This is a genomic window from Veillonella sp. ACP1, assembly GCF_000286635.1.
Taxonomy (GTDB): domain Bacteria; phylum Bacillota; class Negativicutes; order Veillonellales; family Veillonellaceae; genus Veillonella; species Veillonella atypica.
Genome location: NZ_ALKL01000010.1, coordinates 57672 through 115342, shown reverse-complemented (window position 1 = coordinate 115342; position 57671 = coordinate 57672). Strand labels below are relative to the sequence as shown.

The window sequence follows — 57671 nt, the reverse complement described above, 5'->3', positions numbered from 1 at the left end:
GATCATTTTCCTTGACCAATACCTTTTCAAGTTTACCCGCTACATTAGTAGATACGTCCACATAATTAACAGGATTAATGGTACCCGTAGCACTAATACTAGTCTTTACATCGCCCTTTTCAACCCTACCTGTGGTATATTTCTGCTGGGTCTGTGCACTATCATTTGTATGAACATAATAATAGCCACCACCACCTAATAAACAGATAGCAATAACACCACCAATAATACGTTTACGGTGCTTCTGAAATAATTCTTTCATATATACTCCTTAATAAATGAGTCATTCCATTTTCTTGCATTACATTGTACTAAAAAATTATCGTTTATACAATATAATTTTACATTAATGACTCAATATAGAGATTAATTCATACTGACTTTTATCAATGCCAAACTTCATTGTTTTAGCGTTTTCATAGGGTATAGCTCGAATCTGACCATCAACATACCCAGTAATACAATTATGCTCTCCACGTACTAAGCAATCCACTGCCAATTCACTCATACGAGCAGCTAAAATGGCATCTAATGCGGATGGTGCACCGCCGCGTTGTAAATAGCCTAGAACTGTTAAACTCGGATCAAAGTATGTATGTTGTTTAATATACTCTTTAACCTCACCACTAGAGTAGGCCCCTTCAGCAACGAGTATAATACTATATTCTTTACCTAACTGATGAGTCTTATTAATATGTTCACATACCTCATCTAATGGCATTGGGTATTCAGGTACTAATACAAGCTCTGCACCACTCGCCAACCCAGCTTGTAATGCAATGTGTCCCGCATGACGCCCCATAACTTCGATTATAGCCACTCGTTCATGAGAGTTTGATGTATCGCGAATACGTCCTACCGCATCAACTACAGTATTAAGTGCGGTGTCAAAACCAATCGTATATTGAGTGCCATTCATATCGTTATCTATGGTACAAGGAATGGTTATAGTAGATTGACCGAGCCGCATCAGAGCCTCTGCACCAGCTTGTGATCCATCACCGCCAATAACGATTAAATGATCGATACCAAAATCTTGTAATATTCGATAGGCTCGTTGCTGCACATCTAAATTTTTAAACTCTGGATAGCGAGCCGTTCTAAGAATTGTACCGCCAGTGGTAATAATACCGCCCACATCACGAGCGTGTAAAGGCCTTATTTCACTATTAATAATGCCCTCAAATCCTCGTTCTATACCATATACGCTAAGGCCCTCATGGATTGCTTTTCTTGTGATGGCGCGAATGGCTGCGTTCATTCCTGGTGCGTCTCCGCCGCTTGTTAGTAATGCTATTTTTTTCATGTCTATTTCCCTTCTGCTGCTTTGGTTCAGCTTGTATGTCTTTAGACACAATTTCAGTTGTTTTGGGTTGTCTTCGCGCCTTAAATTGAACACCTATAGCATCCAATTGACGCTCAATTGCTTTCATAAAATCATAGGTACGTCCATTAGTCGTATCCAATACATAATCACACTGTTTATATACTGGCTTCCATGCCTGAATCATATTATGAACAAAGGCAGAAACATTGGTATAATCCATCGTTGGCCGTTTGCCCACACGACGATTGACGCGGCTTACAATTCGGTATTGTGCCGCTCGTATACCTATAATAAAAGAAAATTTCTTAAGCGATCTAAGCGTTCTATGCTCTATAGGAAAATTTCCACCTACACTAATAACCGCCTCGTGATATAGGGAAACTTTTTTTAGAACCTCTAATTCAGCACGACGAAATGCTTTTTCGCCAATCTTTTTATAAATTTCTGCAATGGGCAACCCAAAACGACCTTCCAATACTCGATCGGTATCCACGAATTGCCATCCTTTTAAATCTGCTAGATTACGTCCAAAATGGCTTTTTCCACTTCCCATGGACCCAATGAGAATAATATTTCGTTTTACTATCATGTTACTATTGCCCCTTATTCTTACGTTAAAATTTATTTTACTATAAAATTGGCATAAAAACAAAAATGAACATACAATAATGAGAATTATTACTCATTATTGTATGTTCATTTTCTTTACATCACTAATGGTGTAACCTTGCATGTAAAGAATATACTATCTCCTTTTGTATCAATAGAAATAATATGTATATGACAATACTTTATCTTCTGTTGCACCATATTATACCAAGATAAAAAGGACTGACTGGTTCCAACCAGAGTAAGATCTAATACATCATCATGATGAGAACTACGCGTTATAATTAAAGGTTCTCTATTTATACTTTGATATATATCATCTACCCAATATTCATGCAGCAATAAGGATGAAATCAACTCATATGTATGAGAAGATAAAAACTGCTGTTTTACTGTAGTTTCCAATTGGTAATATTCAATGTTCTCTACCACTGCTTCGCATTGCTCTGTATAGTATCTATATATCCATAATGAAGAAAAAGCAATCATAATGCTTATACTACACGCTAGGAATATCCTCCTTAGGTTTGGTGTCATGCTGTTTTGTATGTCCATCCAAATGGAATGAACAAGGTCCATCTGCTTTTTCCACTTGTTGTTTCCCATCACAAATCACCTGTTTCATATGAGCTTGAATATATTGAACATACGAATGATACGCTTCATCATTTGTTGCATCACCATCAACAGTAAATCCTCCATCAGAAAATTCTATATGTCGTAACGTAATAGTTCCTCTTGTTGACATAGCTCCATCCAATAATGTAACAAGACAATATTGATTGTCTAATTGTGCGCCATGTTGTAATAACCGCGACATGGTATCCTCCATAGCATGATATTGATCCCGTATTTGCTTGGATTGTTCATCCATCTGTATTTGTTCGTACTTCGCTACCTGTTCAGTATAAGTTTTATAAGAATAGACCCCCATACCAAGACAAAAAGCACTGAGTAATATAATCACTCCTGCAGTAGCGTATATATACAACTTATATTTACATAGCCAAATATACCATCGTAATGAACGGGGCATAAAATTTATTAATCTTTCATTACCATCCTTGTCCAATCCACCGTAACCCCCGCGTAGCCATTCCAATCGCCATATCCCAATCTAATTCACCTAATGTACAACGCGTGCGACCTCGTCCAAGAAACATCATAGGTATATATTCGGTATTTCCGTATACCTCTTGTAATGCGCTTATATCGATACGCTGCTCTTCATTTAAATCATCAATATTATAAAAATGTATACCTTGAATTTCTTCTACGCCAAATCGCTGCAACATTTCTTCCATTTCAATCAATGCGGAACTAATATCTGCACCATTTATCTTTACAATACATTCCTTCACACAAGTATCCTTCCACCAAGCCCATAAATGCATACCGGCTGGTTCTACAATACCCGTAACCGTTCCTGTTCTATGCATCAATCCATACGTAACTGGTAATGGCCAACAATCAATAGTATCGACAGGTGCACATGTATCACGTATACCTTGGCGTAGTAATTCAAGTTCATGCCGGTCTACGGCGGCTAAAAACAAATAATAATTATGTCGTGGATACTCTCTACGACAAGCATCAAGTTCAAATTCATGTTCTCCAAAATTAAATGTGTCTTCTATATTCCACTTTATAAACTCCTTTACATCAAAATCATGAGGATCAAAACTAGCCATCGTCATTTCCGTAGGTATACAAGCAACAATACTATATTCACCCTCTTCTAGATCATATGTATTAATAAATTCAGCTATATCTTCATCAATTGTGCTAGACCGTTTCATCTCCATTGCATCAGTAATAATCATTGTTTTATTTTCAATATGTGCTGTAATGGCAACAATTCTATCATCCGTAATACAAAGCCCTGTATGTATCTGTTTTTTCTCTTTCATAGTGATGTCCTCCTTAATATGGTTTTACACTAATAACCTCTAATGTATGATTTTCTTTTTCTTTTACATATATGTGAACACGACTTGATACACCATCTAATACAGCACAACTCATCACATGTTTTGGATTAGTAACCTTTGGATCTGCCTTAATATATATATAGATAGTATCGTTTTTTTCCACATCAATAGCCTCGCTATAATCCCAACGGCCACCGTTATTGCAATACGTAACGAACCATCGTGCACCACGCTCTGCTGCATAATGAGATGCAATAAGTCTCATTTCATCCGTTGTATTACTTAGTGACAGGGTCGCAAGCCTATTCATTCCTAAAATAAGTACTAATAAAATGAGCATAATATATATGGCTACATAGCTAACCATGCCAGAAGAATAGTCAGAGATACTTCGTTTTTTTAAACCAATCTGAATGTGTTGATACCGCCGTTGCCACCTCATAATTTGCTATGCCTCCATACCCTTTTGCATACTCTGTTTGACTATTAAACCGGTTATTTATAGACCATTTAAAAGTAACCAATCTATTAGGATTCATAGAAAATGGTTTGGTAGCATCTAGTTTACGCTTATCATCAGTACCTATGATGCGGCTTCCACTCAAGGGTTGTAAGCTACCATCACTTAATTTTCTATATAAGGCCCTTCTAGTAACGGTAAACGCGGTACGGCTTGTATCATTGATAGATAACAGGTCTCCCTGATCATTGATGGATACCATAGAATGATTCCAAATAATATGAGATACGATAGCCCGTCTTGTATAACGGCCATCCTCTAACATAGCCAGGCTATCATCAATTCGCTCGGTCCATATATAACACGTCATACATATTGTCATGATTACGAGAATCACGAAAGAACTAATCAAAACGCTAATAAGTAGAGATGGTAATATAAATCCATTGAATGATTTTATCCTATGATTTTCAATGATGACTCGAGCCAAGAAACGTAGATATCTCATAAACAGTAACTCCATTATCAACAGCTTGTACGATAAATCGTAGTATAGATACACCATTTACCACTTCTTCTGTAACACTTTGTGTAAATGTTATATTGGATAAATTATGTCCATTCGATGATGAGATAGTACCTGTTGTTGGTATACCACCAGAATCATATACCGCTTTCCCTGCTTCTATATAAGATAATGAATCCTGCAATATATAGTCATGAGTATATGTAGTCTTTACTATTGATAAGGTACTACTCAAGACATAAAGTATGATTGGCAATATGAGTAATACTAAAGTTACTGCCATAAGTGCATCACCATATAAAAATCCAGATTGTTCTGTTCGTAATCTATGTTTGTAGTTTGAATACATTCTTATTTGTACACATGTCATAATCACAATGATTCCCACCGAATACGCCCTGTTTGTACAGAGATCCATATGCGATTTATCGCACCGGTTTGTAAGTCTTGTAAAATAAATTCTGTCCCATCATAAGGCAATCCATAAGCAGAAAAATAAACGCGCTTCATAGTATGAGCACTTTCTATATGTTCTGGTAATTCTATCTCTACATGATGCTGCATAAGCCCTTCTTGAATTGAATAAGAATGTTTCTTTAAAATAAACTCACCCTGTGCCATCCGATCATCCCGGTGTCCTAGCATAGCCCATAGTTGAACCTTCTTAATAGCTAATACGACTTCTTCAGTACTTCTATTCAACTCATGACGTGATGGTATGGTAACGATACTACTTAGGCCTATACCAATCAAGGATAGTAGAATGGTAATCGCCACAAGCCACTCTACTAATATAGAGCCATTACAATAATGTGTTTTATCACCGACCAATATATCGCCTCCCATACATTAGCAAAATGCAAAGCACTCCATGCACCAATGCATAAGAAAGGGCCAAAAGGAATATACCGTCTACCTGTATTACGAATACTATATAAGCTGGCGAGATAGAGGATACTAGCAAAACAAGAAACGTAAATCATAACAATAATTTGTATATTTGTTAGCCATATGGATATAGCACTCATCCATTTAATATCGCCCCAACCAAGACCACCTCGACTCAATATGCGTAATGCAATACTGATACTAGCAATGATCAAAACATGTACACAGGTGTCGAAAACTGCATGCTGTTCAACGATGCTATAAAGGATACCTATAATCGTAAGAGCGATAGCACCCTCATCGGGTAATATGAAATATAGCTTATCAATGGTAGCACCTATTACGAGAAATAGTGAAAAGAAGCTATAACATATAATTTCAAATAGTGTGTAATGCCTATACATTAATGGAATTACAATTGACAATATCCATATAACTAAACAGATATATTCCTTTCTCCCTTTCATTGCAAAATCCTTTATGTTTCAGGGGCCGTAACGACTACAGACTTACCGGCATTACCAGCAACTTGTTCATAGGTAATAACATATTCCTTACCTTTTGTAGTTTTAACATGCTCCGTTAAGTAACCTTCTTGATATAATTTTTCTACTGTTGGTGGCGTATCTAAACTTTTATCAATCATGTAGAGTTGTGTCGCATTACGTATGATTTGCATATCTGCCACTTGTTTAGCATTCTTTGCCTTATCGGCAGCGGACATAAATTGAGGCATTGCAATAGCTGCCAAAATAGCAATAACCGCTACCACCACCATAAGTTCTACCAATGTGAATCCACCTTGTTTAGTTCGTTGCATGCGACGCAAACTAATATATCTAAAAAACGATCGTTCTAATTGAGTTAGTAGTTCTCTACAATACATAAGCATTTTAAAAAGTCTCCTTTCATTGACCACCTAGAGATGATATTGATGTAAATAATGGATACATGACGGATATAACGAGGATTGCAATGCCAACGCCCATAATGGTGAGGAGTATAGGTTCCATAAGGCGCTCCATTCTTGCTATATATTGTGTTAACAACGATTCATAATAGTGACTACAATGATTCAACATGGCTACCAATTCACCACTTTCTTCTCCAACAGCGACCATTTGCCATATAAATGGGTTCCCTACAGACGATGATTTTAAACTTTCACAAAAAGAATGGCCTTTACAAAGCATGTCATAAACTTGATTACTACAGGATTCACCATACGAATTTCGCCATATATGCTTTGTAATATCTATAGTATTGATAATTGAAATTCCCGAATCTAGCAATAATGACCAAATATGTAAAATATTCGTGTAATATAGAGATGTTAAAAATGTATTATGTTGAGCCAACTGCCATAACCATCTATCAAATCTATATCTAATTGCAGATTGTTTAAAAGCATATATGAGTATTCCAATAAAAACCACATGCCCACTAACATACAGTAATGGATGTTCTCGAAGGGAAGTTCCTAATACAAATAAACCTTTTGTCATCCATGGTAATTCTATATGCATAGTAGCAAATACGCGAGTGAACGATGGAATAATAAATAATATAGTAACCAAGAAAAATACATTCATAAGCACCAGTAAGAATAGAGGATATGAAATAGCACTTACTATCTTTTGTTGGTATTTTCGTTCTCGTTCATAATAAGAAGCTATATACTGCAAAGCTTCCCCAACATTCCCTGACATTTCACCACTTTCAAGCAATGCCAAGGCTATAGGAGGAAAGCCCTTTTCTCGAAGAGCCTCTGATAAAGGTTGGCCTCGTTGTATACCCTCGTATAAAGAGCGATATAACATCGTTTTCGAGCCATCCATTAAAAGTTCTAGCGAACGCCTAAGGGAAATACCTGATTGTAGCAGTAATCCCAGTTGATATGCTGTGGTGCTCACTTGTTTATGATTCCAACGTACCGATTTGCTAGAGGATCTAGCTATACTACAAATGACATATCCTTCTAACTTGAGTTTAGTGCTAACCTCATCCTCAGAATCGGCCCATAATAAGCCTTGTATTCTTTTCTTGTCTGTTGTTATCGCTGTATATTCATAAGCATTCATGTAATTCCTCTATGATAATTGTTGTTCCAATAAAGCATGTAATTGGTGAACTGATCCATATTGCGTTTTTACATCACGCACTGCCATTTCTAATGTCTTCATGGGGGCCTGCGTTTCTTGGATTGAAACAATTTGAGGTTCCTTTCGATTTCTAATTAGATTTGCCACTGCATTCGTATTTAACAGAATATCCCGTATTGTTATAAATGAGGTTTCCCATCGTAACAAACGTTGACATATGACCGCACGCAATACTTGTGATACTTGACTGCGCACTTCATCTTGTTGTTCACCAGGAAATAAAGATATCATGCGTTGCACGGCCATAACTGCTCGTTGTGTATGCATGGTTGCAAGCACAAGATGACCTGTTTCCGCAGCATGTAATGCGGCCTCTAACGTATCTCGGTCTCTCAATTCTCCTACCATAATGACATCTGGATCCTCTCGTAAGGCATCACGTATCCCATGCGCCATCGAATCCACATCAATTCCGAGTTGGCGCTGATGAATAATTGACTGCAATGGTATGAACTCATATTCCACAGGATCTTCTAGCGTTATTATGTGTTTATTCATAGTTTTATTTATATATTCTATGCAACAAGCTAAGGTATATGATTTGCCACTACCTGTAGGGCCTGTAACAAGGACTAACCCATCATGATATTCACAAATTTGTTTTAATACATCACTATCTTTAGATGTATCAAGCGATAAATTAGCATGACAGAGTAGTCTCAATGTGCCACAAATTCTATGATTAGCCCTATAAATATGAGCCCGAATTCGAATGCCATTGCTGGTGAAAGCATTATCTACAGAGTGCCATTCATCATGTGTGACGCCACATCGTTGTAATACATCTTTAATCATATCCACACTGCAAATACTTGAAATAGATTCCAACCCATTAGCAGCTCGAATATAAATCGGTGTTCCCACCTCTAAATGTATATCAGTAGCACTATGCTCTAAGGATAGGGAAATTACATCTTCTATTGTTATCATCGAGTCGGTTGTCACTACACAATCACAATAAGATGCCTGCACGATGTACCTCCTCTACTGTTGTAATGCCCGAATTAATAGCAGTCTGCGCCGAATCTTGCAATGAAACATATAGATATGTATCAACATGATTCCAATCAATATCACTAGATGGTATCTCTACATATTCAAACAAACCTAATCGTCCTTGATAAGAATTTGTAGTGCTATTAATACGTCTTACAAGACGCTGCGATAGTGAGCCAATTAACGTAGCATGTAATAAATATGGTTCAACTCCCATATCAATAAGGCGTCCAATAACACCTAGTGCGGTATTCGTATGAACCGTGGTAATTACACGATGTCCGGTTAAAGCGGCTTTTACAGCTAGCTGTGCCGTCTCATGGTCTCGTATTTCACCAATCATAATAGAGTCAGGATCTTGCCGTAATACAGTGCGTAACCCTTTCGAAAAGGTAAATCCAATCTTTTCATTAATCCCTATTTGAATAGCTCCATCAATGGCCGCTTCTACAGGATCCTCTAAACATATAAGTTTTGTTTCTTTTAAATTCAACATGCGTAACATGGCATATAAGGTAGCCGTTTTACCACTTCCCGTAGGTCCACAAATGGTAATGAGACCATAGGGTCGTTTTAGTAATGCGGTAATCTTCTCCTGTAAATCGACTGACATACCCAGTTCTAATAAATTTTTATGCACCCCTTCATTTCCCATTAGACGACACACAATGGCCTCACCATATAGACTAGGCAAACTAGATACACGCATGGTGACAGCATACGATTTAGCTGTCCATTCCCATCGCCCATCTTGAGGCAATCTCTTTTCGCTAATATCCATGCCACTAAATACCTTGATGCGGTTCACAATCATATCCGCATCAGTAGCATCGATAAACATATAATCCGTTAATAATCCATCAATTCTCAATCGCACTTGTACACCATCCGGAATAGGATCAAAATGTATATCACTAGCACTAATCGTAATGGCATACGTGATGATTGAATCCAATGCAACATCTACATACAATGCCACCCCCTCCTTCATACCTTGCGGTGTGTTTATACATCACCTTTGCTCATTGCACTATGTAATTCTGTATAATAAGAAAAACTCCTCTTTATTTCTAAAAAATCCACAATGCGTGTACAGGTACGCAAAAAACAACAAAAAAAGAGACTCTCTTGAGTTTTCACTACTCAAAAGAGTCTCTTATCTAGTATGTTATTCTAAAACAGAATGTATTGTTCTATTTTTTCAAATTATAGAATACTGCATCACCTTTATATTGTGCAGTTTCATATAACATTTCTTCAATGCGAAGCAATTGATTATATTTAGCAACACGTTCAGAACGAGCAGGAGCACCTGTTTTAATTTGGCCCGCATTAACAGCTACTGCAATATCTGCAATAAATGTATCTTCTGTTTCGCCGGAGCGATGAGATACTACGCATGTATAGCCAGCGCGTTTTGCTGTTTCCATAGCGTCAAAGGCTTCTGTTAATGTACCAATTTGATTTACTTTTACAAGAATGGAATTAGCTACGCCAAGGTCGATACCCTTTTCAAGGCGTTTTGTATTAGTAACGAATAAATCATCACCTACAAGTTGAACACGCTTACCAAGGCGTTTGGTTAATACTTTCCATCCATCCCAATCTTCTTCTGCAAGGCCATCTTCGATAGATGCGATAGGATATTTATCGACTAAGTATTCATAGAAGTCAACCATTTCGCTAGCGCTCAATACTTTGCCTTCGCCTTCTAGATGATATTTACCATCTTTATAGATTTCACTAGAAGCTACATCAAGAGCTAATTTAAAATCTGTACCAAGTTCATAACCTGCACGTTTAATAGCTTCGCAGATTACTTCCAAAGCTTCTTCATTAGATGCCAAGTTTGGTGCAAAACCGCCTTCATCGCCTACAGCAGTGCTGAGACCTTTATCGTGAAGCACGGATTTCAATGTATGATATACTTCTGCACAGCTACGCAATGCATCGCTAAATGTTTTGGCCCCTACTGGCATAATCATAAACTCTTGAAGGTCTACGTTATTATCAGCATGAGCACCACCATTTAGAATGTTCATCATAGGAACAGGAAGTTCTTTAGCATTAAAACCACCTAGATATAAGAACAAAGGCAAATCTAAAGATTCAGCAGCAGCACGTGCTACAGCCATAGATACACCTAAAATTGCATTAGCACCCAAGTTAGCTTTGTTATCTGTGCCATCAAGTTTAAGCATTAAATTATCAATCGCCACTTGTTCAGTCGCATCATAGCCGATAATAGCTGGGCCAATTTTAGCATTTACATTGTCTACAGCTTGTAAAACACCTTTGCCACCATAGCGTTTTTTATCGCCATCGCGAAGTTCTACTGCTTCAAACATCCCCGTAGATGCACCAGAAGGAACTGCAGCTGTTGCAATTGTACCATCTTCCAAACATACTTCTACTTCTACTGTAGGATTACCACGAGAATCCAAAATTTCACGAGCTACGACTTGTTCAATTACTGCCATAATACTACCTCTTATTTATATACTAAATTAATCTAATAACAAACTTTCACCGGTCATATTACTTGGCTTATCAATATGAGCCAACGCTAACATTGTCGGTGCAATATCACATAATTTACCTGATTTAAGTTGTTTATGTATATCTTGAGCTCCCACTAAAATCAATGGCACAACATTCGTTGTATGGGCTGTATGAGGTTTTCCAGTCTCATGATTGACCATTTGCTCTGCATTACCATGATCGGCGGTAACTAAAAGCTGTCCTCCAACCTCTAATATAGCCTTTGCAATACGTTCTAATCCTGCATCCACAGTTTGAATTGCTTTCACTGCAGCTTTAAAATCTCCTGTATGACCTACCATATCTGGATTTGCATAATTTAAAATAATCATATCGTATTGACCACTATGAATAGCGTCAACTACCTTATCAGTTACCTCAGGAGCACTCATTTCAGGTTGCAAATCGTAGGTTGCCACTGCTGGAGAAGGCACAAGAATGCGGTCTTCACCTTCAAAGGGAACCTCATTACCGCCATTAAAGAAATATGTTACATGTGCGTATTTCTCGGTTTCAGCAATACGTAATTGACGATAGCCTCCATCAGCAAGGACTTCACCTAATGTATGATGTAACGTATCCTTTTCATAGACGATATGAACAGGTAATCCATCTTCATATTTGGTCATTGTCGCCATAAAGATAGATATAGGTTCTCGTTTAAAACCTTCAAAATCAGGCAATATTAAAGCCTTCGTCAATTCACGAGCTCTATCAGGCCTAAAGTTACAGAATATAACGGCATCTCCATCAGAAATCATCCCGTTTGGATCGATAACTGTAGGCACTACAAATTCATCATTAACGCCATCATTATAGGATTGTGTAACGGCGTCACACGCAGAATTAGCCTTATTACCAACACCATTGACAATAGCATTATAGGCTAATTCCTCACGGTCCCACCGGTTATCGCGATCCATCCCATAGTAACGGCCACTTACAGTAGCAATTTTCCCACAGTTTATATCGGACATAAAGGATTCTAAATCCTTAAGATAGGTTAATGCTGATTGTGGTGGCACATCGCGTCCATCGAGAAGCGCATGCACATATACCTCTTTAATGCCTTCATGTTTAGCACCAGCAATTACGGCCTTAATATGCTCTAAAGAACAATGTACATTGCCATCAGATACAAGGCCAATAATTTGTAATTTACCATGCTTAGCATGCTTGTATAACTCTTGTATTACAGGCTTTTGAAAAAACTCGCCACTCTCTACATCCTTCGTAATACGCGTTAAGTCTTGATATACAATACGGCCGGAACCAAGGTTGAGATGTCCAACTTCTGAATTACCCATTTGCCCTTCTGGCAAACCGACTGCAAGACCTGAAGCTTGTAATGTTGTATGAGGATACGTATCCCACAAATAATTAAAATAACTTGGTTTTGCTTGTACTACGGCATTCGTCGTATCTGTTTGGTCCCCCATACCAAAGCCATCTAGGATGACTAGCATTACGGGTGCCTGTAATTTTGCCATATTTATACCTCTAGTATGTTATTTACTTACGTCTTGAGCCGCCATTATGATTTCATTAAATTCATCCACGATTAACGAAGCGCCTCCAACGAGGGCTCCATCAATATTAGGCTCACTTAAAATTTCACGCGCATTATTAGCCTTTACACTACCACCATATTGAATTCGAACTGATTCAGCTACAGCAGAGGTATATAGTTCCGCTATATAATCACGTATGGATTTACATACTTCCTCTGCTTGATCAGCAGTCGCAGTCTTGCCCGTACCAATAGCCCAAATTGGTTCATAAGCGATAATCAATTGTTCCACTTGATCCGCTGGAATATCTTGTAATGCACATTGTAATTGTCCGTGAATGAAAGAAATCGTTTCATTTGCCTCTCTCTGAGCAAGGCTTTCACCAACACAGACAATAGGTTGCAAATTATGATGAAATGCACTCTTAATCTTTTCATTAACCATAGCATCTGTTTCACCATAGTACTCACGGCGTTCGGAATGGCCAATAATGACATAGGACACACCGAGTTCCGTTAACATCAACGGAGAAACTTCGCCAGTAAATGCACCGGCATCATGATAATCCATATTTTGAGCCCCTACGCCAACCTGTGTATCTCGTGTTAAGGACACAGCTCTCTCAAGCGCAGTAAAGGGCGGACAAACTACTACTTCACAGTCCAAGTTTTTATCACCTAGAAAACTAGTAAATGCTTCAATCAAGATAGAACCAGATGCAATGGTTCCGTTCATCTTCCAGTTTCCTGCAATAATTTGTTTTCTCATATTAGGCCTCTGTTAAAGCAGCAATACCTGGCAAAACCTTACCTTCCAATAATTCAAGGGATGCACCGCCACCAGTCGAAATATGGCTGATTTTATCTGCTAAGCCGCTTTTTTCAATAGCAGCTACAGAATCACCACCACCAACGATAGTCATAGCATCAGATTCTGCAACGGCTTTAGCTACTGCATTCGTACCAGCTGCAAAATTATCCATTTCAAATACGCCCATTGGGCCATTCCAAATAATAGTTTTCATATTAGCTAATGCTTCTGTATATAGGTCACGTGTTTTAGGACCGATATCCAAAATCATCCAACCATCTTCGATGTTATCGACATCCACGATTTTTGTGTTCGCATCATTGCTGAAAGCATCTGCTACTACAGCATCGATAGGTGTCAATAATCTAGCACCTGCAACGCGTGCCTCCATAACTAAATCTGTAGCGATAGCATCTTGACCATCTTCATATAAGGAACTACCGATGTTACAGCCTTGAGCCTTAATGAAAGCATTCGCCATACCGCCGCCGATAATCATAACATCTACCTTAGGTAATAGATTGGAAATAACAGAAATCTTATCTGTTACCTTAGCACCACCGATAATGGCAGCCATAGGTGTTTTTGGATGTACTACAGCTGCACTTAGTGCATCAATTTCTTTTTTTAGCAAGAAACCTGCACCCATAGGGATGTAATCAGCAATGCCAACCACAGATGCTGCATTACGATGAGATACACCAAATGCATCATTGATAGCTACATCAGCAAGAGAGGCTAATTGTTTAGCAAACTCAGGATCGTTTTTAGTTTCTTCGTTATGGTAACGCAAGTTTTCAAGCATCAACACATCGCCAGGTTGTAATGCTTCAACAGCTGCCTCAACCTTAGGACCAACACAATCATCGACAAACGCAACTGGTTTGTTGATAAGCTCAGATAAACGTTTAGCACAAGGAGCCAATGTCATATCCGGTTTACGTTCACCCTTTGGACGACCAAAGTGAGATGCAAGAATTACCTTAGCATTGTGGTCGATTAAATATTTGATTGTATCTAGTGCACCACGAATACGAGTGTCATCAGTGATAACACCATCCTTCATAGGCACATTGAAATCCACGCGTACAAAAACGCGTTTATTATCTACATTCATATCTAAAATGGTTAATTTCATCCTAGAATTTCCTCCCATTATAGACCTTTACTAGCTACGAAAGCTGCCATATCGATAAGGCGTTCAGAATAGCCCCATTCATTATCGTACCAAGAAACAACTTTCACCATGTTACCATCCATAACCATTGTCAAATCAGCATCAACAATGGAACTACGAGGATCAGAACTAAAGTCACAGGATACCAATGGCACATCGGATACACCAAGAATACCTTTTAATTCACCAGCTGCTGCTTTGCGGAATGCTTCGTTGATTTCTTCTTTTGTAGCAGGTTTTTCAAGTTCGCAAACAAGATCTGTAGCGGATACATCTGGTGTAGGAACGCGCAATGCAAAACCATCTAATTTACCTTTTAATTGAGGCAATACTTTAGCAACAGCCTTTGCTGCACCAGTTGTTGTAGGAATGATAGACATAGCTGCTGCACGAGCACGGCGTGGGTCTTTATGACGTGCATCAAGAATTTTTTGGTCATTTGTATAAGAATGAATTGTAGTCATCATACCACGTTTGATACCAAATTCATCGCATAATACTTTAGCAAATGGAGCCAAGCAGTTAGTTGTACAAGATGCATTAGAGATAATGTGATGTTTTGCAGGATCGTACATATCTTGGTTAACGCCCATAACCATTGTTAAGTCTTCATTTTTACCAGGTGCAGAAATCAATACTTTCTTAACAGTAGGTTGATTCAAATGAACCTTTGCTTCTTCTGCATCGCGGTATTTACCAGTACATTCCATAACGATTTCTACGCCTTCTTCAGACCAAGGCAATTTAGAAGCATCACGGTCATGGAATACGCGGATTTTTTTGCCATCTACATAAATATTTTCATCGTCAAATGTTACTTCATTAGGGATTGTGCCATGTACGGAATCGTATTTTAACAATAATGCAGTACCCTCATTATCACCAGTCGCATTAATAGCTACTACTTCAACATCTGGATTATTAATTGCCGCACGTACTACACATTTACCAATACGACCGAAACCATTAATACCAACTTTAACTGCCATTGTTTTGTCCTCCTCAAAAGAACTATATAATACTAAAAATAATAAACTAAATTATAACGCAGGAATATTTAGTAATTGGCGCATACCTTCTGCGGCTTGCTCATCAATGATTAATATTCCTTTGTGACAAGCTCTCATAACACCAATAATAGCACTTGATTTTTCTTGTCCGCCAGCCACAGCAATTACATTTGGAATTTTTGCAACATCGGGAAGTGATAACCCAATATTATTAGTGGAATAAATCAACTTACCGTCTATATCGCAATATTGACCAAGAGCTTCTCCAACAGCATGATTATCTACTAACTGCTTACGCACATCATCAGATATATGACGTTGATCCGCCATTCTCATAGCTGTACCTATACCAAACAATAATACGTCAGTCCTACTAATAAGATCTCCAATCTCCTTTATTTGAGGTTCACAAGTCATAAGCATATGCAATGAGTCTTGTGAAAGTCCATCAGGTAAATGAAGCATTTTATAGGAACCACTAAGTCGTTCAGCAAGGACTGAAGCAATTACATTAGCTTGATATTCTACAACCTCACCCACGCCACCACGAGCAGGTACAACAATAGGATTAAAAGGTAATGCAGGCATCTCCTCAGCTACTGCAGCCATTGTACTGCCACCGCTAATAGCGACAACTGAGTTAGGTTCTAATAATTCCTGTAACAATTTGGCCGCTGCAAAGCCAAGCTTTTTAACCATCAATGTACCTTCTGTAGGAGTGATGATAACCCTATCAATATGAAGTGCTTCTGTCAATCGATGTTCTAGTTCGTTTATACGATCTAGTTCATTTAAAAAATTTCGTAACTTCGGAACAATTGTATGTCCCTCGTCAGTGAGAAAAATCCCTGGTTTATAAATGTCTACAAGACCATTAGCACGCATTAACTCAATATGACTTCGTACGGTTCGCTCTGGAAGCTCCGTCGCAGTAGCCAATGTTCTACGGCCTATAGGCTCTTCATAAACAAGGTGGTTTAATATTTTGTATCGCTCCTTCAATACGCTAACTATTTCAGGAACAATACGTTCACATATCATTAGAAACTCGTTCATCGGGTCCCTCCTTTACCCGTTGGGATTATATGAATCGTTTTTCGTCCCATGTGAACAAAATTCGTCCCACCTAAAATAAAAAAATACTTCCTCATATTTATTTTATACCCTATATGCATTTTATTCAAGTAAAAAACGCCCTAATTGGGCGTTTTTTACAAATGGCTATTTTTTTACTTATTAGAATATTCTTCAAATGGTTTCAAGTCCATCGGAGTCAAAACTTTTGTACCTTCAGTTGCTACATTATTATTTATTGGCTCACACACGGGTATATCAGATTGACAATATCTACACTTTATAGCTTCTTGCCGAATAAACTCGCCACAAAATGGGCATTTTTTTAAATCATTATTTTTCTTCATAGCATTATCATTATCAGTAAGCGCAATTGAATGAATTAATGCTATAATCCATAAAAAATTACCATAAATAAGCCATCCCCCAAAAGAACGCCCTTTATTATTTGCAATAATAGCTGGAATCATAGCAATTATCCCCAATATGATAGACAAAGCTAAAGGTCTATCTCCTGGTGGAAATACACAAACGATATAAGCCATAGAAATAAAAACCGAAAATATATACCCAAAAAAATATTTCATAATTACATAACTCCCCAAAATTATCTATTTAGTACCGAAAATACGGTCCCCTGCATCACCTAAACCAGGCAAGATATAGCCATGTTCATTCAATGTTTCATCAAGAGCGGCTACATAAATAGGTACATCAGGATGTTCCTTATTAACAACTTCTACACCTTCAGGTGCTGCTACAAGGCACATCAATTTAATACTCTTTGCACCTTTCTCTTTCAATAACGTAATCGCTGCAGATGCACTACCACCAGTAGCTAACATTGGATCGGTAACGATGAAATCGCGTTCGCCTACATCACTAGGTAATTTGCAATAATATTCTACTGGTTTTAATGTTTCTGGATCACGATATAAACCGACATGACCAACCTTAGCTGTTGGAATCAAGCTAAGCATGCCATTTACCATGCCAAGACCAGCACGAAGAATCGGAATAATGCCTAATTTTTTGCCGGCAATGCGTTTACCTGTCATCTTAGTCAATGGTGTTTGCACTTCTACATCTTCTAATGGCAAATTACGTGTAATTTCATAGCCCATCAACAATGTAATTTCATCTAATAATTCGCGGAAATCTTTTGAACCTGTTTGTACATCACGCATCAATGTAACCTTATGATGAATCAATGGATGTGTCATAACATTAACGTTCATGATTATGCCCCCTATAAAAACAATCCGAATCCGAAATCATTATTTCGGCCTTTTACTATTCATACATACTCTATCACATATTTACAAATCCTGCCATATAAATATGACCACTACAACATAAAAAGGGTGAGCAAAAAAACTCTTACTCACCCTTTTGGGTTCTTACTATACCAATACCTATAAATTATAAGTTAGGATATAAAGGATATTTTTCACATAATGCAGCTACGCGTTTTGCAGCATCTTGATGTTTTGCTGTATCTTCTGGGTTTTGAAGTACTGTAGCAATGATATCTGCAATTTCTTTCATATCGTCTTCTTTAAGACCACGTGTAGTCAATGCAGGTGTACCTAAACGAACACCACTAGTTACAAATGGGCTAGCTGGATCGAATGGAATTGTATTTTTATTAGCTGTGATACCGATTTCATCGAGAAGATGTTCTGCTTCTTTACCAGTCAAACCTGTATTGCGCACATCGACAAGCATAACATGTGTATCTGTACCACCAGAAACGATAGTCAAACCTTTAGCTATCAATTCAGCAGCCAATACTTTTGCATTTTTAATAACTTGTTCAGCGTATACTTTAAATTCTGGTTGTAATGCTTCACCTAATGCAACAGCTTTTGCAGCAATAACATGCATCAAAGGACCACCTTGGATACCAGGGAATACAGCTTTATCAATAGCTTTTGCATATTCTTCTTTGCACAAAATCATACCGCCACGAGGGCCACGCAATGTTTTATGTGTTGTAGTTGTAACGATATCTGCATATTCTACTGGATTTGGATGTAAACCAGCAGCTACAAGGCCCGCAAAGTGAGCCATATCTACCATAAAAATCGCGCCTACTTCATGAGCTACATCAGCCATTTTCTTGAAGTCGATTTGACGGCTGTAAGCACTGCCCCCAGCAATAATCAATTTAGGTTTTGCTTCTAACACGATTTTGCGGAATTCATCATAGTCGATTTGTTGAGTTTCTGCATTAACACCGTAAGGAACAACATTGAAATATGTGCCAGATACGTTTACAGGAGAACCATGTGTTAAGTGACCACCATGGGACAAGTTCATACCAACAATAGTGTCACCAGGTTTTAACATAGCAAAATATACAGCAAAGTTAGCTTGAGACCCAGAATGTGGTTGTACATTTGCATGTTCTGCACCAAATAAACGTTTAGCGCGTTCAATAGCCAATGTTTCTACTACGTCCACATGTTCGCAACCACCATAATAACGTTTGCCAGGGTAGCCTTCAGCGTATTTGTTAGTCAATACACTACCTTGAGCTTCCATAACGGCTTGGGATACGATATTTTCAGAAGCGATCATTTCTAATTTATCGCGTTGACGCATTAATTCTTGATCGATAACTGCTTTAACATTAGGGTCTTGTTTTGCTAAGAAACTCATGGGAATCCTCCTTGAAACATATGTAAATATAATGTGATAACTAATTGAATAAAGATGTATTATTTTTCAAGAGCAGAAATTTTTTCTACACGACGCGCGTGACGTCCGCCTTCAAATTCTGTGTTAAGCCAAATCGTAACAATATCCTTTGCAAGGCCCGGTCCAATAACGCGTTCCCCCATCGTAAGAATATTGGCGTTATTATGTTCGCGACTTGCATGTGCGGAAAATGTATCATGACAAAGCGCTGCACGTACACCTGCAATTTTGTTGGCTGCAATACCAATCCCAATGCCTGTACCACAGATTAAGATGCCTCGATCTGCTGCACCATCTACAACGGCATGTGCCACTGGTTCAGCAATATCCGGATAATCACAAGATTCTGTACTATGTGTACCAAAATCTTCCACTTCATGGCCTAATGTAGACAATAATTCCTTAATTTCTTGTTTTAAATGTAATCCACCATGATCACAACCAATAGCAATTTTCATAGCTCTATCTCCTATTCTTTTGATGCTACTAATCCAGCTTTCACCAAATTATAAATTTGCTCAGCACATTGATTATACACGTCTTGATTTGAACCGAAAGGATCTACCACATCTCCTGCACCATGCCCCCATTCAGCAAGGGTTTTAATTTTAGCTACTTCAAAAGGAAATTGACGAAGTAACACAGATTTATGATCTTGTGTCATACCAATAATCAAATCCGCTGAATTGACAAGCTCCATTGTAAGAGGTCTTGATTCATGGCCAGAAATATCGGCAATAGATTGAATCGCAATCACAGCTTCTTCTGTAGGCTTGGCACCATAAGCAGCAAATAATCCAGCAGAAACTACATTCACATCTAGACCAAGCTCTGTTGCCAAGGTTCGCGTAATACCTTCTGCCATTGGGCTACGACAGGTATTACCAGTACATACATACAAAATATTCATAATGACATCCTTACCGCCACAATTTCTGTGGCTATTTATACATTATAGCAAATACATCCAATATGTAAAGACATTTTTCTATTATGAATGGACATAATAAATATTACCTAATTGCTTATAAATAGATAATATGACCAGCACACGCCTTTTCCATGCGATTCATAACCGCTACGCCGAGGCCTGTATTCTCAACACCTTCTGCTAAAATATAGTCTACATCACATTCATTAAAATGATGTAATGTCTTATAAAAATCGTGAGCTAAGGCAACCGCATCACCACTATGTCCATATACATGAAATTCACCGTGTACACTATCTTTTAACAAATCATATGTTTCTTGACTAACCAAAAATGCACCACGATTAGTGCCCTGTTCATGAATTACATTATTGAAAGCTTCTGCCACATCCTTGGGATTACCTATAAATGCACGCATAGGTGCATCGGGAGCATAATGCTTATACTTCATACCCGGAGCCTTTGGCGCTTCATTTTGAGACGACAAAAACGGATCATAAGACACATTATCTACAACTTGTTCTAACATTTCTTTTGTAATTCCACCGGGCCGTAAGATGGTCACTCCATCATCTCTCACCTCTACAACCGTTGATTCCACACCAATTGTACAGATTCCAGCATCCACAATATATGGGATACGTCCATTCATATCATCATAAACGGATTGTGCCGTAGTCGGGCTTGGACGGCCTGAAATATTAGCACTAGGCGCTGCGATTGGCACACCGGCCAATTCTAATATGTTACGGCATACAGCATGATCTGGACATCGTAATGCCACGCGAGCTAACCCACCAGTTGCACGGTCAGGCACGAGATCGGATTTAGGCAATGTAATTGTTAAAGGACCCGGCCAAAAAGCCTCAATCAAGGCCTTTGCTGTTTCAGGTATTTCTTTCACAAGCGGTTTAATGCTTTCCGCATTGGGTACATGTAATATCAATGGATTATCTGAAGGACGACCTTTAGCAGCATAGATTTTATCCATTGCATCTGCATCGAGGCCATTAGCACCAAGGCCATATACGGTTTCCGTAGGAATTGCTACAACATCACCATGACGCAACGCATGTGCAACTAATTGAAGATTATCTCTTGTAAGTTCGGTAATGATTTTAGTCTCCACATTCTCACCCCTTCACGCGAGCCGTCACAACTCGATTAATGCCCGCTAAATCTGCTGCAAAAGATATATCTACATAGGAGCCAACAGACTCCAGTAAAGATTTTACATCTTCAGCCTGATCATATCCTACCTCAAAGGCCACAAGTCCATACGGTTTAAGATATTTTACGCACTCCATAGCTAACTGACGATAAAAATCAAGGCCATCTTCACCACCAAATAATGCAATATGAGGCTCATTAAGTACATCAGGAGACAGGATTTTCTTATCCTCTAATCGAATATACGGCGGATTAGATACAATCACATCAAACAACTCATTATGATCTTCTAAATAAGAAAACATATCCGATTCGTGAAATTCGCTACGATTCTCTAGCTTAAATGCTTCTTGATTCTTTGTGGCTATTTCAAGTGCATCACGAGAAATATCAAGGCCCATCCCCGTTGCTGTAGGCAGATAATGCAAGAGGCTTAGTAAAATAGTACCAGGGCCCGTACACATATCAAGAATTCGAATAGAATCTTGTTGATGATACGTATGTAACACATATTCAACTAATGTTTCTGTATCGGGACGAGGAATGAGGACCTTATCATTTACAGCAAATGTCAATCCCATAAAGTCTTTTGTTCCCGTTAAAGATGCTACAGAATGTCCTTTAGCCCGTTCAATGACAAGCGGTCTAAATCTATCCAGCTCTTCTTGCTCTAATGGTTGATCATAATTCGTATATAGATATATACGATTCTTCCCTAAAACGTGAGAAAGCAGTACTTCCCCATCAAGACGAGGTGTATCCATCCCCTTGCTTTGAAAGTACTGCTCTGTCCACTGGAGAATACGACCAATCGTCCAAATCTCCTTATACATTTGTATTAGCCTCCTGCATTTTAGCTGCTTGATCAGCGGCATTTAAGGCTTGAATAATTTCATCGAGATCACCATTTAAAATGGCATCCAATTTATACAATGTTAAATTGATACGATGATCTGTTACACGACCTTGTGGATAGTTATAGGTACGAATACGTTCACTACGATCACCGGTACCAACTTGGCTCTTGCGGTCTGCGGCCATGCTAGCTGTAGCCTCTTGTTCGGCTTTATCTTGCAATTTTGCACGCAATACGCGCATCGCTTTTTCTCTGTTTTGTAGCTGAGAACGTTGATCCTGACAAGCTACGACAATACCTGTTGGTAAGTGGGTAATACGGACAGCAGATTCCGTTTTATTAATATGCTGACCACCGGCACCACTGGCGCGATATGTATCGATTTTCAAATCCTTATCATTGATTTCAATATCAACATCTTCCATTTCAGGAAGTACTGCCACAGTAACCGTAGATGTATGTACACGGCCTTGTGTTTCTGTAGCTGGAACCCGTTGTACACGATGTACACCAGATTCAAATTTCATCTTGGAATATACATTCTCACCATCTACAGAGAATACAACCTCTTTAAAACCGCCTAGTTCAGGTTCATTAGCATCGATAATTTCACAACGCCACCCTTGGCTTTCAGCATATTTTGTATACATACGGAATAAGTCGCCTGCGAACAATGCCGCTTCATCACCACCAGCGCCACCGCGAATTTCGATGATAATATTTTTATCATCGTTAGGGTCTTTTGGTAATAAAAGAATTTGTAATTTTTCTTCTAATTCCTCTTTTTGAGGTTTTAATTCTTTCAATTCTTCTTGAGCCATTTCACGGAATTCTTCATCCATCGATTTGTCTTCAATGACTTCCATGGCTTCATCAATACCAGCTAACACCTTTTTATATTCTCTAAAAGCTTCTACAGTTTCAGATAATTGGGCATGTTGACGTGTTAGTTTACGCCATTCATCTTGACGCGCAATGACTTCAGGGTCACTGATGCGTTGCTCTAGATCCATAAATTTATCTTCAATAACTTGTAATTTATCTACTAACATATATAACCTCAATCTTAATATGTTTCATCTTCATAAGCATCTTCTTCTGGAGGACGTACCTCTTCTAGAGCACGAATAGCCACTTCGATTTGATCTGCTTCTGGTTCACGGGTCGTCATATATTGCAACGCCAAGCCCGGTTTAACGAGAGATTTTACAAAGGAGCTTTCACTACGTCCTGCAAAACGAATAAATTCATAGGCAATACCTGCTACGACGGGCATCAGTAAAACACGTGACACAATGCGCTCTAGCAAGTTAGGCCAACCTAAAAAGGCAAATACAAATATACTAACTACCATTACAATGAGTAGAAAATTAGTCCCGCATCTCGGATGTAAACGAGATTGAGCACGCACATTTTCTACGGTCAAAGGTAGATCATTTTCATAAGCATGAATGGTTTTATGCTCTGCTCCATGGTATTGGAATACACGTTGTATATCCTTGGTTTGACCAATACCCCATATATATAGCAAAAACAAAGCCAATCGAATAGCACCTTCAACAAGGTTCAAAATAAAGTGATTATCTTGAATACCAGGAATAAATTTAACTACAAATGTAGGAAGGGCTACAAATAAAGCGATTGCAAATAGTGTGGAAAATACCATGGTAATGGCAATTTCACTATTCGACATTTCTTCCTCTTCATCACCAGCCGCTTTCGCAGAGAAGGACAAGGCCTTCATACCGATAACAAGAGATTCATATAAGGCAACACAGCCTCGTAAAAAAGGTTTCTTTAATATAGGATATCGCTCTTGAATGGACGTGGTGGCTTCCTTTTGCACCACGATAGAACCGGAAGGCTCACGTACAGCTGTCGCCGTATATCCTGGGCCACGCATCATGACGCCTTCAATGACAGCTTGTCCACCAACGAACTTCTTAATACGTTCTTTTGCCAAAGGATTTCCTTTCATAAACAAATAGAGGCAGAGCCCAAAGCCCTGCCAATAGTTGTTTCGCTACATAAACTATTATTTACCGTAACGTTTGTTAAATTGTTCGATACGACCACGAGCTTGAGCCGCACGTTGTTGACCAGTGAAGAACGGATGGCATTTGGAGCAAACGTCTACACGAAGGTCTTCTTTTACAGAGCCAGTTTTGAATGTGTTACCACAACCGCAAGTAACTGTAGCTTCTTTATAGTCTGGATGAATACCTTGTTTCATTCTATACACCTCTTTCCAGCAATCAATATTATTCTTATAGATTATAGCACGATAATGCGTACAAATCAAGAAACTACTCTTTAGAAGCCTGTTTTTCTTCAATTGCTTCCGCTAAGATAGTTTCTAAATCACTTTCATTCAAAAGATCGCGTAATGCAATCAATTCTTCCAAGGAAAGAGTAATCCCTTTTTTCATACTTGTATATTCGCTATCCCAAGCACGAAGATCAAATTTAGGATTATATTTCCCCCAGCTTGTGCATGTAAGTTGTTTTTTCCAGCCATCTTTATCTTCTGATAATGTGCCGATAACTTTGAAAATTTCGAAATTAATAACAGCCATTGTTACCTCCCTCCTCACCTAATTACAGTGTACACTATGTGTCAAATTATGTAGTTCTAAATCGATACGATATATTGTAAACCAAATTACCTATATTGACAATTATTTTTTATAGTCACTGTAGTCTTCAATATCGATGGATGTCGTCGGAGGCATTACGTCAGCACCCAAAGAATTCATATTTTCTTGCCATGATGCTCGTGCAGATTTGATAGTCTCTTTATACGCTTCATCAATATTTTTGGCCGCATTAACTAGTAGCGATTCATCATTTACATCGAGTACACGGCGACGTACACTGCTAAGCATATAGCCGAAGGATTCTTCTGTTTGAACGAGCATAGAAATCTCTTGCATTAAGGTTTGCCCAATTGTGCTAGAAAAATATGTATACCACATATATGCCAATTCTACATCAGGGAACATCCAATATACACCCGTACTAGGTGCTTCTGTACCCATAGACACCTCTACATGGTCACTATAGCGGGTAAAAGCTAAGTAATACGCTCCATTTTCACGAAGTGCCGCACGTCCTAGTTCTGAAACACGACTATCTATACAATAAATGCCATCCTGACCTAAAGCTACATCAGTTTGACCGCCAGGCAATAAAATAGAGCGTAAAGACAAACCGTAGTTTAATACAGTAAATACCGGTAATTGAGCAAAGACGCCATGAGGCAATGGAATATAATTAATAGCTTTCCAGTCATCACCAACTCGTTCACGAAGGCCTACACGCATCTTTTTAACATCATATTTACCATAAATGATTTCATAAGCCCCAAGGGGAGTCCATTCACGAATAGATTCAACACGTTTTTGGTTCAAAAAGAATTGTAATGCCATATTATTCAATCCCAATTGATTTTGTGCCATCGTTGCTGGTAAGAACAATTGAGCAGTCCCTTCTGGAACCAAATTATGCAAACCATTAGCTACCTCTTCTACAATATCTTCAGAGGATTGGAACATACCAACCGTACCTGTAAAGATATGGTCAAAATAGCTACGATGAGGCCATTGATTAATAATCTGAGCCATTGGATACAATCGAGAGATAATGCTATAGCATACAGGAGATGCTGTATAGAGGACAACCTTTTTATCCTCATAAGATTGTAAAATTTCATCTATCATGCCAGCGTATTCTTCTACATACGCATATAAGACGAGCTCTCCTGTTTTACTATGACTTTCTATACTTTCACGAACAGGCGTTTCCCATATAGTTCCTACGTCAAGACCATCTAGAATTCCAGTATCACTAATAAAATCAAAGAGTTCTACCGTAAATGAAGGGCCGTACAATGCACGAAATGTATTTACATCATATGGAATAGGTCCAAAGGATTCCACCGTAGATTTCTCAGCTAATCCATATAAGTCCTCTGGTGTAACACCCCATTCACGAGAATTCGCATTGCTAGAAAGCAATTGATCTAATACTTTAAAACGCATTAATTCGTTGACGATATCAATACCTTCTATGCCATATTGAGCACAAAGGGCAATTAGTTCTTCATTATTCTTTTTCATATTAAACCTTTCCTGCTGACGGACAAAGATGATGTAAAAAACAAGTTTCACATAGAGGCTTACGAGCTTTACAAACACGTCGTCCATGATAAATCAGCCAATGATGAGCTGCAGACCACTTCTCTTTTGGTATAGCCTTTTGCAATTTTTGTTCCATTTCTTCTGGCGTCTTTGCAATACCTAATTTCAATCGGTTTGCTACACGGAACACATGTGTATCCACCGCAATAGCTGGTGTTCCAAATAATACGGATACCACAACGTTTGCCGTTTTTCGACCTACACCGGGTAATTCAACGAGCTGATCAAATTCACGTGGCACTTCTCCATGATATTGTTCTACCAATATATGACAAGTGGCAATCAAATTCTTCGCCTTCGATTTATACAAACCACAATCCTTGATAAGAGCTTCTAGTTTTGTAACACCAACCTCTAGCATCTTAGCCGGATGATTTAATGCAGGGAACAATCGTTTTGTAACAATGTTAACCCTCTCATCTGTGCACTGTGCAGATAACACAACAGCGACTAATAATTCAAATTCATTTGTGTATTCAAGAGCAGGTTTAGCATCAAAATAATGCTCTTCTAATAATGCTAATTGTTCTGCTTTAATTGCTTTCGTAACACGCACGATAAACTCCTTTCTCACCTGTGAAAGTACGAACTCGTACAATTTATATCTTACCATACGTATTCATTAAGTTCTATGTTATAATAAATTATGTTATTCTAATATAGAATACAGGAGGCAATTATGACCAATATTAACGATACATTAAAACGTATAAATGAACTAGCAGCTAAGAAAAAATCAGGTCAAGAACTAACACCTGAAGAATTAGCCGAAAAGAAAGAACTATATAACATCTATTTAGGCTTTATTAAAGGACAAATCACAGACACCTTAGATCGCGTTGAATTTGTTGATCCTAAAACAGGTGAACGAACAGCACCTAAAAAAGCGCTTGAAAACTTAGCGTTAGAGGCAGATAAAGAAATTAAAGAACGTAAGGACATTCACTAACACTAAAAGGCACTTCAATTTGAAGTGCCTTTTTAAATTCATTTCTTTATAATTTGCCTAATCGTTTCATTGCATCATAGATTTTTCCAGCTAATCCCTTCATTTGGAATTTAGGAATACCACATGCAGCGATACGAATACCATTGCCTAACGCAATGCAATAAATATGTTCTTTTTTTAGTTCTTCACAAATAGCGGTACCAGAATCAGTTGGTATAGTAATAAAGAAACCACCTCGATATGGCAACATAGGTAAGCCCACTTGTGCTGCCTCTTGTTTAAAGATATCTGCACGATCGCGAATCAATTGATAGTAACAATTACGTTCGTCCTCATAAGCCTTAAATTTATCAGGGTCAGAAACGATATTCGCCATAGCGCGCATTGCTGGACGACAAATATTAGACCAGGTTGCACGACTAGTCGATTTATTCACTTCTAAGAATTCATCGGCGATTTCTTCATCAGAAGAAATACCAATCATAGCGCCAACACGTTGACCATACATTGTAAAGCCCTTAGATAAGCTATAACATACACAAACTAGGATTTCCTTTGGTAAGTGCCCCATCTTTTTAAAGAATGCGCGGACTTCTTCTTTTTCACCAGAATAATCCAAATAAGCCACATCGATACCAATGATGACGTTATTGCGACCAATAGCAACTAATTCTTTCAAGAAACTAAGAATAGAATCCCAGTCCTTATCCTCTACAGAATATCCTGTAGGATTATTACCTGGTGTATTAAATAAGATAACAACATTTGTTTGTTTAGCAGCTAATTCCTTAACACGATGTTGGAATGCATCATGATTAAAGTTATTATGTTCATCAAATAAAGAGTATGTAACAAGTGTACGTCCATTATCACTACAAATAATACGATATGCACCCCAGTACCAATCTGCAGTTAATACTTCATCTCCAGGTTCAGTATAGTTATGTACCAAATGATGAATACCACCTGTACCACCAGTGGTTGCGATGCTACGAATAAAGCCATCAGGACGAGAGTCACCAAAGCATTCTTTTTCAGCACATTCCAAATATTGTGGAATCCCTGCAATAGGGGCATATCCAATATGTTCGGTGTCAGATAAATTTAAATATTCTTCTTTTACAGTTTTTAAGAATACTAAATTACCTTCTTCATCATAAATAGCACCCAAAGTACCATTTACTACATTTTCACGACCATTTAATTTTGTATCTTCTGCCGCCTGTCCTGCAGTTACAAAGATTACATCTTTTAATTTTTTTCCTCTTGCGTGTTTCGCTGCTACACTTGTCATCGCATACACCATCCTAACTAAAAAGAACTATTACAACAATATCATACCTAAAGTTAAGCATTTATACAATGAGTATTCATGAAAAATATTGTATACATGAGTGAATACAAAAAACCACCCATCAAAGATGAGTGGTTTCAATTGCATATATGACGATTAGAATGTATAACCTACACCAGCATGTAAGCCTTTGGAAGTCTTGTCATTATCGTTTACGCTATATTTGTCATAACCATAATAAACATTCAAATCAATGTTAGGTTTAACTTCATATTGAGCACCTACTTGATAGGATTGTTTAATATCGTTGCCCCAACCAGCTTTAGCAAAGCCATTCACTTTGTCAGTCAAAGGCACGTGACCAATTACACCAGCTTGAACACCTAACTCAGTGTCATGTGTACGGATAGCTGTACCAGCACCGTAAATATTTACATTAGGATGTACTTTGTAAACATAAGCCAATTGGTGATCTTTAATATCGCCATTTTTAGCATTTACTTTGTTATAAGAGTATTGAAGAGCAGATTTATTGCTTAAATCATGTTCTAAAGATACACCAAAGCCATCATTGTTAGTGCCACCGCTATTAGATACGCGTTGATTGAACGCATAATCAGCTTGAATTTTTGTGGAATTATCACTGATTTTAGTTACAGGCACGGATGCAGCGAATGCACTGCCAGTAATCACTGTTGCAGCTAAAGATAATAATACTAATTTTTTCATTTGTACCTCCTATACACACATAGATATGTGTCTTAATAAGTTACTTTTATTCTAATATTGTATAAGTATATATATTAAATATTAGCGTTTCATGAATACAGGGATATCAGGGATGCTGCTTGTAGGAGCAGATGTGTTTGTTGCTGGACGTGCAGCAGTTGTTGTTTTACCGAATTCTGGAACATTCTTAGTACTGGAGTTAAAACCAGTTGCAACAACTGTAACTTGAACGCTATCGCCTAAGCTTTCATCAATAACAGAACCGAAGATGATATTTGCATCAGGATCTGCTGCATCAGAAATAATTTCAGCTGCTTCGTTAATTTCGAACAAGCTCAAGTTTGCACTACCGGAAATATTAAGCAAGATGCCTTTAGCACCATCGATGGAAGTTTCCAACAATGGGCTGTTGATAGCCATCTTAGCAGCGTCTGCAGCGCGGTTTTCACCAGTAGCTAAACCAATACCCATCAAAGCTTCGCCTTGTTCAGTCATGATAGTCTTAACGTCTGCAAAGTCAAGGTTGATTAAACCAGGAATTTGGATCAAATCGGAAATGCCTTTGATACCTTGGCGAAGAACATCATCAGCTTTACCAAATGCATCAGACAAGGAGCATTTTTTATCTACAACTTGTAACAATTTGTCATTAGGAATAACGATAATTGTATCAACTTTTTGAGTCAAGAATTCAATGCCTTTTTCTGCTGCAGCACGACGACGTTTACCTTCAAATGCAAAAGGTTTTGTTACAACGCCTACAGTCAATGCGCCTACTTCTTTAGCGCATTCAGCAACTACAGGAGCAGCACCAGTACCTGTACCACCACCCATACCAGCAGTTACGAATACCATATCAGCACCTTCAAGAGCTTTAATGATATCTTCGCGACTTTCTTGAGCAGCTGCTTCACCGATTTGTGGATTAGCACCAGCACCAAGACCTTTAGTAACTTTTTCACCGATTTGAATAGTTACATCAGCCTTGGACAATTCAAGTACTTGGCTTTCAGTGTTAACGGATAAGAATTGAACCCCATTTAGTTCACTTTCAACCATGCGGTTAACAGCGTTATTACCGCCACCACCGACACCGATAACTTTAATATTTGCAAAATCAGACATCGAACTTCCTCCTCTTATCGTTATCTATTTCTGTCAATATAAATACGAATACATCTATTTATATACTGAGTTAATTATAACAATTACATTTATTTTACACTAAAATTTAAAAACTTTCCACTACAACTATAATCGAATCTTGATAATTAGAAACGTTTAGTCATAATGTTCTTTCGAATAGCAGCTAAATTAATAAAAACTCGTAACCCAAAACCAATCAAGGCAACGTAGTATAAATTAATCCCAATTAAATCGCCAATATATACTAATACAACAGCAAGTATTACATTTGAGAAGAATCCACTGATAAAATTACTTAAATCAAATAGTCTCTCTAATGCGGCACGACTGCCACCAAATACCGCATCTAATGCAGCTAGCACAGCTACAGAAGTATAATTAGCATAGCTTGCTGGAATATGTAATGGTGTAAACCATCCTACCACAACACCTACTATGAGTCCAATGATAGCAAAGATATAAATATTCATTCTTTACCTCCTAACTCATTTGATTGTAAATGCTCTTCTCTATAAGAACCGGTAAATGCCGGAATGGCAATGGATGGCTCCTCTTTTATGGTCACCTTAATGCCCCAATGTTTTAAAGAGTCTACAATACCTCCACGCATAGTGAGGGCTGAATTCAATGTTTTAGGATCCCCTATGGCCTTAACTGTAAATGGAGCGCCATACACCTTACCATTCACGGTAATCGTAGGACCTGAACAACGGATTTCAGATGTACCAATCAAACGTTGATCATTGATTGCCAATGCTTCAGCACCACCAGCTCGTAATTCATTGACGATACGTAAAATATCTTCATCATGAATTACATATAGGTTAGGATTTTCGCCCCCTTGAATTGGTTTAGTACTATCCTCTATTAGAACGGTCACCCCAGGTCCTTTGACATTAGTCAATGCGGCTTTGCGAAGTAATGTTTCATCTGCACTAGAACCAGAACCACTGGCTTTTAATTGCTCAATTTGCTTTAGTAAAGCATCCTTTTCATGTTCTGCATCTTTTAACTGAGCCACCAAATCACCAGTTCGTTGTAGCCGTATATTCTCTTGAATATTATCTTGTGTCATCTTGTACTGAGTAATGACCATGAATCCCAATACAAAGCTGACAAGACCAATAGCCCATCGTTCGTGTTTCACAACATCATCCACCCTTTTTGTGCTTATAATTAATCTTGTTTTGATTTTGATACATTAGCACTTTGTTTTGATGTATCTTTTTTCTCAGATTGGCTAGTGTCTGACTTAGATTTATTAGATTTTGGTTGCACCGTTACCTTATCAGTTTTAATGAAAGGAGATGACGGATTAACATCTATATATTGAACATTACCTTGACTCTTAGGTAAATCTTTTAGCATAGACGCTGTTAAATCAGCTTTGCTTTTCAAATCTTCGCCATCGCCTAGTCGAATCTGTATACCTGATACGGTATACGCCATCATATTATTAGGATCACCAATATTAATTTCTGCAATTTGCTTAAATGTATCATCATCTAAAGCACGCAGATAATCAAGAGCCTGTACAATCGGCTTATCGGTAACCATATCACCTAGCAGTATATTACCACCCTTAACACCAGAAATCATAGGCACCGTCGTGTCTTCAATGACACTATCAGATGCAATCACTTGCCCATTCTTATCCAAGGTTAAATACCCAAATTGAGCTGGTATCACAGCAATAGCCTTACGCTCGACTACACGAACCACCATTGTTAACGGCAATTCGTAACCAATTTGAGCGTCTTCAATACGAAGATCCTTTGATAATCGATGTCGCAAGTTTTCTCTATTGATACGAAGTACATTGACTGGTTCCCCAATATCACCAGCAACCTCTACATCCTGTACAGTAACCTTATCAGATCCAATAACTTTAATAGAACCAAGCGGAATAGGTAGATTAAATAAGCCTAACAACACTATGGCTACAACACCACCTATTTTTAGAAATTTCTTTCTAACCTCCGCTTTCTCTTGTTTACGTTTACGAGCTAATTCACGCTCACTGTTATGTATTGAATCTCCATCATCCTTGTGGATTGGCTCAGTCTCAGGATGAAGAAAGTCGGGTCTATGATGCTCCGTATCTATCTGATTTGAGTTGGGTGGATGTTGCTTAAAATCATCCATAACTACTCTCCTTACATACTACAGCATTTAAAACTTCCCATAACCTGCTGTTAATAAGATTTTTTCACATAATTCAGGAAAATCTATGCCCACCTCTTTAGCAGCCTTTGGCACCAAAGAAGTAGCCGTCATACCTGGAATAGTATTGTATTCCAATACATACATATTATCTTTATCATCAGTCATGACATCAACACGAATTGCCCCACTCGCTTGTACTTCACGATATACAAGTTCACCAATAGCTTGCATCTCTTTTGTCATATCTGCACTGATTGGAGCCGGTACTAAATAATCAGTAGCACCTGCTGTATATTTACTAGCGTAATCATATTCACCAGAATGTGGTCTAATTTCAATGATAGCCAATGCCTTACCATCCAATACAGAAACGGTAAATTCACGACCATTTAAATATTGTTCCACCACAAGAATTGGGTCATAGGTAAGCGCCTCTGTAACAGCCTTAGCCAATTGATCTTCTTCTTTTACAATGGTAACGCCAATACTTGAACCTTGTGTTGCTGGTTTCAATACAACCGGCAAGGAGAATTTAGATTCAATATCTTTAATGATATCTTCTTTAGACTGTAAATTACCATTGTAAGAAATAGATTCAGCCGTAGGAATGTGAGCACCTTTAAATACATCTTTACTTACTTTTTTATTCATTCCTACAGAATGTGCCATGATACCGGATCCAGTATATGGAATTTCAGCCATTTCTAATGCACCTTGCAAGGCACCATCTTCACCATAACGTCCGTGAATCGCATTAAATACAACATCGCCCTTAAGGTTTTCAATGTCTTGTAATACAGTACGAGGATTTAGTTCTAATGTGGAAACGTGATACCCCTTGCTAATCAAAGCCTCTGCGATGGCTGCGCCAGTTCTACGAGATACTTCAGCCTCAGCAGATGGACCACCCATTAATACGATGATATGTTTATCTTTCATTGTAAACCTTCTTCCAATAACGCTAATAACTTTGGACCATATTGATTAATCGAACCTGCCCCCATAGTAATAACCAAATCATTTGGTCGTACCACCTTCGCAAGGACTGCTGGCAAATCATTTACATTTTCCACATAATTTACATGTTGATGCGTTACTTCACTAATAATATTCGGAATTGTATGACCATCAATGCCGCTAATTGGATCTTCTCCAGAGCTGTATATATCTGTCATATAAATTTCGTCTGCACTGGTGAAAGCCGTAGCAAACTCGTCTTTCAATAAGGATGTACGAGAATAGCGATGAGGTTGGAACACACAGATAACACGGTGTTTTTCTAATTCCTTAGCGGCTTTTAAAGTTGCTTTGATTTCTGTTGGATGATGAGCATAATCATCGACTACCCATACACCAGCTACGTGGCCCTTTGTTTCAAAACGACGTTTAGCGCCGATAAATTTACCTAATGCTTTCACAATGGATGGAACCGGAACGTGACAACATTCGTGGGCCACAATAAAAGATGCTAAAGAATTTAGCACATTATGATTACCTGGCACACGTAAGGACACTCTGCTCAATGTTTCACCTTTACGAACTACATCGTAAACTAAAGAACTATCTTCATAGTGGATATTTTTTGCTACATAATCATTAGACTCTTCTAAACCATATGTGATAAATTGACGTTCCACTTTACTCATAACATAACGAATGTTATCATTGTCGCCGCAAACAACTGCTTTACCATCAACAGGTAATGTTTCAACGAATTGACAGAATGCATTCAATAGATTTTCCATCGTCTTATAATGATCCATATGATCATCTTCGATGTTCGTAATAACAATCGTCTTAGGTCTTAATTTTAAGAATGAACCATCACTTTCATCGGCTTCAACAACAGAGTATTCACCCTTACCTAAACAACTACTCCCCTTGAGGTAATCAACTTCGCCACCGATAATAACAGTTGGTTCCATTTGTCCTTCTACGAGAATTTGACCAATCATTGATGTAGTAGATGTTTTACCATGAGCACCGGCTACGGCAATGCCATTTGTAACATCCAATACGGCTTTTACAATGTCAGAGCGATGTAAAATAGTGATACCTTGTTCCTTTGCTGCTACGATTTCCGGATTATCTTCACGAATAGCTGTGGAACGAACTACAGCATCTACACCTTGTACATAATCAGCATTATGACCGATATGAACGGTAGCCCCCATTTTTCTAAAACGTTCAATTACATCAGATTCTTTAACATCAGAACCAGATACTTCATATCCTTTTTGAATTAAAATATTCGCAATAGCGCGCATACCAGATCCACCTATACCGATGAGATGAATCTTATGGATACCTTCTAACATAATTACTCTCCTTAACTATTTCGCAATAGATAACGCTAATTCAGCAATATCATGAGCTGCCTTCGGTTTTCCTAAACGCAACGCACTGGCCCCCATTTGAGCCAATAATTCACGATTTGCCATAAACATTTCGATTTCACCAATTAAATCATGGCTCGTCAAAACCTTATCTACAATCATATGCGCAGCCCCTTCTTGTACGAAAATGCGCGCATTATACGTTTGATGATCTTCTGCAGCATAAGGATATGGCACCAATATAGATGGAATACCACGTACTGCCAATTCAGCCAGTCCGATAGCACCAGATCTAAATACAGCCAAATCCGTAGCGGCTAGCGCCTTTGGCATATCATGTAAATATGGCAAAATCAACGATGATTCTCCCAAACCAGTACCATCGTCAATACCTAGTTGCTCTAATACAGTGTTATATTCCCCATTCCCTGTAATGTGTACCAACTTAATGCCCGGTTTACCTTGAAAATGTTTATGTACATCTATCATAGCCGTATTAATCGTACGTGCCCCACGAGAACCACCAGCGATGAGGACTGTAAAAATATCATCAGACAGTCCAAAAAATTGGCGGCCTTCTGCACGAGAATCTACAAGTACATCAGGGCGCACTGGATTGCCCGTATATACGACACGTTTCGCCTTACCAAACGATTTGGCTGCTTCATTATAACCAACGGCGACTATATCAACAAAACGGCTCAAGATTTTATTCGTAATACCAGCAATAACATTTTGCTCTTGAATTAATGTAGGAATATTGCGTAATGCTGCAGCCATTAAAATAGGACCACATACATAACCACCTGTGCCAATAACAACATCTGGTTTAAATTCTGAAATAATTAAATTGGCCTTTATAAGAGAAAATGCCGTTTTCCCCATTGTTACCAATGTACCTAATGAAAGTTTTCGTTGCAGACCTTGTACAGGTAATGTAACAAAATCAATGTTCTCCTTCGGTACCAAATCAGCTTCTAAACCATGTTCTGTTCCCACATAGAGGACCTTAGCATCAGGTTGCTGTTTCATGATTTCCTTATATATCGTAATAGCCGGGTAAATATGACCACCCGTACCACCGCCAGAAATGATGATTCGTTTCACGCCCTTAGCCCCTTTCCTCTAATTCTCTAACACAGTTTTTAAAATCTTCGCCCCGCTCTTCAAAGCAACTATACCAATCAAAGCTAGAACATGCTGGTGAAAGCAATACTATATCTCCAGCTTTTGCTAATTGATAACCCAATGCAACAGCCTCTTTCATAGACTGTGCACGATGAATATGTTGAACACCCATTTTTACAGCAACGGATTCAAATCGATCTGCTGCTTCCCCCATAAAAATGACCTCTTTAGTATGTGCTTTCACAATATTCATAAAGTCTTCTAAAGGCGTCATCTTATCATGACCACCAGCCAATAAAATGACTGGTTTATCAAAGGCATCTAAAGCTTTTACTACAGAGTCTGTATTAGTAGCCTTAGAATCATTATAAAATGTAACATCATGGAATGTTGTAACCCGTTCCAATCTGTGTTCTACACCATGAAACTGTTCAATGATATGTTTAATATGCTCTACCTCTACACCTAAAGCATATGTTAAGGCAATTACAGCCAATATATTTTCAATATTGTGAGAGCCCTTAATGTGGATATGTTCTGTATCAATAACCGGAGTAGCTTTACCATCTAATACGGCATAGCATGTATTCCCTTCAAAATACGCACCGCTATCAACCTTATGATGTTGGCTAATGCTGAGAACCTTACTATGTGCATCTTTTTTCATAGCCCGAACAATAGGATCATCATCATTGAGGACAACAAAATTCTCAGGATTTTGATTCATAAAAATACGAGCCTTCGCAGCTGCATAGTTTTCCATCGTCTTATGACGTGCTAAATGATCAGGCGTTACATTTAATACAATAGCGCCTAATGGGCAAAAGGATTTAATCGTTTCTAATTGATAACTAGAGAGTTCAGCTACTAGATAGCCACCTTCTGGCATATGATACGCGGCTTCACTTAGGGAGTCGCCAATATTTCCGCCCACTTTAACAGGAAGTCCAGTAGATTCCATAACTTGCGTTAATAGGGTGGTTGTAGTGGTTTTACCATTTGTGCCAGTAACACCTAAAATAGGAGATTTGCAAACATCATAAGCAAGCTCTACTTCACTTACTACATCAATCTTACGATGCAAAGCCTCTTGTACGATTGGAATGGATAAGGCAATGCCCGGAGAAATGATGATACGATCTACACCATCAAGTAAGTTATTATCTTGTCGCCCCGTAATGATAGTTACACCAGCGTCTTCCAGTCGTTTACGCGTAGATGGTTCAAACTCTACTGGTTTATAATCATTTAAAACTACATTTGCATGTAACTGTGCCAATACCCATGCGGCACCAATTCCACTGGAACCAGCACCAAGAACAAGAATATTTTTCTCTCCATAATCCATTTGTATCACCTAAATCACTAAGCACGAAAAATTTTTATCTCATCTTATAAGAATACCATTAAACGCCGTTCAAGTTAAGTATTTTCACGTACTTAACTATCAATTTGCAAAGATACGTTTCTGATATCAAATTGTTACAGTTGCAAGTATAACCCCTAAAATGGCTAGAACAGCACCACCGAACCAGAAACGATTAACTACAGTTTGTTCAGACCAACCGGATAACTCAAAATGATGATGAATTGGACTCATCTTAAATACGCGCACGCCTCGTGTTTTAAAGGAAATGACTTGAATGATAACAGACAAGGCTTCCATTACGAAAATACCGCCAATCACTACGAGTAATAATTCTGTTTTAGTTAAAATAGCCATGCCTGCAAAGGCGCCGCCAAGAGCCAAGGAGCCTGTATCGCCCATAAATACCTTAGCTGGATTAATATTAAATACCAAAAAGCCTAGACATACGGCTGTTACAATGGACCCAAAAAAGGCTACGCTTTCAGCAGCTACAGAACTTTCAGTGGAGTATATCATCAAACCGATTACAGAAAACGCAATCGCTGCTACAGCGGATGTACCAGATGCTAAACCATCGAGACCATCTGTAAGATTAACCGCATTAGTAGCGCCTACAATGATCAAGAAAGCTAAAATATAATAGGCAAAGCCTAATTGGATATGTGCATCTACAACAGGAATCCATAATGTTGTAGGAATGACCATAATTTCAGTAATAAAGTAACAGAATATAGCCGCTAAAATAAATTGACCTAATAATTTTTGTTTTGCAGTTAAACCAAGATTACGTTTTTTAACAGCTTTTACAAAGTCATCAAAGAATCCGAGTAAACAATGCCCAAGTGTAAGGAATAACAACATACCTGTAGCCACATTCCATGGTGCAAAAATAGCCACACCGATTGTAAGAGCTACCATCATAAATGCACCACCCATAGTCGGTGTGCCAGCCTTAGCTTGATGGCTTTCAGGACCTTCCTCACGTATACTTTGTTGAGCATGCAATGATTTAAGCATAGGAATACCAATTTTGCCCAATACTAATGTAATTATAAATGTCACTACAAATGCTAATAGAATGTGGTAAATCATATTACTCCCCTATTCTCTAATAACGGCCAATACGGCTAGAAGAATCTAGCCGTTATAACCTCTATTCACGTTCTTTTAATTCCTCTACAACACGTTCCATTCGAAGACCTCTGGAACCTTTTACCAAAATAACATCGCCTTTTTCACGAATATCATTGTAGGCATTTGCCATTTCGAGATGACTATTACAACGATGTACCTCTAAACCTGCTAATTTCGCTTCTTTAGCAATGAAATTTGCCGCCTCACCAAAGGTAAATACAACGCTATATCCTTCTTCGGCCAATAATCTGCCAACTTGTCGATGGCCTTCCTCCGTAAAATCACCTAGTTCAAGCATATCGCCGAGCATAGCAATTTTACGTTTACCTTCTAATTGACCCAATGCTTTGATGGACTCACTCATAGAAGAAGGATTGGCATTATACGCATCATTGAGAATAACAATGTCTTCAAATGCCACAATTTCTTGACGCATAGGTGTGCCTGTAAAATCACTAAGACCTTTTTTAATCTTACTAGATTTAACGCCTAACACACGACCTGCAGCAATAGTAGCTAACGCATCATACACATTATGCTCACCAATCATAGGCAAAAATACGTCAAATACTTCGTCATAACATTTGCAGGTAAACTTAATGCCATCCTTTTTATAGTGTAAATGACTGCCAATTACCGTAGCATTGCTATGAATACCGTAAGTAACAGTTTTTCCTTTTGCAATGGAACTCATGGCCTTTACGAAATAATCATCTTCATTTAGAATGGCCACACTATCGGGGCCTAAACATCTAATCAATTCACCCTTTGCCTCAGCAATGGCTTCTTGAGAACCCAACAATTCAATATGACTAGTTCCTACATTTGTAATGATGCCAATTGTCGGTTCTGCAATAAGGGCTAATTCTTCAATTTGACCTAATCCACGCATCCCCATTTCTACAACACAGGCTTCGTGTTCTGGTGAAAGTTGCAACAATGTTTTTGGTAAACCAATTTCATTATTAAAATTCTTTTCTGTTTTTAATACATTAAACTCAGTACTAAGAACCGCAGCTACCATTTCTTTTGTCGTCGTCTTACCTGATGAGCCAGTAATGGCTACTACAGGAATTTGATAGCGTCGTCTGTGAAAGTTCGCCAAGTCTTGGTATGCCTTTAGCGTGTTTTCCACTTCAACACAAATAATACCGTCTACACTGCGTCCCTTTTCAACGATTGCTGCTGTTGCCCCTTTTTCAATGGCCGTATTAATAAAATCATGACCATCAAATGTATCGCCTCGCAAGGCTACAAATACATATCCCGCCTCAATCGTACGCGTATCTGTAGATATATCTTTAAATTGTAAACTTACATCGCCCTTACATGTGCCACTAGTAGCATCAATTATTTCTTGTAATGTAAATTCTGCCATATTAGATCTCCTTAAGAGCTTTTCGAGCCTCTTCTCGGTCATCAAAATGAATTGTTTCATTTTTTAATATTTGATAATTTTCATGACCTTTACCAGCGATAATAACGATATCACCTGCTTTTGCATCATGAATTGCATGATTAATTGCTTCTCTACGATCGACAATTACCTCATAAGAAGTACCATCGCGAAGTGCTTCTTTTACACCCACTTCAACATCCTTAACAATTTGTACAGGATCTTCGGTACGCGGATTATCGGATGTTACATAAATCTTATCACCGTACTCTGCTGCAATACGGCCCATAATTGGACGTTTTGTAGCATCGCGGTCGCCACCGCAGCCAAATACGATGATGATACGATTTTCTTTAATTGCCTTTGCAGTTTCTAAAATATTTTGCAACCCATCCGGTGTATGAGCATAATCGACAACAACGGCAAAATCTTGCCCTTCTTCGATTAATTCAAAACGTCCAGGAACGGAGCTAAAGGTTTTTAACGCCGTATCAATGGCCTCCATAGAGATGCCTTCTTGTAAACAAGCTCCAATAGCAGCCAATGTATTATACACATTAAATAGTCCTGTTGTATTCATCGATACAGGGTAGCTTTCACCCTTATAATTCACAGTATACTGGCTATTCTTAGTAGACATATGAACATCTGATGCATTCAATGTGCCCTTGCCTAATGTACTATACGTAATCGTTGGGGCCGTAGTTTTTTCCATAACGCGATGACCATAGGAATCATCGATATTAATAACAGCACCTTTATTATCTTTTTCTTGATTAGCTGCACTAACTTGTTCAAACAATTTACATTTAGCAGCCAAGTAATTTTCAAATGTTTTGTGGAAATCCAAATGATCTTGCGTCAAATTCGTAAATACGGCCGTATCAAATTCAACACCGCTAACACGGCCGAGCGCCAATGCATGAGAAGATACTTCCATTACACAGTATTCCACATTTTCTTGAACCATTTGATGCAAAATATGCTGTAAATCAACAACATCTGGTGTCGTATTATGAATTGGATAACTCGTATCACCAATCATAATATGGACAGTACCAATAACCCCCACCTTGTGACCTTGAGCCTTAAGGATATGACGAATCATATGGGTCGTAGTCGTCTTACCATTTGTGCCTGTAACACCGACCATACGCATGCGATTAGCTGGGTAATCAAAGAAGTATGGAACACACGCCATCATAGCTTGACGTGTATCAGAAACGGTGATAACACACACATCATCAGGTACAGTAACCGGTTTTGATACGATAACGGCAACAGCACCAGCAGCAACCGCTTTATCGATGTAATTGTGACCATCAACTGTAGCCCCATCAAGAGCGATGAACAAGCTATTTGGTTTTACTGCTCTGGAATCAGCTGTTATATCTTGAATAGATACATTTTGATCACCTTGTACTTGTTGTGCATCTAACGTACTTATAATATCTTTTAAGGTTTTCATACTACATTCTCCTCTATATACGCAAATTAAAGCAGCCCATAAGAGCTGCTTTTGCCTGCTAATCTATAATTTGCTGTTTCGTTTGTACATTGCGTTCTGAAGTCGTACTTTTAGTGCTATACACAAAGGAATCAGGCAAAACCATCCCTAATTGTTCTTCCGCAATTTTTTGAATGCGTACTGGAGATTTTAAGGATGCCACCTCTACATCAAGGGTATCATTATCCTTTGCTAATTGTACTACAGTTTGTTGTGTTTTAACTACTTCATAACCTAATTTTGTAGTATATGCGTTCATAGCCATCATAATCATCAAAAAACCAACAAGGATTGCTATACCTTGAATGATTTGTCTCATCAATGGACTAATATCAAAAACAACACTAGCTTTCGCTTTTCTCGCTTGTACACCTAGCAACACATCACGTTTAACGTGGCCCACAACAGCCTTTCTCGCTAACATTAAAATAACCCCTTCCAATACTACAATTTAATCCCTACTCTAAGTTTTGCACTTCTAGAACGAGGATTCATTTCTACTTCCCCTGCACTAGGCTCAATGGCCTTATTTTTAGCCTTAAGAACAGCCTTATGATGACATACACATACTGGTAATTCTGGCGGACAAATACAAGCTGTACTTAGCTCTTTAAATGTTTGTTTTGTGATGCGATCCTCTAAGGAATGGAATGTAATAACACCAATTCTCCCCTTTGGCTTCAACATACTCACAGCATCTACAAAACTATCATGCAAAATAGCAAGTTCTCGATTCACTTCAATGCGTATCGCTTGAAATGTACGTTTTGCAGGATGTGGACCATCCTGTCTTGCTTTTGCTGGTATAGCTTTTTTTATAATTGACACCAGTTCGCCAGTAGTAGTAATTCTCTTTTCATTACGGGCTGCCACGATAAATTCAACAATACGTTTAGCCCAGCGTTCTTCACCGTAATCACGGATAATCTGTAATAATTTATCAGATTCATATTCATTCACGACGATTTCCGCAGTAATAGGTGCCTCTTTATCCATACGCATATCAAGAGGCCCATCATTCATATACGAAAAACCGCGTTCCGGTGTATCCAGCTGATAACTAGAAACTCCTAAATCGAATATAAATCCATCAACTTCATAAATACCTTGCTCTTCTAAAGCATGTTTTAAATCTGAAAAATTCGTAGGTATCGTCATAACCTGACAAGTTAAATCAGACAAGCGTTGTCTCGCTACCGCTAAGGCATCTTCATCTTGATCTAAACCGATAATCATGCCTTGTGAACTCAATCGTTCACCTACAGCATGAGCGTGACCAGCGCCACCTAAGGTACAGTCAACATAGATACCATCAGGATTGGTAACAACAGAATCCACCGTTTCATTCAACAGCACACTGACATGATTAAATTCCACGATAGCCTCCTACAACACAATGCCTTCTAATCCTTCAGCCAAGGACTCTACGCTGTCAGCCACTTCCGCATCATATGCATCAAAGCGTTCGCGGCTCCAAATTTCAACCTTATCACCAGTACCAATAATAACCGCATCCTTTTGTAGCTCAGCATGCTCACGAAGGGCGCTTGGCACCAAGATTCGGCCTTGTTTATCAAATTCAAGTTCTGCGGCACTACCAAAGTAAAACCGTTTGATAGCACGCGCATTTGCTTTATTAGATGGTAATGATTGTAATGTTTTTGAAAGTTGCTCCCAACTTTCGGCAGTATATATAGCGATGCAGTTATCGAGACCTTTTGAAAGTACACAGTGATCACCTAGTTGTTCACGTATTTTGGCAGGTATAATCAACCGTCCTTTTGCATCTATAGTGTGATTATATTCACCCATGAACATCTAACATCACCGCCTTACAATCCTCATTCACCACTATATGGTAAATTTTACCACAATCCCCCACTCGTTACAATAAATAAAACATAAAAATTGGTGAAATTATGAATTTTCCTTCATCTTCAAATCAAAAGAAAACCGCGTAGCACGAGTGTACTACGCGGTTATACATACCTTAGATAGACAGGTATTCAGTGCCTACCTTTTGGGAGGTATCTTATTTAGTTGTCTTTTTAGCTACTTGAGGATTAGCAGCTAATACTTTTTCAAGCACTTCTTTAATTTCTTTATTTTGTGCTTCTAAGCTAGCAACCTTATCTTCTAGAACTTTTACAGTTGCAGGAGATGCTGGTTTGGAAGGTGCTGTAGGAGCGGAGCCAATACCGATAGTTACACCAGCATTTGCCATTACACCATTATCACCATCATAAGCAGCACCAGCGTGGAATAACAAATCAGGATTTGCATAATGAGCAACACCTAATGCAGTTGCTGTTTTACCTTTGTATGTACCAACAGCTGCCATGATTTGAGCTTTTTGGCCTTCATGGTATTCAATAGGTTTCAATGCTGCCAATGCGGCTGCAGATGCACCTACTGTTTTAACTTCACGTTCTACACTGCTAATGCGACGAGAGTTATCTTGAATTTGTGCTGTATGTTGTTCAATAGTTTCATGATCTTGCATTGTTAATGCACTTGCACGCAAGCTGTAATTTGCAGCTTCAGCTAATGTACTAATATCTGCAGTATTCTTGTTAACTTGTAAGCCCATTACATTGATACGTTCATTGTTTTCCAATGCAATCGCACCTACTGCCTTAGTTAATTTAGTATTGTCATTAACTTGATTTGTTACAGTAGCAATGCTTTGTGTATTTGTATTAACTTGTTTAGATACTTCTGTTACACGGTTATTAACAGTGTTAATATTAGTAGCATTTGCTTTCACAGATTCAGTAATACCAACAATAGCATTTGCATTAGTGGTTACACGGCTATCAATGTTTTTAATATTTTCTGTATTCACGCTAATATTCTTAGCATTTACATTGATATTATTGATATTCGTAGTAACTTGATTGGATACTTTAGCAATGTTAGTAGTATTTGCTGTTACTTGATTATTTACTTTTGTAATATTGTTTGTATTTTCAATAACGGATGCATTGATAGAGGCAATATTGTTAGTATTTTTGTTAACTTGAGCAGATACACTATTAATTGCTGCAGTATGTTCATCAACCTTGTTGATTACTTTTTGAACTGTTACATTAGTATTTTGAATTGCTTCAGCATTTTGTTTGATAGCAGCTTTGTTAATATTGATATTTTCAGTATTGTGTTTAATTCTATCAGTATTAACTTCTACTTGGCTTTGAACATTTTTAATGCGTTCTTCGTTAGCGTTAGCTTTGATTGTATTCGCATTAACTTGTTCTTTCACCTTAGATACATCAGCACTTACATTTTGCAAGTCTTTAATTGCTTGTGTATTTTTGCCAACTTGATCTTTCAAGCCAGATACATCTGTTTGGATGCCGTTGATAATCTTAATATTGTTTTCAACCTTAGCATTCACAGTTGTTACATCAGATTTAATGCTAGTTACATCAGATTTGATGCTAGTCACATCATTCTTAATATTTGTAACTTGATTATTGATAGTCTTCACATCATTCTTGATGTTTTCAACATTGTTGTTCACAATATTAATCTTCGCATCAACCTTCGCATTGATGTTAGTAATATCATTCTTCACGATAGTTACATCAGCTTTGATATTGTTAACATTCTTTTCAACGTTTACTACATTAGCTTTAATATTGTTAATGTTAGAAGTGTTGTTTTGAATATTTACAGTATTAGCATTGATTACACTATTTTGAGCTTTAATGTTGTTTGTAATATTTTCAACTTTCTTTTCAACATTAACGATTGTAGTGTTGCCTTTACCTACTTGACCTTTCAAGGATTCAATAGCTTTCGCATTAGAATCAACTTTACCATTCAAGTTACCAATAGCTGCTACATTTGCATCGATACGAGTGGAGTTAGCATTTACCTTAGCAGAAACATCTGCGATGTTTGCTGTGTTACCTGCTACTTGTTTAGTTACACTAGCAATAGCTGTTGTATTATTAGTTACATCAGTGCGAATTGCTTTAATATCTGCTGTATTCACATCAACTTTACTATTAATATTAGCTACATTATTTTGAATAGCTGTAATAGATTTGCTATTGTTTTCAATAGCTTTTGCATTCGCATCAACTTTTACATTTACATTATTGATCTTACTATCAATCTTCGTATTGTTTTCAACAATCTTCGCATCGATATTTTTATCAACTTTGTTAATAATAGTTGTGTTGTTGTTATTAATTGCAGTTTCAATATTCTTGTTGATTACTGTGTTGTTATTAGAAATTGCGGTGTTGATATCGTTTCTAATCACTGTATTATTGGCTTCAATCTTAGTATTGATTGTATTTTCTACATTTGTGATTGTTGTACCAATTTTACCATTCAATTTCTTGATAGCATCTTCATTAGCAGAGATACGTTCAGAATGATGAATAATGTTGCCATCAATGTAATCAAGACGTTGATCATGACGGTCTACACGTTTAGTAAGACCTGCTACATCACCTTTAACACCATCAATCTTAACATTTACATCACCAATCTTCGTATTAATTGTGTTGTTAATTTGTTTGTTGTTTTCATTGATTTTTACATCAATATTTTTATCAACCTTGTTAAGAATTGTAGTGTTATTTTCAGTAATCTTGTTATCGATAGACTTATTAATAACTACATTATTTTCATTAATTTTGTTAGTAATAGTGTTTTCGATATTTGTGATTTGAGTACCAATATGGCCTTTTAATTCATCAATAGCTTTAGTATTGGATTTCACACCATCTTCTACAACACTGATACGTGTAGAATGATCTGCGATGTTATCTTGTAAGTAATCCAAACGTTGATCATGACGGTCTACACGTTTAGTAAGACCTGCTACATCACCTTTAACACCATCAACTTTTACATTTACATTGTTAATAGCTGTTGTATTCTTTGCAATATTAGTTGCATTAGCATCAACTTTTACATTTGTTGCATCAATACGTTTGCTATTATCTACGATAGCTTGTGCATTAACAGCGATATTCTTAGTATTGTTTGCAATGTTAGTAATATTGTTTTCTACCTTAACATTCGTTTCGTTGATGCGTTTGCTATTATCTACAATAGCTTGTGCGTTTACAGCGATGTTCTTAGTATTGTTTGTGATGTTAGTAGTGTTATTTTCTACCTTACCATTGATATTAGTGATTTGAGTTTTAATATCGTTGATAACTGTAGAGGATTGACCTACTTTGCCTTTCAATTCATCAATAGCTTTAGCGTTGATATTGATATTCTTAGTATTATTTTCAATAGCAACCTTGTTGTCGCCGATAAACTTACGGTTTTCAAGAGCAATTGTGCCAGCTACATTAATATCTTTTGTATTTTGATCTACCCGTTTAGTTAAGCCATCTAAATCGCCTTTAATACCATCAACTTTTACATTCACATTATTAATAGCTGTTGTATTAGCATCTACTTTAACATTTGTTTCATTGATACGTTTACTATTATCTACGATAGCCGCTGCATTAGCATCTACTTTAACGTTTGTTTCGTTGATACGTTTACTATTATCTACGATAGCTTGTGCATTAACAGCGATGTTCTTAGTATTGTTCGCAATGTTAGTAGTGTTATTTTCTACCTTAACATTTGTTTCATTGATGCGTTTGCTATTATCTACGATAGCTTGTGCATTAACAGCGATGTTCTTAGTATTGTTCGCAATGTTAGTAGTGTTATTTTCTACCTTAACATTTGTTTCATTGATGCGTTTGCTATTATCTACGATAGCTTGTGCATTAACAGCGATGTTCTTAGTATTATTTGTGATGTTAGTAGTGTTATTTTCTACCTTACCATTGATATTAGTGATTTGGTTTTTAATATCGTTGATAACAGTAGAGGATTGACCTACTTGACCTTTCAATTCATCGATAGCTTTAGCATTGATATTGATATTCTTAGTATTGCTTGCAATGTTAGTAGTATTAACCTTTACATTATCTTCAACAGCACTAATGCGGGTAGAGTGATCTACAATATTGCCTTCTAAGTAATCTAAACGTTGATCATGACGATCTACACGACCTTTGAGACCATCCAAGTCGCCTTTAAGACCATTTAAATCACCTTTAACACCATCAATCTTAACATTTACTTCCCCAATCTTAGTATTGATTGTATTGTTGATTTGTTTGTTATTTTCGTTGATTTTTACATCGATGTTTTTGTCAACCTTATTAAGGATTGTTGTGTTATTTTCATTGATTTTAACATCGATATTTTTATCAACTTTATTAAGAATTGTAGTATTGTTGTTAGTGATTGCAGTATTGATATCATTTCTAATCACTGTATTGTTAGCTTCAATCTTAGCATTGATTGTATTTTCCACATTAGTGATTGTAGTGCCAATTTGACCTTTTAATTTCTTGATATCATCTTCATTAGCACTAATACGTGTGGAGTTATCTTCAATATTGCCTTGCAAGTAGTCTAAACGTTCGTCATGACGATCTACGCGTTTAGTAAGACCAGCTACATCACCTTTAACACCATCTACACGGACATTAACATTATTGATTGCTGTTGTATTAGCATCAATTTTCTTGTTAACATCAACGATATTAGCATCGATTTTCTTACTCAAGTCGATAACATTATTATCAATCTTTGTGTTGATTTCAGTTACTTTGTTATCAATCTTAGTATTGATTTCATTAACTTTATTATCTACCTTTGTATTGATAGTTACATCATTCTTATCAATCTTAGCATTAATTTCGTTAACCTTGTTATCAATCTTAGTATTGATTTCGTTTACTTTATTATCAACTTTTTTGTTGATAGTAATATTATTATTATCAATTTTTGTATTGATAACATTTACATTGTTATCGATTTTCTTGTTAATAATATTTACATTATTATCAATATTTGCATTGATTTCAGTTACTTTGTTATCAATTTTTTGATCAATAGCAATTACTTTATTGTCAATCTTAGTATTGATTTCTGTAACCTTATTATCAATCTTAGTATTGATTTCATTAACTTTATTATCTACTTTTGTATTGATAGCAATGTCATTTTGATCAATCTTTTTATTGATGTTTGTAATATCATTTTTAATATTGTTAATATCTACTTGAACGTTGCCAATATTTTGACCAACTTTACCCTTCAAATCAGCAATATCCTTTGTATTGATATTGACTTGATTTGTAGTATTGCTCAAATCAGTCTTGATATTCTTAACATCATTTTCTACAGCTTGTAAACGACCTTCATGGTTGCTCATAGCTTCAAGTACGTTGTTAATACGGTTGTTGTTACTATTAACTGTATTAGTTAAGTTTGTAATAGCTGTCGCATTTTTATTAATGTTTGTAGTATTATTCGCAATATTTACTTCATTAGCAGCAATGCGTTTGCTATTATCTACAATTTTAGTTGTATTGCCATCAACCTTAGTGTTTACATTGTTAATTGTAGTGTTAACATTATTAATCTTAGCATCAACATCAGCATTCACTTTATTGATAATAGTTGTGTTGTTAGCATTAATTTCATTTTTGATTGTCTTATTGATTTCGACATTATTTTGTTTAATGCTATTATCAATGTTAGCGTTAATAACTGTGTTATTAGCGTTGATTTTATTATCAATATTAGTGTTTACTGTATTGATAATATTTGTTTTACTATTATCAATTTTAATGTCTACATCTTTATTGATTTGATTAATAATCTTAGTGTTGTTTTCATTAATCTTATTATCAATTGTTGTGTTGATGTTGTTGATAGTAGTACCAACTTTACCTTTCAACTCTTCGATAGCTTTTTTATTATCATTGATGTCTTTTTTGTTATCGCCGATAAGTTTACGGTTTTCTATCGCAATAGTATTGTTGAAAGTGATATTTTTAGTGTTTTCGTTAACTTGTTTAGACAAGTCAGCAATAGACTTGCTGTTATTGTTAACGTTAACAGTCAAGTTATTGATAGCTTTACTATTAGCATCTACCTTAACATCTACCTTGTTAATATTCGCTTGTAATTCGTTTTTAACATTAGCAATATTTTGATTGATTTTTACATTATTTTCGTCAATCTTATTAACAATTGTTTTGTTAATTTCAACATTATTCGCTTCAATGCTATTTTTGATATTATTGTTAATAACAGTGTTATTAGCATTAATTTCATTCTTAATAGTCTTGTTGATTTCTACATTGTTAGCATTGATTTCGTTTTTAATGTTGTTATTAATAACAGTATTGTTGTTTTGAATACTTTCATTAATAGTTTTGTTTACTGTATTGATGATAGACGTATTATTCTTTTCAATCTTAGCATCAATATTTTGGTCTACTTTATTAATGATTGTTGTATTGTTATTTTCAATCTTAGCATCAATATTTTGATTTACTTGATTAATAATCGTTGTATTGTTATTTTCAATCTTATTATTAATCGTTTGATCAATATTTTGATTTACTTGATTGATGATCGTAGTGTTATTATTTTGAATTTCTTTTTTGATGTTGTTATTTACTTGATTAATAATATTCTTATTATTTTCTTCAATTTTAACATCAATTTTTGCGTTTACAGTATTGTTTACTTGATTAATAACATTGTTAGTAACCTTGTTGATAACATTTTTAGTTACATTATTTGTAACTTTGTTTTCAATGTTTTTCACACTGTTATTAAGTGTATCAACTTTTACATTAAGATTATTAATCGCTAATGTATTTTTAGATACCTTATCAGCTAAACAATAGAATTTACTATTAAGGCAGTTAACATTACCTTTCAATACGCTAATATTGTAAGTATTTTGGTTAACTTGATTTTTAATATTAGTTAAATCAACAATAACCTTACCAGAGCCTTGTTTTTGAGATTGTTGGCCCCATTGTTGTTGGTCTTGTTGTTGCCATTGTTGACCTTGTTGTTGATTTTGTTGGCTTTGTTGCCATTGTTGTTGATCTTGTTGATCTTGTTGATGTAAATCAATTGGTTGTTGTTCAACTGCTTGACTACCTTGGCCAGGTGTTAACCATTTTTGACTACCAATAAGATCAGTTCTATACCAATCTGCAGGTGTGGATGCAGAAGCAATGCCTCCACCCAAACTGGCACTTAACAAAATTGCAGCTACAATTGTAGTTGCTGTTTTTTGATGCGACTTAGCTAACTCAGATGTTACTACATATGCATTCTTAGTCGCACTCCATACTACTTTGAATACCTTATTCATATTAAGTTCCCTCCCAACTTATGCGGCTCTCACCCCGCACAGATGAAATAAATGAAAAATACCGGAATATACTTCACTAAATATTCACAATATCTAATTAAATACTAGCACAAGATATTTTAAAATTAAAGCGTTTTTTTAATAAGTTAAACTTATGCTTCATATTTTACTCATCGTTTTATATGGCAATAATCTTGAAAAAGCCTTGTTTATCAAATTTTTCCGATATAGAAATTTTCCTCTTCATTTTATATTTAATTAATATTTTTACTTGTATTTTTATTTACACAGATAAAAAAGGCCTATCAATGTATATGTATACATTAATAGGCCTTATATATTTTACCGTTTATTAATCTAATTAGAATTTAGATTCGATAGCACCTTGCAAATCACCTTTTGGTAAGAAACCAATTTTACGATCTACTACTTCGCCATCTTTCAAAATTACAAATGTAGGTAATACTTCTACTTGTAAATCACGTGCCAAGCTTGGTTCTTCATCAGCATTTACTTTTACAAAGTTTGCTTTACCTTCTAGTTCACCAGCGATTTCTTCAATAACTGGCATCATACGTACACAGTAACCGCACCATGGTGCCCAGAAATCAATAACTGTTACGCCACCTTGATTAAGAAGATCTTGATATTCTGCTGTTTTTAACTCTTTTAATTCGCTCATTATTTCCTCCTAAGGCAATTGAACTAATACACAATCTTGAATGTAATCCAAACCTACCTCTTTAGCCTTAGCTAAAACTGCTGGTTTATCCGCACCTGGTTGTAACCAAATCATCTTAATGCCCAATTGTTTACATTCATCAATTGCTGCAAGCCCAGCTGCTTCTGGTACAACAAAATCAACAACGCTAGGAACAACTGGCAACGAAGATAGACTTGGATAACAAGTATCGCCATCGATACTCGTTACATTTGGATTAACCGGATAGACTTCATATCCATGCTCTTTTAAGCACTTATAAATCTTATACCCAAACTTATCGGTTTTATGAGTGGCACCTATTACAGCCCAAACTTTTTCAGCTAACGCATCTTTAATAGTCATTCTTACCACCTCTTATATACTATTATATATCAATATCGAAAATTGTCAATATATTATATCGATTTTTTTAAAACAATATGTTCACAGCCTAACTCTTCGGTTCGTGCTGTATATGTTAATAATGATGCTAGAGAAATACTCGGTGCATCACATTGAGGTATCAATCCCGCCAATACAGCTAATTCTCCCAAAATACGTTCTGCAGTCCACCCCATATCTCTCAATTCTTTTACAGTTATACTTTTCTGCCGTTTTGAAAGCCTATGTCCATCGTTATCTATGAGCAGCGGTGCATGGCCATAGCAAGGAGGCTCAGCATGTAACGTGCGGTACAAATACATTTGTTGAGCCGTAGTTTCCAGTAAATCGTGCCCCCGAATGATTTCAGTAATCCCCATTGCTATATCATCTAGTACGACCGCTAAATTATAGGCATACATGCCATCCCCACGGCGCAATACAAAATCATCAACACCATGGCGCAATACAAAATGCTGCAGACCTTGGTATATATCGTTGAAATCCATAGTAGAATCAGTCACCTTAATACGCATTGACGGATTTTTTTCTAATCTTTTCAATTTCACTGTGGCACTATTTAAACTACGACAATGTCCATCATAATGATGAACGACTTCACCTCGATGAGGTGCAGAAGCAATGGATTGCAAGCGAGTACGATTACAAAAACATGGATAGATTAGACCTGTATTCTCTAATCGTTGTAAGACCTCATCATACATTGGCAACCGTTCACTTTGCCAATACGATAGTTCCGGTCCACCCACACGAGGGCCCTCATCCCATTCAAAGCCAAGCCATTCTAAATCATCTAGCAAGGCTTCGCCAAAAGAACGCTTAGAGCGCTGCATATCGATATCTTCCATGCGTACCACATAGGTACCATGTTGGTTACGGGTCGATATATACGACAAAAGGGCGATCCACACATTCCCTAGGTGGATATACCCCGTTGGGCTAGGTGCGAATCGTCCTTTCATAAATAGTATCTCCTTATATGCACTCTAATAATATACTATATATTAATACATTATTATATTAACACATGGTGAGGATAGCCTCAGTTTACAAACTATACATTAGCCAAGGGATACAATGCTATCAAAGACACCAGCATCTTTGATTTTTTGTTCGTTACCCATAGAGCAAATATGATTATCCTTTAACACAGGTTCTACCACATCTGCAAGAGCTACGATATCTTCTGGCTTACAGGCAATGACTTGTTTTCTAAATGCTACCTTATCTTGGATATTGGCACCACTAAAGTATAGCCCCATGGCACGAGGGCCACGCAATGCAGGTGTCATTGGTAAATCAAGACCACTCATAGTGCCGATAATATATTTACGCATTTCTCGATCTGTTAATGTAAATTGACGTAAGTATTCAGGTAACTCTTTATATACATTAAGTGTTTCCACAAGATTTGGATCTCGATAGCTACAGAAAATCATATTACCATCGTCGTAGAAGTTAGCAAATGCGCCATAGGCCCCACCTTGTACACGAATGCGAATCCATAAGTATTCATAACGCAAGATTGTTTCTAATACGCTCATAGCACCAACATGAGTAAATCCATGATCAATGAAATTACCACCTTGTGCCACATATTGAACCTTACCAGCTGTGACAATACCTTCATTGCTCGTTGTATGTTCTATGGATAATACATTATTTGGCAATTCCTCTGCATTCCAAGTACTGAGCAATGGTTCCATTAACTCTGTAAATGGTACTAATTCTTGTTCTTCACCTACGAACATGATTTCTACATTGTTAGAACGGAAAATTTTGCGAGCTACATCAGCTAATTTTTCTGGCAATAATGGTAATGCTGCAGGATTAGTAGCTAATTCGCTGATTTTTTGATAATACCCTAAGTTACCGTCATCGCGGAATTTACCAACCTTTGATACCTTAGCCATTACGCGTTGACTAACGATGGTGTTTCCTCTACGGAACGCCTCATTATCCCAAATAGCTTTGCCTTCTTGTACAAGTTCTGTTAAACGCGTTACATCGGTGTATTGAGCATCGTGAATAACTTCATTTACGATATTACACAATTCAGGTAATTTAGCATGCAATACCTTACTACGTACAACCATGAGCGGTACGAATTCATCTCGTTGTCCTGCTTTACTAATGCCTGTAATATCAGCACTCAAACCACCAAGATTTAGATTGATTAATTTTGCCAAATCTTCATAAGAACGTTTGGATGTATCTACGCGGCCGATGATATCACTTAAGATATCTGCATAGAATAATTCGTCCTCAGTGAGGCAATCCAGCTTAAAATAGTAAGCCACATAGTTGATGCCCTTTGTGAAAGTAGGAACAAAATGAAGTTTTGTATGACCAATCGTACTTTCACGACGTTCCACATCTTCCACTTCTGGACTCAAATCAGATAATTCTAAAAGTGGAATAGTAGCTAGCGCTTCTTCACTATCTGGTGTCTCTTGACGAAGTTTAAGGCGTTTTGTTTGTTCAACGATACCTTCTAGCTCATCTTGTGACATAGAAGCTTTGATGGCTGCTAATTGTTCCTTAACATCTGCATCCTTTTTATCTTGCAATCCTTGTTCAGGATACAAGGATACGAGAGACTTATGATGATTATCCAATAAGGAGTGACGAATCAAATCCTCAAAGTAAGAACCTTGAAGGCCTTTGCGAATATTAACTAACGCCTCTTCATAATGTAACAACTCAATTGGATCCTTACCGTATAACCAATTGTCCATCATGCGGATAACATAAGCTAAACCGATTGGACGACCACCAAAGTCGCTTTCACGAAGGGTAAACTCAATGCTATTAAGAGAAGCCTCTAATAATTCCTTGTCGATACCATCCTTACAAAATTGTTGTAATGTAGATTCAACAATCTCTTGTAATTGGCCTTGTTTATCCATATTAGAACCGCTAGCTTGAACAACCCAAATTGGTTGACGGATGCTATCTAGGTAATAGCCAGATACATCAGAACCAATGCCGGCTTTCACCAATGCTTGTTTTAAAGGTGCTGCAGGAGATGTTAACAAGGCATGTGTTAATACCTCAAAAGCAAGGCTTTGTTCTGGTGTTACATCTGGCAATACATAGGAGAATGCATGTAACGTACGATTATCCGTACTTTCATCAGAGCCTATACTATAAGGATATGTAATCACTTTACCTTCCTTAAACGGAGCCTGCTCAGTCACCTCAGTATCGATTTCAATAGCATCGAAATGGCTCAAATATTCATCGTTGATAAAGCGCAATTGTTCTTCGATATCCATTGTGCCATATAGGAAAATATAGCTGTTGGATGGGTGATAGTACACATCGTAGAATTTCTTAAATTTTTCATAGGTCAAGTCCGTAATATTATCTGGATTACCACCGGAGTCAACACCATATGTTGTATCAGGGAACAAGGAATGCATCAATTCGCGTTCTAGTACGGAATCTGGAGAGGAATAAACCCCTTTCATCTCGTTGAATACAACGCCCTTATACGTTAACTCATCATCAACAGAATCAAGCTCATAATGCCAACCTTCTTGCATCATGATTTCTGGATCCTTTGCTGCCCGTGGATAGAAAACAGCATCGAGGTATACATCCATTAAATTGTGGAAATCCTTGTCATTCTTACTTGCTACAGGATACATCGTTTTATCCGGATAGGTCATAGCATTTAAGAATGTATTCAAAGAACCTTTTACAAGTTCTACAAATGGTTCTTTTAATGGAAATTTACGAGAACCACAAAGCACGGAGTGCTCCATGATATGAGCGACACCTGTGCTATCTTGAGGAGTCGTTCTAAAGGCAATATTAAATACTTTATTAGTGTCTGGTGAGTCAATATAAATAAGACGAGCACCAGATTTTTCATGTTTCATTTCATAGGCTGTACCATTGATTTCATCAATACGTTCTATGCGATCAAGGCGAAAATCAGAATATATTTTATTCAGTTCCATAGATACCCTTCTTTCTAATTTGTTTATAATGTATATATATATGTAAAATCTTAATCTATTATTGACTATTTATTATACCACATTACGAAGATTTACACGAATTTTCAAGAATTATTATCAAATTACAAAGATTATCTATAACTTATTCTTATTTATGAGATATAAATATCGCATATAATAACAAAATAAATCAGGACACCCTTATAGGAGTGTCCTGATTTTATTATTTATCTTGTTTGATTTGCCACTTTTGATTGCGTCGACTTGTCAAAAGCCCTTCGAGAACAACCTCAAATTGGCGAAAACTCATTGTATAGGGAGCATACATATCTGGTACTACCTTATAAGATATGGTCACCTCTGACGCATCATAATTATAAAATATACCATGTAAATTGCTCACTGTTGTATAGCCTGTCTGTGCTTGCTCTAATGTGGGAATAGGTTGTGTTTTTAAATTCGCTAATAAATCGCTAATAAAACCTTCCTTACGCCCTTGATCATCGAGCATTTCATCCATAAATGTGCGTAGACTATCCATCATGTATGTTAGCCTCGTTCGTTTAACAAAAGACCATTATGAATAACACGAACTGCATCTTTTACGCGGTTTTGTGCAACCAAGCAAGAAATACTGATTTCAGAAGTACTGATGATTTCAATATTGATGCCTTCTTTACTAAGGATATCAAACATTTGAGCAGCTACGCCAGGTTGACCCAACATACCAGCGCCAATGATAGATACTTTTGCCATATTTTCATCAATATTAACAGCTTCGATATCAACAGTTTGTTGTAATTCTTTCAACACTTCACGTGCCAATACCACATCATCAAGAGCAATTGTAAAGATAAGGTCAGTTTTAGGTTCACCTACGGAACGAATAGATTGAACAATCATATCCACATCAACATTTTTTTCTGCTAATGCTTTGAATACTTTTGCTGCAATACCAGGTTTATTTTCAACGCCCACAAGAGCTACTTTTGCTGTATTTGTATCATCGGCTACGCCTGTAATTACGTGTTTATTAGATTCCACGGTATAATCCTCCCGAATAATTGTGCCTGTATTATTACTGAATGTAGAACGAACATGAATTGGTACACCATAACGGAAACCCATTTCAACAGCACGCGGTTGCATTACGCCTGCACCTAAACGTGCCATTTCAAGCATTTCGCCATACGTAACTTCTTCTAGTTTAAAAGCTTCCTTTGCTACGCGAGGGTCAGTAGAGTATACACCTTCTACATCTGTAAAGATTTCACATACATCGGCGTTCATAGCGCCTGCTAAAGCAACCGCTGTTGTATCAGAACCACCACGGCCTA

At 37.2% G+C, this 57671-nt stretch carries 58 protein-coding genes (2 of these 58 cut by a window edge); 1 reads left to right on the top strand and 57 read right to left on the bottom strand.

Annotated elements, in window-relative coordinates; all coding sequences use genetic code 11:
• The 34 genes from HMPREF1151_RS03710 to nth all read right to left on the bottom strand — a co-directional run.
• On the bottom strand, positions 1–262 hold the 5' end (the start) of the coding sequence (locus HMPREF1151_RS03710) for an efflux RND transporter periplasmic adaptor subunit (RefSeq protein WP_005376069.1). 821 nt of this gene lie to the left of the window's left edge; the window shows 262 of its 1083 coding nt (coding positions 1–262); its start codon is at positions 260–262; the stop codon falls past the left edge of the window.
• Between the two features lie 84 nt (positions 263–346).
• A complete protein-coding gene (locus tag HMPREF1151_RS03705; protein ID WP_009661267.1) occupies positions 347–1261 on the bottom strand; it encodes an ATP-dependent 6-phosphofructokinase in 915 nt (304 codons plus the stop codon).
• The gene (locus HMPREF1151_RS03700) at positions 1218–1916 is read right to left on the bottom strand and encodes a shikimate kinase (RefSeq protein WP_005376271.1); all 699 of its coding nucleotides are present in this window, start codon (positions 1914–1916) and stop codon (positions 1218–1220) included. Before HMPREF1151_RS03700 ends, HMPREF1151_RS03705 begins: the two co-directional genes overlap by 44 nt.
• 116 nt (positions 1917–2032) lie before the next feature.
• Positions 2033–2425 (bottom strand): hypothetical protein, encoded by a 393-nt coding sequence (locus HMPREF1151_RS09820; protein WP_009661078.1) that lies wholly within the window; start codon positions 2423–2425, stop codon positions 2033–2035.
• 10 nt (positions 2426–2435) lie between these two features.
• Entirely contained in the window at positions 2436–2870 is a 435-nt protein-coding gene (locus tag HMPREF1151_RS03690) for a hypothetical protein (RefSeq protein ID WP_232198010.1), read from the bottom strand.
• A gap of 121 nt (positions 2871–2991) precedes the next feature.
• Positions 2992–3846 (bottom strand): hypothetical protein, encoded by an 855-nt coding sequence (locus HMPREF1151_RS03685; protein ID WP_009661200.1) that lies wholly within the window; start codon positions 3844–3846, stop codon positions 2992–2994.
• A 13-nt stretch (positions 3847–3859) separates the two neighbouring features.
• A complete protein-coding gene (locus tag HMPREF1151_RS09910; protein ID WP_232198009.1) occupies positions 3860–4309 on the bottom strand; it encodes a hypothetical protein in 450 nt (149 codons plus the stop codon).
• Entirely contained in the window at positions 4248–4652 is a 405-nt protein-coding gene (locus HMPREF1151_RS03675; protein WP_232198008.1) for a hypothetical protein, read from the bottom strand. The genes HMPREF1151_RS09910 and HMPREF1151_RS03675 overlap by 62 nt, the downstream gene beginning before the upstream one ends.
• Before the next feature lie 145 nt (positions 4653–4797).
• Positions 4798–5136, bottom strand: a complete 339-nt coding sequence (locus HMPREF1151_RS03670; RefSeq protein WP_009661317.1) for a hypothetical protein — start codon at positions 5134–5136, stop codon at positions 4798–4800.
• An 89-nt stretch (positions 5137–5225) separates the two neighbouring features.
• Positions 5226–5684, bottom strand: coding sequence for a hypothetical protein (locus tag HMPREF1151_RS03665; RefSeq protein ID WP_009661084.1), 459 nt, complete (start codon positions 5682–5684; stop codon positions 5226–5228).
• A complete protein-coding gene (locus HMPREF1151_RS03660) occupies positions 5642–6145 on the bottom strand; it encodes a prepilin peptidase (RefSeq protein ID WP_232198015.1) in 504 nt (167 codons plus the stop codon). Before HMPREF1151_RS03660 ends, HMPREF1151_RS03665 begins: the two co-directional genes overlap by 43 nt.
• A gap of 74 nt (positions 6146–6219) precedes the next feature.
• Positions 6220–6633, bottom strand: a complete 414-nt coding sequence (locus HMPREF1151_RS03655) for a competence type IV pilus major pilin ComGC (protein ID WP_005376366.1) — start codon at positions 6631–6633, stop codon at positions 6220–6222.
• A 16-nt stretch (positions 6634–6649) separates the two neighbouring features.
• On the bottom strand, positions 6650–7822 hold the full coding sequence (locus HMPREF1151_RS03650) for a type II secretion system F family protein (RefSeq protein WP_005376092.1): 1173 nt from the start codon (positions 7820–7822) through the stop codon (positions 6650–6652).
• 9 nt (positions 7823–7831) lie between these two features.
• Complete coding sequence (locus tag HMPREF1151_RS03645) at positions 7832–8833, bottom strand: type IV pilus twitching motility protein PilT (protein WP_005379255.1); 1002 nt, start codon at positions 8831–8833, stop codon at positions 7832–7834.
• Positions 8834–8855: 22 nt separating this feature from the next.
• Positions 8856–9872 carry a GspE/PulE family protein gene (locus HMPREF1151_RS03640; protein ID WP_009661045.1) on the bottom strand — a complete coding sequence of 339 codons (1017 nt, stop codon included), beginning with the start codon at positions 9870–9872 and terminating at the stop codon, positions 8856–8858.
• Positions 9873–10092: 220 nt separating this feature from the next.
• A complete protein-coding gene (eno, locus tag HMPREF1151_RS03635) occupies positions 10093–11379 on the bottom strand; it encodes a phosphopyruvate hydratase (protein WP_009661124.1) in 1287 nt (428 codons plus the stop codon).
• Positions 11380–11406: 27 nt separating this feature from the next.
• A complete protein-coding gene (gpmI, locus tag HMPREF1151_RS03630; RefSeq protein ID WP_009661304.1) occupies positions 11407–12930 on the bottom strand; it encodes a 2,3-bisphosphoglycerate-independent phosphoglycerate mutase in 1524 nt (507 codons plus the stop codon).
• 18 nt (positions 12931–12948) lie between these two features.
• Positions 12949–13719, bottom strand: a complete 771-nt coding sequence (gene tpiA, locus HMPREF1151_RS03625; RefSeq protein ID WP_005376063.1) for a triose-phosphate isomerase — start codon at positions 13717–13719, stop codon at positions 12949–12951.
• Between the two features lies 1 nt (position 13720).
• Positions 13721–14899 carry a phosphoglycerate kinase gene (gene pgk, locus HMPREF1151_RS03620; protein WP_009661227.1) on the bottom strand — a complete coding sequence of 393 codons (1179 nt, stop codon included), beginning with the start codon at positions 14897–14899 and terminating at the stop codon, positions 13721–13723.
• 17 nt (positions 14900–14916) lie between these two features.
• A complete protein-coding gene (gene gap / locus HMPREF1151_RS03615; RefSeq protein ID WP_005376357.1) occupies positions 14917–15927 on the bottom strand; it encodes a type I glyceraldehyde-3-phosphate dehydrogenase in 1011 nt (336 codons plus the stop codon).
• Positions 15928–15978: 51 nt separating this feature from the next.
• Entirely contained in the window at positions 15979–17004 is a 1026-nt protein-coding gene (locus HMPREF1151_RS03610) for a sugar-binding transcriptional regulator (protein WP_009661054.1), read from the bottom strand.
• 173 nt (positions 17005–17177) lie between these two features.
• Complete coding sequence (locus HMPREF1151_RS09570; RefSeq protein WP_009661110.1) at positions 17178–17609, bottom strand: hypothetical protein; 432 nt, start codon at positions 17607–17609, stop codon at positions 17178–17180.
• Positions 17610–17633: 24 nt separating this feature from the next.
• On the bottom strand, positions 17634–18260 hold the full coding sequence (gene upp, locus HMPREF1151_RS03600) for a uracil phosphoribosyltransferase (protein WP_005376354.1): 627 nt from the start codon (positions 18258–18260) through the stop codon (positions 17634–17636).
• A gap of 184 nt (positions 18261–18444) precedes the next feature.
• A complete protein-coding gene (gene glyA, locus HMPREF1151_RS03595; protein WP_005376165.1) occupies positions 18445–19686 on the bottom strand; it encodes a serine hydroxymethyltransferase in 1242 nt (413 codons plus the stop codon).
• Between the two features lie 59 nt (positions 19687–19745).
• Positions 19746–20183 (bottom strand): ribose 5-phosphate isomerase B, encoded by a 438-nt coding sequence (rpiB, locus tag HMPREF1151_RS03590; protein ID WP_005376273.1) that lies wholly within the window; start codon positions 20181–20183, stop codon positions 19746–19748.
• Positions 20184–20194: 11 nt separating this feature from the next.
• Complete coding sequence (locus tag HMPREF1151_RS03585; RefSeq protein WP_009661038.1) at positions 20195–20635, bottom strand: low molecular weight protein arginine phosphatase; 441 nt, start codon at positions 20633–20635, stop codon at positions 20195–20197.
• Positions 20636–20750: 115 nt separating this feature from the next.
• Positions 20751–21785, bottom strand: a complete 1035-nt coding sequence (locus tag HMPREF1151_RS03580; protein ID WP_009661098.1) for an L-threonylcarbamoyladenylate synthase — start codon at positions 21783–21785, stop codon at positions 20751–20753.
• Positions 21786–21789: 4 nt separating this feature from the next.
• Positions 21790–22659, bottom strand: coding sequence for a peptide chain release factor N(5)-glutamine methyltransferase (gene prmC / locus HMPREF1151_RS03575; RefSeq protein WP_009661246.1), 870 nt, complete (start codon positions 22657–22659; stop codon positions 21790–21792).
• Complete coding sequence (gene prfA, locus HMPREF1151_RS03570) at positions 22652–23734, bottom strand: peptide chain release factor 1 (RefSeq protein ID WP_009661037.1); 1083 nt, start codon at positions 23732–23734, stop codon at positions 22652–22654. The genes prmC and prfA overlap by 8 nt, the downstream gene beginning before the upstream one ends.
• A 14-nt stretch (positions 23735–23748) precedes the next feature.
• A complete protein-coding gene (locus HMPREF1151_RS03565) occupies positions 23749–24660 on the bottom strand; it encodes a DUF1385 domain-containing protein (RefSeq protein ID WP_009661284.1) in 912 nt (303 codons plus the stop codon).
• Between the two features lie 57 nt (positions 24661–24717).
• A complete protein-coding gene (rpmE, locus tag HMPREF1151_RS03560) occupies positions 24718–24915 on the bottom strand; it encodes a 50S ribosomal protein L31 (RefSeq protein WP_004696185.1) in 198 nt (65 codons plus the stop codon).
• A 73-nt stretch (positions 24916–24988) separates the two neighbouring features.
• Positions 24989–25258, bottom strand: coding sequence for a YdbC family protein (locus tag HMPREF1151_RS03555; protein WP_005376370.1), 270 nt, complete (start codon positions 25256–25258; stop codon positions 24989–24991).
• 102 nt (positions 25259–25360) lie between these two features.
• Positions 25361–26800, bottom strand: coding sequence for a hypothetical protein (locus HMPREF1151_RS03550; RefSeq protein WP_005379260.1), 1440 nt, complete (start codon positions 26798–26800; stop codon positions 25361–25363).
• A 1-nt stretch (position 26801) separates the two neighbouring features.
• Entirely contained in the window at positions 26802–27437 is a 636-nt protein-coding gene (nth, locus tag HMPREF1151_RS03545) for an endonuclease III (RefSeq protein WP_009661077.1), read from the bottom strand.
• A gap of 123 nt (positions 27438–27560) precedes the next feature.
• Between nth and HMPREF1151_RS03540 the strand changes: the two genes are divergently transcribed.
• Positions 27561–27830, top strand: a complete 270-nt coding sequence (locus tag HMPREF1151_RS03540) for a DUF896 domain-containing protein (protein ID WP_005383607.1) — start codon at positions 27561–27563, stop codon at positions 27828–27830.
• A gap of 46 nt (positions 27831–27876) precedes the next feature.
• Here the strand turns inward: HMPREF1151_RS03540 and HMPREF1151_RS03535 are convergent, their stop codons facing one another.
• From HMPREF1151_RS03535 to HMPREF1151_RS03425, 23 genes are all read right to left on the bottom strand, one after another.
• Positions 27877–29124 carry an aminotransferase class I/II-fold pyridoxal phosphate-dependent enzyme gene (locus HMPREF1151_RS03535; protein ID WP_005376127.1) on the bottom strand — a complete coding sequence of 416 codons (1248 nt, stop codon included), beginning with the start codon at positions 29122–29124 and terminating at the stop codon, positions 27877–27879.
• 156 nt (positions 29125–29280) lie between these two features.
• Positions 29281–29853, bottom strand: a complete 573-nt coding sequence (locus HMPREF1151_RS03530) for an outer membrane beta-barrel protein (RefSeq protein WP_005376108.1) — start codon at positions 29851–29853, stop codon at positions 29281–29283.
• A gap of 81 nt (positions 29854–29934) precedes the next feature.
• Entirely contained in the window at positions 29935–30978 is a 1044-nt protein-coding gene (gene ftsZ / locus HMPREF1151_RS03525; RefSeq protein WP_005376299.1) for a cell division protein FtsZ, read from the bottom strand.
• A gap of 146 nt (positions 30979–31124) precedes the next feature.
• Complete coding sequence (locus HMPREF1151_RS03520) at positions 31125–31469, bottom strand: small basic family protein (RefSeq protein WP_005376145.1); 345 nt, start codon at positions 31467–31469, stop codon at positions 31125–31127.
• The gene (locus HMPREF1151_RS03515; RefSeq protein ID WP_009661052.1) at positions 31466–32146 is read right to left on the bottom strand and encodes a DUF881 domain-containing protein; all 681 of its coding nucleotides are present in this window, start codon (positions 32144–32146) and stop codon (positions 31466–31468) included. The genes HMPREF1151_RS03520 and HMPREF1151_RS03515 overlap by 4 nt, the downstream gene beginning before the upstream one ends.
• A gap of 29 nt (positions 32147–32175) precedes the next feature.
• Positions 32176–33144: a cell division protein FtsQ/DivIB gene (locus tag HMPREF1151_RS03510; RefSeq protein ID WP_009661136.1), complete on the bottom strand. Its 969-nt coding sequence runs from the start codon at positions 33142–33144 to the stop codon at positions 32176–32178.
• Positions 33145–33171: 27 nt separating this feature from the next.
• Positions 33172–34104 carry a D-alanine--D-alanine ligase gene (locus HMPREF1151_RS03505; protein WP_009661233.1) on the bottom strand — a complete coding sequence of 311 codons (933 nt, stop codon included), beginning with the start codon at positions 34102–34104 and terminating at the stop codon, positions 33172–33174.
• Positions 34101–35483, bottom strand: a complete 1383-nt coding sequence (gene murC / locus HMPREF1151_RS03500; protein ID WP_009661099.1) for a UDP-N-acetylmuramate--L-alanine ligase — start codon at positions 35481–35483, stop codon at positions 34101–34103. The genes HMPREF1151_RS03505 and murC overlap by 4 nt, the downstream gene beginning before the upstream one ends.
• Before the next feature lie 15 nt (positions 35484–35498).
• Positions 35499–36608 carry an undecaprenyldiphospho-muramoylpentapeptide beta-N-acetylglucosaminyltransferase gene (gene murG, locus HMPREF1151_RS03495; RefSeq protein ID WP_005379212.1) on the bottom strand — a complete coding sequence of 370 codons (1110 nt, stop codon included), beginning with the start codon at positions 36606–36608 and terminating at the stop codon, positions 35499–35501.
• A 4-nt stretch (positions 36609–36612) separates the two neighbouring features.
• On the bottom strand, positions 36613–37977 hold the full coding sequence (gene murD / locus HMPREF1151_RS03490) for a UDP-N-acetylmuramoyl-L-alanine--D-glutamate ligase (protein ID WP_005379191.1): 1365 nt from the start codon (positions 37975–37977) through the stop codon (positions 36613–36615).
• 126 nt (positions 37978–38103) lie between these two features.
• Positions 38104–39090: a phospho-N-acetylmuramoyl-pentapeptide-transferase gene (gene mraY, locus HMPREF1151_RS03485; RefSeq protein WP_005376223.1), complete on the bottom strand. Its 987-nt coding sequence runs from the start codon at positions 39088–39090 to the stop codon at positions 38104–38106.
• Positions 39091–39151: 61 nt separating this feature from the next.
• Positions 39152–40510 (bottom strand): UDP-N-acetylmuramoyl-tripeptide--D-alanyl-D-alanine ligase, encoded by a 1359-nt coding sequence (gene murF, locus HMPREF1151_RS03480; protein ID WP_009661076.1) that lies wholly within the window; start codon positions 40508–40510, stop codon positions 39152–39154.
• Position 40511: 1 nt separating this feature from the next.
• Positions 40512–41996 carry a UDP-N-acetylmuramoyl-L-alanyl-D-glutamate--2,6-diaminopimelate ligase gene (locus HMPREF1151_RS03475; protein ID WP_009661205.1) on the bottom strand — a complete coding sequence of 495 codons (1485 nt, stop codon included), beginning with the start codon at positions 41994–41996 and terminating at the stop codon, positions 40512–40514.
• Positions 41997–42054: 58 nt separating this feature from the next.
• Positions 42055–42459, bottom strand: coding sequence for a cell division protein FtsL (gene ftsL / locus HMPREF1151_RS03470; RefSeq protein ID WP_005383637.1), 405 nt, complete (start codon positions 42457–42459; stop codon positions 42055–42057).
• A gap of 20 nt (positions 42460–42479) precedes the next feature.
• Complete coding sequence (gene rsmH / locus HMPREF1151_RS03465) at positions 42480–43412, bottom strand: 16S rRNA (cytosine(1402)-N(4))-methyltransferase RsmH (protein WP_005376203.1); 933 nt, start codon at positions 43410–43412, stop codon at positions 42480–42482.
• Positions 43413–43421: 9 nt separating this feature from the next.
• Positions 43422–43853, bottom strand: coding sequence for a division/cell wall cluster transcriptional repressor MraZ (gene mraZ / locus HMPREF1151_RS03460; protein WP_005376259.1), 432 nt, complete (start codon positions 43851–43853; stop codon positions 43422–43424).
• Between the two features lie 214 nt (positions 43854–44067).
• Complete coding sequence (locus tag HMPREF1151_RS03455) at positions 44068–51261, bottom strand: ESPR-type extended signal peptide-containing protein (RefSeq protein WP_009661121.1); 7194 nt, start codon at positions 51259–51261, stop codon at positions 44068–44070.
• Between the two features lie 361 nt (positions 51262–51622).
• Positions 51623–51943 (bottom strand): co-chaperone YbbN, encoded by a 321-nt coding sequence (locus tag HMPREF1151_RS03450; RefSeq protein WP_005376372.1) that lies wholly within the window; start codon positions 51941–51943, stop codon positions 51623–51625.
• Between the two features lie 9 nt (positions 51944–51952).
• Entirely contained in the window at positions 51953–52327 is a 375-nt protein-coding gene (locus HMPREF1151_RS03445; RefSeq protein WP_005376120.1) for a CoA-binding protein, read from the bottom strand.
• A gap of 53 nt (positions 52328–52380) precedes the next feature.
• Positions 52381–53328 (bottom strand): tRNA glutamyl-Q(34) synthetase GluQRS, encoded by a 948-nt coding sequence (gene gluQRS / locus HMPREF1151_RS03440; RefSeq protein WP_009661296.1) that lies wholly within the window; start codon positions 53326–53328, stop codon positions 52381–52383.
• Between the two features lie 99 nt (positions 53329–53427).
• Positions 53428–56334, bottom strand: coding sequence for an insulinase family protein (locus tag HMPREF1151_RS03435; protein WP_009661065.1), 2907 nt, complete (start codon positions 56332–56334; stop codon positions 53428–53430).
• 223 nt (positions 56335–56557) lie between these two features.
• Entirely contained in the window at positions 56558–56875 is a 318-nt protein-coding gene (locus tag HMPREF1151_RS03430; RefSeq protein ID WP_038124353.1) for a hypothetical protein, read from the bottom strand.
• Between the two features lie 8 nt (positions 56876–56883).
• Positions 56884–57671 carry the 3' portion of an aspartate kinase gene (locus HMPREF1151_RS03425; RefSeq protein WP_005379181.1) on the bottom strand. 442 nt of this gene lie beyond the right edge of the window, so only the last 788 of its 1230 coding nucleotides appear in the window; its start codon lies beyond the right edge, outside the window; the stop codon is at positions 56884–56886.

Coding starts and splice junctions, on each gene's coding strand:
- HMPREF1151_RS03520 (WP_005376145.1), bottom strand. CDS start 31,469: ATGAATATTTATATCTTTGCTATCATTGGACTCATAGTAGGTGTTGTG.
- tpiA (WP_005376063.1), bottom strand. CDS start 13,719: ATGAGAAAACAAATTATTGCAGGAAACTGGAAGATGAACGGAACCATT.
- HMPREF1151_RS03540 (WP_005383607.1), top strand. CDS start 27,561: ATGACCAATATTAACGATACATTAAAACGTATAAATGAACTAGCAGCT.
- prfA (WP_009661037.1), bottom strand. CDS start 23,734: ATGTTAGTAGATAAATTACAAGTTATTGAAGATAAATTTATGGATCTA.
- eno (WP_009661124.1), bottom strand. CDS start 11,379: ATGGCAGTAATTGAACAAGTCGTAGCTCGTGAAATTTTGGATTCTCGT.
- HMPREF1151_RS03645 (WP_005379255.1), bottom strand. CDS start 8,833: ATGATAACAATAGAAGATGTAATTTCCCTATCCTTAGAGCATAGTGCT.
- HMPREF1151_RS03550 (WP_005379260.1), bottom strand. CDS start 26,800: ATGAAAAAGAATAATGAAGAACTAATTGCCCTTTGTGCTCAATATGGC.
- HMPREF1151_RS03435 (WP_009661065.1), bottom strand. CDS start 56,334: ATGGAACTGAATAAAATATATTCTGATTTTCGCCTTGATCGCATAGAA.
- gap (WP_005376357.1), bottom strand. CDS start 15,927: ATGGCAGTTAAAGTTGGTATTAATGGTTTCGGTCGTATTGGTAAATGT.
- HMPREF1151_RS03565 (WP_009661284.1), bottom strand. CDS start 24,660: ATGAAAGGAAATCCTTTGGCAAAAGAACGTATTAAGAAGTTCGTTGGT.
- HMPREF1151_RS03505 (WP_009661233.1), bottom strand. CDS start 34,104: ATGAAAGATAAACATATCATCGTATTAATGGGTGGTCCATCTGCTGAG.
- HMPREF1151_RS03475 (WP_009661205.1), bottom strand. CDS start 41,996: ATGAAAACCTTAAAAGATATTATAAGTACGTTAGATGCACAACAAGTA.
- HMPREF1151_RS03660 (WP_232198015.1), bottom strand. CDS start 6,145: ATGTATAGGCATTACACACTATTTGAAATTATATGTTATAGCTTCTTT.
- HMPREF1151_RS03655 (WP_005376366.1), bottom strand. CDS start 6,633: ATGCTTATGTATTGTAGAGAACTACTAACTCAATTAGAACGATCGTTT.
- gluQRS (WP_009661296.1), bottom strand. CDS start 53,328: ATGAAAGGACGATTCGCACCTAGCCCAACGGGGTATATCCACCTAGGG.
- gpmI (WP_009661304.1), bottom strand. CDS start 12,930: ATGGCAAAATTACAGGCACCCGTAATGCTAGTCATCCTAGATGGCTTT.
- HMPREF1151_RS09820 (WP_009661078.1), bottom strand. CDS start 2,425: ATGATTGCTTTTTCTTCATTATGGATATATAGATACTATACAGAGCAA.
- rpmE (WP_004696185.1), bottom strand. CDS start 24,915: ATGAAACAAGGTATTCATCCAGACTATAAAGAAGCTACAGTTACTTGC.
- HMPREF1151_RS03700 (WP_005376271.1), bottom strand. CDS start 1,916: ATGATAGTAAAACGAAATATTATTCTCATTGGGTCCATGGGAAGTGGA.
- HMPREF1151_RS03510 (WP_009661136.1), bottom strand. CDS start 33,144: ATGGATGATTTTAAGCAACATCCACCCAACTCAAATCAGATAGATACG.
- HMPREF1151_RS03705 (WP_009661267.1), bottom strand. CDS start 1,261: ATGAACGCAGCCATTCGCGCCATCACAAGAAAAGCAATCCATGAGGGC.
- HMPREF1151_RS03530 (WP_005376108.1), bottom strand. CDS start 29,853: ATGAAAAAATTAGTATTATTATCTTTAGCTGCAACAGTGATTACTGGC.
- HMPREF1151_RS09570 (WP_009661110.1), bottom strand. CDS start 17,609: ATGAAATATTTTTTTGGGTATATATTTTCGGTTTTTATTTCTATGGCT.
- murD (WP_005379191.1), bottom strand. CDS start 37,977: ATGGATTATGGAGAGAAAAATATTCTTGTTCTTGGTGCTGGTTCCAGT.
- ftsZ (WP_005376299.1), bottom strand. CDS start 30,978: ATGTCTGATTTTGCAAATATTAAAGTTATCGGTGTCGGTGGTGGCGGT.
- pgk (WP_009661227.1), bottom strand. CDS start 14,899: ATGAAATTAACCATTTTAGATATGAATGTAGATAATAAACGCGTTTTT.
- HMPREF1151_RS03455 (WP_009661121.1), bottom strand. CDS start 51,261: ATGAATAAGGTATTCAAAGTAGTATGGAGTGCGACTAAGAATGCATAT.
- HMPREF1151_RS03585 (WP_009661038.1), bottom strand. CDS start 20,635: ATGAATATTTTGTATGTATGTACTGGTAATACCTGTCGTAGCCCAATG.
- HMPREF1151_RS03610 (WP_009661054.1), bottom strand. CDS start 17,004: ATGAACGAGTTTCTAATGATATGTGAACGTATTGTTCCTGAAATAGTT.
- rpiB (WP_005376273.1), bottom strand. CDS start 20,183: ATGAAAATTGCTATTGGTTGTGATCATGGTGGATTACATTTAAAACAA.
- glyA (WP_005376165.1), bottom strand. CDS start 19,686: ATGAGTTTCTTAGCAAAACAAGACCCTAATGTTAAAGCAGTTATCGAT.
- murC (WP_009661099.1), bottom strand. CDS start 35,483: ATGTTAGAAGGTATCCATAAGATTCATCTCATCGGTATAGGTGGATCT.
- HMPREF1151_RS03675 (WP_232198008.1), bottom strand. CDS start 4,652: ATGTTAGAGGATGGCCGTTATACAAGACGGGCTATCGTATCTCATATT.
- HMPREF1151_RS03670 (WP_009661317.1), bottom strand. CDS start 5,136: ATGGCAGTAACTTTAGTATTACTCATATTGCCAATCATACTTTATGTC.
- HMPREF1151_RS03535 (WP_005376127.1), bottom strand. CDS start 29,124: ATGACAAGTGTAGCAGCGAAACACGCAAGAGGAAAAAAATTAAAAGAT.
- HMPREF1151_RS03555 (WP_005376370.1), bottom strand. CDS start 25,258: ATGGCTGTTATTAATTTCGAAATTTTCAAAGTTATCGGCACATTATCA.
- HMPREF1151_RS03450 (WP_005376372.1), bottom strand. CDS start 51,943: ATGAGCGAATTAAAAGAGTTAAAAACAGCAGAATATCAAGATCTTCTT.
- HMPREF1151_RS03690 (WP_232198010.1), bottom strand. CDS start 2,870: ATGGGGGTCTATTCTTATAAAACTTATACTGAACAGGTAGCGAAGTAC.
- HMPREF1151_RS03685 (WP_009661200.1), bottom strand. CDS start 3,846: ATGAAAGAGAAAAAACAGATACATACAGGGCTTTGTATTACGGATGAT.
- prmC (WP_009661246.1), bottom strand. CDS start 22,659: ATGTATAAGGAGATTTGGACGATTGGTCGTATTCTCCAGTGGACAGAG.
- HMPREF1151_RS03650 (WP_005376092.1), bottom strand. CDS start 7,822: ATGAATGCTTATGAATATACAGCGATAACAACAGACAAGAAAAGAATA.
- upp (WP_005376354.1), bottom strand. CDS start 18,260: ATGAACGTTAATGTTATGACACATCCATTGATTCATCATAAGGTTACA.
- mraY (WP_005376223.1), bottom strand. CDS start 39,090: ATGATTTACCACATTCTATTAGCATTTGTAGTGACATTTATAATTACA.
- ftsL (WP_005383637.1), bottom strand. CDS start 42,459: ATGTTAGCGAGAAAGGCTGTTGTGGGCCACGTTAAACGTGATGTGTTG.
- HMPREF1151_RS09910 (WP_232198009.1), bottom strand. CDS start 4,309: ATGAGGTGGCAACGGCGGTATCAACACATTCAGATTGGTTTAAAAAAA.
- HMPREF1151_RS03430 (WP_038124353.1), bottom strand. CDS start 56,875: ATGGATAGTCTACGCACATTTATGGATGAAATGCTCGATGATCAAGGG.
- HMPREF1151_RS03445 (WP_005376120.1), bottom strand. CDS start 52,327: ATGACTATTAAAGATGCGTTAGCTGAAAAAGTTTGGGCTGTAATAGGT.
- mraZ (WP_005376259.1), bottom strand. CDS start 43,853: ATGTTCATGGGTGAATATAATCACACTATAGATGCAAAAGGACGGTTG.
- murF (WP_009661076.1), bottom strand. CDS start 40,510: ATGGCAGAATTTACATTACAAGAAATAATTGATGCTACTAGTGGCACA.